General features: G+C 61.1%; 44 protein-coding genes, 2 tRNA genes and 1 pseudogene (1 of these 47 only partly in view). 21 read left to right on the forward strand and 26 right to left on the reverse strand.

The window, feature by feature from the left end:
* The 4 genes from ruvA to aspS all read right to left on the reverse strand — a co-directional run.
* A protein-coding gene (gene ruvA, locus ACZ3GY_RS13650; protein ID WP_463565653.1) for a Holliday junction branch migration protein RuvA crosses the window boundary here: on the reverse strand, positions 1-262 show its start. Its footprint begins 344 nt before the window's first position; only the first 262 of its 606 coding nucleotides appear in the window; it begins with the start codon at positions 260-262; its stop codon lies off the left edge, out of view.
* A gap of 107 nt (positions 263-369) precedes the next feature.
* Positions 370-894, reverse strand: coding sequence for a crossover junction endodeoxyribonuclease RuvC (gene ruvC / locus ACZ3GY_RS13655; protein WP_463565654.1), 525 nt, complete (start codon positions 892-894; stop codon positions 370-372).
* 220 nt (positions 895-1,114) lie between these two features.
* A complete protein-coding gene (locus ACZ3GY_RS13660) occupies positions 1,115-1,864 on the reverse strand; it encodes a YebC/PmpR family DNA-binding transcriptional regulator (protein ID WP_042551871.1) in 750 nt (249 codons plus the stop codon).
* Positions 1,865-1,938: 74 nt separating this feature from the next.
* On the reverse strand, positions 1,939-3,714 hold the full coding sequence (gene aspS, locus ACZ3GY_RS13665; RefSeq protein ID WP_225833988.1) for an aspartate--tRNA ligase: 1,776 nt from the start codon (positions 3,712-3,714) through the stop codon (positions 1,939-1,941).
* 307 nt (positions 3,715-4,021) lie between these two features.
* On the opposite strand from aspS, the gene ACZ3GY_RS13670 reads away from it, so the two are divergent.
* The 3 genes and pseudogenes from ACZ3GY_RS13670 to ACZ3GY_RS13680 all read left to right on the forward strand — a co-directional run bounded on the left by ACZ3GY_RS13670 (position 4,022) and on the right by ACZ3GY_RS13680 (position 5,357).
* Positions 4,022-4,492, forward strand: a complete 471-nt coding sequence (locus ACZ3GY_RS13670; RefSeq protein WP_463565655.1) for a Dps family protein — start codon at positions 4,022-4,024, stop codon at positions 4,490-4,492.
* 262 nt (positions 4,493-4,754) lie between these two features.
* A pseudogene (locus tag ACZ3GY_RS13675) lies at positions 4,755-5,075 on the forward strand (cold shock domain-containing protein membrane protein); the annotation flags it as partial.
* Positions 5,076-5,132: 57 nt separating this feature from the next.
* Entirely contained in the window at positions 5,133-5,357 is a 225-nt protein-coding gene (locus tag ACZ3GY_RS13680) for a cold-shock protein (protein ID WP_165496028.1), read from the forward strand.
* A 60-nt stretch (positions 5,358-5,417) separates the two neighbouring features.
* On the opposite strand, the gene ACZ3GY_RS13685 is transcribed toward ACZ3GY_RS13680, so the two are convergent.
* Both ACZ3GY_RS13685 and ACZ3GY_RS13690 read right to left on the reverse strand, forming a co-directional pair.
* On the reverse strand, positions 5,418-5,624 hold the full coding sequence (locus tag ACZ3GY_RS13685) for a SlyX family protein (RefSeq protein WP_463565656.1): 207 nt from the start codon (positions 5,622-5,624) through the stop codon (positions 5,418-5,420).
* Entirely contained in the window at positions 5,625-6,050 is a 426-nt protein-coding gene (locus tag ACZ3GY_RS13690; RefSeq protein WP_463565657.1) for an HIT family protein, read from the reverse strand.
* Between the two features lie 669 nt (positions 6,051-6,719).
* On the opposite strand from ACZ3GY_RS13690, the gene ACZ3GY_RS13695 reads away from it, so the two are divergent.
* From ACZ3GY_RS13695 to ACZ3GY_RS13705, 3 genes are all read left to right on the forward strand, one after another.
* Positions 6,720-7,985 (forward strand): OprD family outer membrane porin, encoded by a 1,266-nt coding sequence (locus tag ACZ3GY_RS13695; protein WP_465910518.1) that lies wholly within the window; start codon positions 6,720-6,722, stop codon positions 7,983-7,985.
* 297 nt (positions 7,986-8,282) lie between these two features.
* On the forward strand, positions 8,283-9,998 hold the full coding sequence (locus tag ACZ3GY_RS13700; RefSeq protein ID WP_465910519.1) for a proline--tRNA ligase: 1,716 nt from the start codon (positions 8,283-8,285) through the stop codon (positions 9,996-9,998).
* Positions 9,999-10,015: 17 nt separating this feature from the next.
* Positions 10,016-10,969: a hypothetical protein gene (locus ACZ3GY_RS13705; RefSeq protein ID WP_465910521.1), complete on the forward strand. Its 954-nt coding sequence runs from the start codon at positions 10,016-10,018 to the stop codon at positions 10,967-10,969.
* Between the two features lie 61 nt (positions 10,970-11,030).
* Here ACZ3GY_RS13705 and ACZ3GY_RS13710 read toward each other — a convergent pair whose 3' ends face one another.
* Together ACZ3GY_RS13710 and ACZ3GY_RS13715 are read right to left on the reverse strand one after the other, a co-directional pair.
* Positions 11,031-11,306 (reverse strand): acylphosphatase, encoded by a 276-nt coding sequence (locus ACZ3GY_RS13710; RefSeq protein WP_465910522.1) that lies wholly within the window; start codon positions 11,304-11,306, stop codon positions 11,031-11,033.
* Between the two features lie 4 nt (positions 11,307-11,310).
* Positions 11,311-11,790 carry a TlpA disulfide reductase family protein gene (locus ACZ3GY_RS13715; RefSeq protein WP_463565662.1) on the reverse strand — a complete coding sequence of 160 codons (480 nt, stop codon included), beginning with the start codon at positions 11,788-11,790 and terminating at the stop codon, positions 11,311-11,313.
* A 30-nt stretch (positions 11,791-11,820) separates the two neighbouring features.
* Between ACZ3GY_RS13715 and ACZ3GY_RS13720 the strand changes: the two genes are divergently transcribed.
* Both ACZ3GY_RS13720 and ACZ3GY_RS13725 read left to right on the forward strand, forming a co-directional pair.
* On the forward strand, positions 11,821-13,218 hold the full coding sequence (locus ACZ3GY_RS13720; RefSeq protein ID WP_465910524.1) for a PilZ domain-containing protein: 1,398 nt from the start codon (positions 11,821-11,823) through the stop codon (positions 13,216-13,218).
* A 103-nt stretch (positions 13,219-13,321) separates the two neighbouring features.
* A complete protein-coding gene (locus ACZ3GY_RS13725) occupies positions 13,322-13,720 on the forward strand; it encodes a hypothetical protein (protein WP_465910525.1) in 399 nt (132 codons plus the stop codon).
* Positions 13,721-14,074: 354 nt separating this feature from the next.
* Here ACZ3GY_RS13725 and ACZ3GY_RS13730 read toward each other — a convergent pair whose 3' ends face one another.
* Positions 14,075-15,304 (reverse strand): YihY family inner membrane protein, encoded by a 1,230-nt coding sequence (locus ACZ3GY_RS13730; RefSeq protein ID WP_465910527.1) that lies wholly within the window; start codon positions 15,302-15,304, stop codon positions 14,075-14,077.
* Between the two features lie 281 nt (positions 15,305-15,585).
* On the opposite strand from ACZ3GY_RS13730, the gene arsC reads away from it, so the two are divergent.
* From arsC to ACZ3GY_RS13745, 3 genes are read left to right on the forward strand one after another with little or no spacing between them, the layout of a single operon-like run.
* Complete coding sequence (gene arsC / locus ACZ3GY_RS13735) at positions 15,586-15,939, forward strand: arsenate reductase (glutaredoxin) (RefSeq protein WP_465910529.1); 354 nt, start codon at positions 15,586-15,588, stop codon at positions 15,937-15,939.
* On the forward strand, positions 15,936-16,550 hold the full coding sequence (gene wrbA / locus ACZ3GY_RS13740) for an NAD(P)H:quinone oxidoreductase (RefSeq protein ID WP_465910530.1): 615 nt from the start codon (positions 15,936-15,938) through the stop codon (positions 16,548-16,550). The genes arsC and wrbA overlap by 4 nt, the downstream gene beginning before the upstream one ends.
* Positions 16,534-16,944: a DUF2069 domain-containing protein gene (locus ACZ3GY_RS13745; RefSeq protein WP_465910532.1), complete on the forward strand. Its 411-nt coding sequence runs from the start codon at positions 16,534-16,536 to the stop codon at positions 16,942-16,944. The genes wrbA and ACZ3GY_RS13745 overlap by 17 nt, the downstream gene beginning before the upstream one ends.
* A gap of 133 nt (positions 16,945-17,077) precedes the next feature.
* On the opposite strand, the gene hda is transcribed toward ACZ3GY_RS13745, so the two are convergent.
* The 3 genes from hda to ACZ3GY_RS13760 form a co-directional block, all read right to left on the reverse strand.
* Positions 17,078-17,782, reverse strand: a complete 705-nt coding sequence (hda, locus tag ACZ3GY_RS13750; protein WP_179538730.1) for a DnaA regulatory inactivator Hda — start codon at positions 17,780-17,782, stop codon at positions 17,078-17,080.
* A 185-nt stretch (positions 17,783-17,967) separates the two neighbouring features.
* Entirely contained in the window at positions 17,968-19,038 is a 1,071-nt protein-coding gene (locus ACZ3GY_RS13755) for an AI-2E family transporter (RefSeq protein WP_465910533.1), read from the reverse strand.
* Positions 19,039-19,153: 115 nt separating this feature from the next.
* Positions 19,154-20,236 carry a DUF2066 domain-containing protein gene (locus tag ACZ3GY_RS13760; protein WP_465910534.1) on the reverse strand — a complete coding sequence of 361 codons (1,083 nt, stop codon included), beginning with the start codon at positions 20,234-20,236 and terminating at the stop codon, positions 19,154-19,156.
* A gap of 304 nt (positions 20,237-20,540) precedes the next feature.
* Here ACZ3GY_RS13760 and purM point away from each other — a divergent pair, with 304 nt between their 5' ends.
* The 4 genes from purM to ACZ3GY_RS13780 all read left to right on the forward strand — a co-directional run bounded on the left by purM (position 20,541) and on the right by ACZ3GY_RS13780 (position 23,379).
* On the forward strand, positions 20,541-21,599 hold the full coding sequence (gene purM / locus ACZ3GY_RS13765; RefSeq protein ID WP_465910535.1) for a phosphoribosylformylglycinamidine cyclo-ligase: 1,059 nt from the start codon (positions 20,541-20,543) through the stop codon (positions 21,597-21,599).
* Positions 21,599-22,273, forward strand: a complete 675-nt coding sequence (gene purN / locus ACZ3GY_RS13770; RefSeq protein WP_465910537.1) for a phosphoribosylglycinamide formyltransferase — start codon at positions 21,599-21,601, stop codon at positions 22,271-22,273. The genes purM and purN overlap by 1 nt, the downstream gene beginning before the upstream one ends.
* Complete coding sequence (locus ACZ3GY_RS13775) at positions 22,258-22,974, forward strand: DUF3108 domain-containing protein (protein WP_465910540.1); 717 nt, start codon at positions 22,258-22,260, stop codon at positions 22,972-22,974. The genes purN and ACZ3GY_RS13775 overlap by 16 nt, the downstream gene beginning before the upstream one ends.
* Before the next feature lie 222 nt (positions 22,975-23,196).
* Positions 23,197-23,379 carry a hypothetical protein gene (locus tag ACZ3GY_RS13780; protein WP_463565675.1) on the forward strand — a complete coding sequence of 61 codons (183 nt, stop codon included), beginning with the start codon at positions 23,197-23,199 and terminating at the stop codon, positions 23,377-23,379.
* Positions 23,380-23,439: 60 nt separating this feature from the next.
* Here the strand turns inward: ACZ3GY_RS13780 and ACZ3GY_RS13785 are convergent, their stop codons facing one another.
* The 13 genes from ACZ3GY_RS13785 to ACZ3GY_RS13845 form a co-directional block, all read right to left on the reverse strand.
* On the reverse strand, positions 23,440-23,979 hold the full coding sequence (locus tag ACZ3GY_RS13785; protein ID WP_463565676.1) for a DUF2058 domain-containing protein: 540 nt from the start codon (positions 23,977-23,979) through the stop codon (positions 23,440-23,442).
* Between the two features lie 79 nt (positions 23,980-24,058).
* Positions 24,059-24,886, reverse strand: coding sequence for a nucleoside triphosphate pyrophosphohydrolase (gene mazG / locus ACZ3GY_RS13790; protein ID WP_465910542.1), 828 nt, complete (start codon positions 24,884-24,886; stop codon positions 24,059-24,061).
* Positions 24,887-24,945: 59 nt separating this feature from the next.
* Complete coding sequence (gene relA, locus ACZ3GY_RS13795) at positions 24,946-27,192, reverse strand: GTP diphosphokinase (protein WP_463565678.1); 2,247 nt, start codon at positions 27,190-27,192, stop codon at positions 24,946-24,948.
* A gap of 190 nt (positions 27,193-27,382) precedes the next feature.
* Positions 27,383-28,732: a 23S rRNA (uracil(1939)-C(5))-methyltransferase RlmD gene (gene rlmD, locus ACZ3GY_RS13800; RefSeq protein WP_465910545.1), complete on the reverse strand. Its 1,350-nt coding sequence runs from the start codon at positions 28,730-28,732 to the stop codon at positions 27,383-27,385.
* Positions 28,732-29,637, reverse strand: a complete 906-nt coding sequence (gene cysM, locus ACZ3GY_RS13805; RefSeq protein WP_465910547.1) for a cysteine synthase CysM — start codon at positions 29,635-29,637, stop codon at positions 28,732-28,734. The genes rlmD and cysM overlap by 1 nt, the downstream gene beginning before the upstream one ends.
* 195 nt (positions 29,638-29,832) lie before the next feature.
* Positions 29,833-30,651, reverse strand: a complete 819-nt coding sequence (locus ACZ3GY_RS13810; protein WP_465910548.1) for an ABC transporter ATP-binding protein — start codon at positions 30,649-30,651, stop codon at positions 29,833-29,835.
* Between the two features lie 40 nt (positions 30,652-30,691).
* Complete coding sequence (locus ACZ3GY_RS13815; RefSeq protein WP_225834087.1) at positions 30,692-31,756, reverse strand: FecCD family ABC transporter permease; 1,065 nt, start codon at positions 31,754-31,756, stop codon at positions 30,692-30,694.
* The gene (locus ACZ3GY_RS13820; RefSeq protein ID WP_465910549.1) at positions 31,753-32,766 is read right to left on the reverse strand and encodes a FecCD family ABC transporter permease; all 1,014 of its coding nucleotides are present in this window, start codon (positions 32,764-32,766) and stop codon (positions 31,753-31,755) included. Before ACZ3GY_RS13820 ends, ACZ3GY_RS13815 begins: the two co-directional genes overlap by 4 nt.
* Positions 32,763-33,686: an ABC transporter substrate-binding protein gene (locus ACZ3GY_RS13825; RefSeq protein WP_465910551.1), complete on the reverse strand. Its 924-nt coding sequence runs from the start codon at positions 33,684-33,686 to the stop codon at positions 32,763-32,765. Before ACZ3GY_RS13825 ends, ACZ3GY_RS13820 begins: the two co-directional genes overlap by 4 nt.
* A 199-nt stretch (positions 33,687-33,885) precedes the next feature.
* Complete coding sequence (locus tag ACZ3GY_RS13830; protein ID WP_465910552.1) at positions 33,886-35,178, reverse strand: class I SAM-dependent methyltransferase; 1,293 nt, start codon at positions 35,176-35,178, stop codon at positions 33,886-33,888.
* 107 nt (positions 35,179-35,285) lie between these two features.
* On the reverse strand, positions 35,286-37,385 hold the full coding sequence (locus tag ACZ3GY_RS13835; protein ID WP_465910554.1) for a TonB-dependent receptor domain-containing protein: 2,100 nt from the start codon (positions 37,383-37,385) through the stop codon (positions 35,286-35,288).
* A gap of 162 nt (positions 37,386-37,547) precedes the next feature.
* Positions 37,548-38,903, reverse strand: a complete 1,356-nt coding sequence (locus ACZ3GY_RS13840) for a HAMP domain-containing sensor histidine kinase (RefSeq protein ID WP_465910555.1) — start codon at positions 38,901-38,903, stop codon at positions 37,548-37,550.
* 1 nt (position 38,904) lies between these two features.
* Positions 38,905-39,615 (reverse strand): response regulator transcription factor, encoded by a 711-nt coding sequence (locus ACZ3GY_RS13845; protein ID WP_465910557.1) that lies wholly within the window; start codon positions 39,613-39,615, stop codon positions 38,905-38,907.
* A 135-nt stretch (positions 39,616-39,750) separates the two neighbouring features.
* Between ACZ3GY_RS13845 and ACZ3GY_RS13850 the strand changes: the two genes are divergently transcribed.
* The 4 genes from ACZ3GY_RS13850 (at position 39,751) to ACZ3GY_RS13865 (ending at position 44,105) form a co-directional block, all read left to right on the forward strand.
* A complete protein-coding gene (locus tag ACZ3GY_RS13850) occupies positions 39,751-42,501 on the forward strand; it encodes an ATP-binding protein (RefSeq protein ID WP_465910558.1) in 2,751 nt (916 codons plus the stop codon).
* Positions 42,502-42,579: 78 nt separating this feature from the next.
* Positions 42,580-43,173, forward strand: coding sequence for a biliverdin-producing heme oxygenase (locus ACZ3GY_RS13855; RefSeq protein ID WP_465910560.1), 594 nt, complete (start codon positions 42,580-42,582; stop codon positions 43,171-43,173).
* Positions 43,174-43,266: 93 nt separating this feature from the next.
* A complete protein-coding gene (locus ACZ3GY_RS13860) occupies positions 43,267-43,704 on the forward strand; it encodes a hypothetical protein (protein WP_465910561.1) in 438 nt (145 codons plus the stop codon).
* A complete protein-coding gene (locus tag ACZ3GY_RS13865; protein ID WP_465910562.1) occupies positions 43,704-44,105 on the forward strand; it encodes an META domain-containing protein in 402 nt (133 codons plus the stop codon). Before ACZ3GY_RS13860 ends, ACZ3GY_RS13865 begins: the two co-directional genes overlap by 1 nt.
* A 209-nt stretch (positions 44,106-44,314) precedes the next feature.
* On the opposite strand, the gene dinB is transcribed toward ACZ3GY_RS13865, so the two are convergent.
* Positions 44,315-45,385: a DNA polymerase IV gene (gene dinB, locus ACZ3GY_RS13870; protein WP_465910564.1), complete on the reverse strand. Its 1,071-nt coding sequence runs from the start codon at positions 45,383-45,385 to the stop codon at positions 44,315-44,317.
* A gap of 276 nt (positions 45,386-45,661) precedes the next feature.
* Between dinB and ACZ3GY_RS13875 the strand changes: the two genes are divergently transcribed.
* Both ACZ3GY_RS13875 and ACZ3GY_RS13880 read left to right on the forward strand, forming a co-directional pair.
* Positions 45,662-45,738, forward strand: a tRNA-Met gene (locus ACZ3GY_RS13875).
* A gap of 120 nt (positions 45,739-45,858) precedes the next feature.
* Positions 45,859-45,935: transfer RNA gene (locus tag ACZ3GY_RS13880), tRNA-Met, on the forward strand.
* Positions 45,936-46,092 lie beyond the last annotated feature (157 nt).

Genomic DNA, 46,092 nt, shown 5'->3' on the forward strand with positions numbered 1-46,092 from the left:
CCAGCGCCAACTTTGGGCCTACGCCATTCAGACGAATCAGCTCGCGGAATAGCTCGCGCTCGCGCTTCTCGAAAAAACCATAAAGCAGATGCGCATCCTCGCGCACCACCAGATGGGTGTGCAGCGTCAGCGGCTCACCCACCGAGGGCAAACGGTACAACGTGGTCATGGGGACTTCCAGCTCATAGCCCAGACCATTCACATCCAGAATCAAATGTGGCGGCTGCTTTTCCGCCAGGGTGCCGCGTAAACGTCCGATCACCGACGCATTCCTTTCAATAGTAGAGAACCTGGAGCCTGCTCATGATCTAGCGAGCTAAAGCTTGCTTTTGACGCAGCAGCGCCGACGCGCAGCAGATCATGCGCGGGTTACAAGCGAAGCCGCCCACCGCGCCGCTTGGCGCTGGCCAGACCATGAGGGATAAGACTCTGCCGATGATGAGCGTGACACAGGGCGATACCTAGGGCGTCCGAGGCGTCGATTTGCGGCTTCTGCATCAGCTTGAGCAGGTGCATCACCATCATTTGCACTTGCTGCTTATCGGCAGCACCCGTTCCGACCACGGCCTGCTTGACCTGGGTGGCAGTGTACTCACTGATTTCCAGGCTTGCTTCCATCGCAGCGACGATCGCGGCACCGCGAGCCTGTCCGAGCTTGAGTGCCGAATCGGCATTACGTGCCATGAATACCTGCTCGATACCCATGGTCACTGGACCAAAGGTACGGATCACCTCACTGACGCCGCGGAAGACGATCTGCAAACGTTCCGGCAATGGCCCATTGCCTGTCCGAATACAGCCTGACGCCACGTATTCACACGTGCGCCCGGTATCGCGTATCACACCGTACCCGGTAATGCGGGAACCCGGATCGATCCCCAGAATCAGCGTCATGCCTGTCATCCACCAGTGGCATTGGCTGCCACACTGTCTATTTATCCAGGCGTGAGTATAGGGTCGCCGATAGCCCGCCGTCATCCACAGAACCCACAGCCTGTCGGTCATAAGCGTCCACAGGCCCGCTTTTCACCATGAAAGTGGCTCGGGAAGCGACCGGCTATAAAAAAGCCGGAAGCGCCAATGGCGACTTCCGGCTTTCAACAACGCCGTGGAATCAGCCGAGCTGCTCCATGATCTCGTCGGAGACTTCGGCGTTGTGGTAGACGTTCTGCACGTCGTCCAGATCTTCGAGCATATCGATCAGCTTGAATACCTTCTGCGCGGTTTCCAGATCGGTGATCGGCGCGCTGATCGACGGGATCATGGCGATATCCGCCTCTTCACCCTTGAAACCGGCGGCGTTCAGCGCTTCGTTCACCGCGTGGAACTCGGTGAAACTGGTCGAGACCAGCGCAGCGCCGTCATCGCCCATCTCCACGTCATCGGCACCGGCTTCCAGCGCAGCTTCCATCAGCGCATCTTCGTCGACACCCGAAGCGAAGCCGATCTGCCCTCTGCGTTCGAACATGTAAGCCACCGAGCCATCGGTGCCCAGGTTGCCGCCACACTTGGTGAACGCGTGGCGCACTTCGGCAGCGGTGCGGTTGCGGTTGTCGGTCATCACTTCGACGATGATCGCCACACCACTCGGCGCATAACCTTCGTAGCTGAACTCGACGACGTTGTCGGCTTCGTTGTTGCCGGCACCGCGGGCGATGGCACGGTCGATCACGTCGCGGGACATGTTGTTGGTCAACGCTTTGTCGACGGCCAGGCGTAGGCGCGGGTTGTCCGCCGGGATGGGCCCGCCATGCTTGGCGGCGACGGTCAGCTCACGAATGAGCTTGGTGAAGATCTTGCCGCGCTTGGCGTCCTGGCGCCCCTTGCGGTGCTTGATGTTGGCCCATTTGGAATGACCGGCCATATTCCACTCCAGTTTTTTCAGATTTCACAATGAACGAGCCCAGGTTTCCCTGGGCTCGGCATACCGTTTGGCGCTTACTCCGCCTTGGGTTGCTCGCGAAGGCGAATGTGCAGCTCACGCAGCGATTTGCCGTCTACCACACCCGGCGCCTGAGTCATGACGCAGGCAGCGCTCTGGGTTTTCGGGAAGGCGATGACTTCGCGAATCGAGCTGGCACCGGTCATCAGCATCACCAGACGGTCGAGGCCGAAGGCCAGACCACCATGGGGCGGTGCACCGTACTTGAGGGCGTCGAGCAGGAAGCCGAACTTCTCCTGCTGCTCGTCTTCGCTGATGCCCAGCACGCGGAACACGGTCTGCTGCATACCCTTGTCGTGGATACGGATCGAACCGCCACCCAGCTCGGTACCGTTGAGCACCAGGTCGTAGGCACGGGACAGCGCTGCGGCCGGGTTAGCCTCCAGCTCTTCGGCCGAGCACTTCGGCGAGGTGAACGGGTGGTGCATGGCGGTCAGGCTGCCGTCGTCGTTCTCTTCGAACATCGGGAAGTCGACGACCCACAGTGGCGCCCACTCGGCAGTCAGCAGGTTCAGGTCATGGCCGAGCTTGATGCGCAGCGCGCCCAGAGCATCGTTGACCACCTTGGCGCGGTCGGCGCCGAAGAACACGATGTCACCGTCAACCGCACCGACGCGATCGAGGATGGTGTTAAGGTTTGGCTCGGCGATGTTCTTGACGATCGGCGACTGCAAGCCTTCAACGCCCTTGGCGCGCTCGTTGACCTTGATGTAGGCCAGGCCACGGGCGCCATAGTTGCCGACGAACTTGGTGTAGTCGTCGATCTGCTTGCGCGGCATGCTCGCCCCGCCCGGTACGCGCAGCGCGGCAACGCGGCCTTTCGGATCGTTGGCCGGGCCGGAGAAGACCTTGAAGTCGACATCTTTGAGCTGATCGGCAACATCGACCAGCTCCATCGGGATGCGCAGGTCGGGCTTGTCGGAACCGAAACGACGCATGGCTTCGGCCAGGGTCATGTGCGGCAGCTCGGCGAACTCGACGTCCAGCACTTCCTTGAACAGGTTGCGGATCATGGTCTCGGTGAGATGCATGATGTCGGCTTCGTCGAGGAAGCTGGTCTCGATGTCGATCTGGGTGAATTCCGGCTGGCGGTCGGCACGCAGGTCTTCATCGCGGAAGCACTTGGCGATCTGGTAGTAGCGGTCGAAGCCGGCGACCATCAGCAACTGCTTGAACAGCTGCGGCGACTGCGGCAATGCGAAGAAGCTGCCAGCGTGGGTACGGCTCGGCACCAAATAGTCGCGGGCGCCTTCCGGCGTGGCGCGGGTGAGGATCGGCGTTTCCACGTCGAGGAAGCCGTTCTCGTCCAGGTAGCGACGGATGCTGCTGGTGATGCGCGAGCGCAGCTTGAGCTTCTCGGCCATTTCCGGGCGACGCAGGTCGATGAAACGATAGCGCAGGCGGGTTTCTTCACCGACATCGGAGTATTCGTTGAGCGGGAACGGCGGGGTTTCCGCTTCGTTCAGCACTTCCAGCTCATAGCCGAGCACTTCGATAGCGCCCGAGGCCATATTGGCGTTGACCGCACCAGCCGGACGCAGGCGTACCTTGCCGGTGATCTTGACCACGTATTCGCTGCGCACACGGTCAGCCTTGGCGAAGGTGTCGGCGCGATCCGGGTCGAACACCACCTGAGCCAGGCCTTCGCGGTCACGGATATCGAGGAAGATCACACCACCGTGGTCACGGCGACGGTGAACCCATCCGCAGAGGGTGATTTCCTGGCCTTCCAGGCTTTCGTTCAACTGGCCGCAATAGTGGCTGCGCATCATGGGGATAATCGCTTCTCTTGAGTCTGAAATTCATTGAACCGCGAGCCGGCGTCTTTCGTCCGATCCAGCAATACGCATTGCGTGGATTGGCGCGGACAAGCCAGACGGTCTGTCGCTGCAGCAAAGCAGCCGATTATATATGGTTAAGCAGGTCGGCGCAGCCGAGCAAGTGACTGACACTGCCACACATAGTTTTGCGCAATGGCTGCCATTGATACAAAGCACATCGCGTCCTTTAACCACCGTGATAGGCTCTGTCCATTGCCTGGGCAGCACGCCCTCCCTCATCAAATCAGGAGAAAAATCCATGGAAATCAACATCGGAATCGCCGAACAGGATCGCGCATCCATCGCCGAAGGCCTGTCGCGTCTGCTGGCCGACACCTACACCCTGTATCTGAAAACCCACAATTTTCACTGGAACGTCACCGGGCCAATGTTCAACACCCTGCACCTGATGTTCGAAGGGCAGTACACCGAACTGGCACTGGCCGTCGATCAGATCGCCGAGCGCATTCGCGCACTGGGCTTCCCGGCTCCAGGCACCTATGCGGCTTACGCTCGCCTGTCGTCGATCAAGGAAGAAGAAGGCGTGCCCAACGCCGAAGAAATGATCAAGCTGCTGGTGCAGGGCCAGGAAGCGGTCGTGCGTACCGCCCGCGGCATCTTCCCGCTGCTGGACAAAGTCAGTGACGAGCCGACCGCAGACCTGCTGACCCAACGCATGCAGGTTCACGAAAAAACCGCATGGATGCTGCGCAGCCTGCTGGCTTCCTGATTCGGCTCTGACGATGGTCACCACTCTGGCGGCCATCGTTCTGATGCCTGCACATCTATTTCCCCGGCAGTAACAGCACGCTATCAGCGCCGCTGATTTGAGAAGCCCCTTCCTTTGCTGTTAAATACGCCCCGTGCCGTCAGCCCAGCCTTGGGAAGACGCATAGGCTGGCCCTCTCGTTTATTCCATCGCCCTTACGTCACGGCAAATCGCGTGGAGCCAGCTCTTCCTGGTGTTCCTTTATTAAGTGAGTGCGTTGAACATGTTGAAAATCGTCCACCTTCTAGTCGGGCTATCCGCCCTGCTGCTGTCCACTACACCTAGCCTGGGTGATCAAGCCCAGCCGTTCCTACAGAATCCAGACGCCCTGTGCCTGGCTCTTTTTGGCTTTCTCAATCTACTGCTGGCCACTCAATTCCCCATCTGGCACAACAGCCTGCGCCAACAGCTACAAAATCTGGTGTGCGCCCTGTTGATTCTAGGCACGCTGCTGCAAGCGCTGATTCTGCTCGCCCCACTGCCTTTGATCGCCGAACAACCCGCCCTATTGTTCAGCTTGCTGACCATCGCCATCGCCGTTGCTCTGCACCTGGCCACCAACCTGCGTTTTGAGCGGCATAAGGCATCGGTAGCGCAGGATCTGGGTGATCGCGAAACCGGTACGGTCAAGTGGTTCAACACCTCCAAGGGCTTTGGCTTTATCTCCCGCGATGTCGGCGAAGATATCTTCGTGCACTTTCGCGCCATCCGCGGTGAGGGCCACCGCGTTCTGGTAGAAGGCCAGCGCGTGGAGTTTTCCGTGATGCAACGCGACAAAGGCCTGCAGGCCGAAGACGTGATCGCCGCGCTGCCGACCAGACGCTAAGTCACCGGCACAACAAAAAACCCGCAGCAATGCGGGTTTTTTCGTTTCGAGAGCAGGCACTCAATAATGAGGCGGCGGCGCTTCATCCTGAGACGCGCCGAAAGGGCTGACCTCGTCCTGCCGCTTGGCAAGCGCCTGCATATGCAGTTGCAGCCGTTCAATGAGCTTCTGCTGCTCCACCAGCGCATCGTTGAGCGCCTGGATGGTGTCGTCCTGGAAGGCCTGACGGCTCTCCAGCTCGACGATGCGATCTTCGAGTACCTTCACTTATACGTCTCCGAATCGAAACTGTGCCGGCATGACCGACTGCAGCCTGTCGCGCAGGGCGGACACCTGCTCTTGCTCATAAGGCTTTGCCGGGTGGCGCCCCCACACGGGAGCGGGCCAGGCATCGTCGGCGCGATAACGCACGATCACATGCATATGCAGCTGGCTGACCACGTTGCCCAACGTGGCAATATTGATCTTGTCCGCCTGGAACGCATCCTTCAACACTTCGGCCAGCAGAGCGGTTTCCGCCCACAACGCGCGCTGATCTTCTGCATTGAGCTGGAAGACCTCACTGACGTCCTCACGGCGCGGAACCAGGATGAACCATGGATAGCGTGCATCGTTGCTGAGCAACAACCGACTCAGGGGAAATTCGCCCAGCACAAAGGTGTCCTGCTGCAGACGGGGATCCAGAACGAACATCAACTCACCACTCAACGATTGAGGTAGCCGCCGAAAGTATGAAGGCGACCGAATTAGGCATCCAGCATACCGGGCATGCCCTGGAAATTTAACCCTGCCGATAGCGCACCAAAAAGCCGCACAAATGCTACGAACAGTTTTTGCGCGCACCATATTGTTTCCCAAAGTAAACATCAAAGAAGTTCCCGGACGCTCAATTAAAAATCATTATCAAATAAGCAAAGACAAAGATTTGAGCCTATTAATAAGCAACCTATCAACCAAGGCAAAAATGAGAAATTTAGGTCGGGTATTTGTATTTTTGATTGGTGAAGCTGCCCTTTCACGGCCCTGATACCTAATTAATTTGCAGCTTTGGCATTTTGAGCACGAGTCTTGCTTTATGGCTTGCAACGCGCTTCTTCAGGGCAACGTGGTAACGTAGCCGCGCCCTGATCAAGAGCTGAGAAATAGTCGGTAGGTCATGCACGCGGGGAAATCTGTAAATTGCGGCACGCTCTACCCGCTCTGTGAGGAGCTGTAGCGCGCGACCAATGGATAGATTGAAACTATCGCCATACAAAGCGCCGTGCTATAAGTTCCATCCGACACAAAAAGAAATAGAGCTGCTCTCCATAACAACCAATTGAGCAGCGGAAGTACTCTTCTAAACCAAAGGAGCAAATCACGATGCGAGTGATGAAGTGGAGCGTAATCGCCCTGGCAGTAGCCGCGGGTACCTCTCAAATGGCAGTGGCTTCGGATCAGTCCGAATCCAAGGGTTTCGTCGAAGACAGCAGCCTGTCGCTCCTTGCGCGCAGCATGTACTACAACCGTGATGCCCGTAATGGTGCTTCTCGCGGCTCCGAAGGCAAGGGTTACTCTGAAGAGTGGGGCGCCAGCGCTCGTGCTCTGTTCGAGTCCGGCTTTACCCAAGGCACTGTAGGTTTTGGTGTTAACGCTTACGCTGGCGCCCTGTGGCAGCTCGACACCGGTGGCGGCCGTCGTGGTGTTGGCATGTTCCCAGAGAACGACGGTAAAGACCTGAGCATCGCTAACGCTGCGGTCAAGGCTCGTTTCTCCAACACCGTAGTGACCTATGGCTCGCAACTGCCTGCTCTGCCGGTTCTGGCTTACGATGACGGTCGTCTGCTGCCGGAAACCTTCGAAGGCACCATGATCACCAGCACCGAGATCGAAGGTCTCGAGCTGAACGTTGGTCGTTTCACCGCACAAAATGCGATGAACCAGTCGGGCCGCGATAGCTATGAAGATGGCATTCTGAAGTCCATCAACGTATATGGCGGTTCTTACGCTGTAAGCGATGATCTCAGCGTCGCTTACTACCACAGCGATCTGGAAGACGCCTATAAGCGTCACTACGCGAACGTGAACTACAGCCTGGCGCTGACCGAAGAGCAGTCCCTTGGCTTCGATTTCAACGTTTACAAGAGCGACTACGACTCCCAGTTCGGCAATGGTGGCGACAACACCATCTGGAGCCTGGCGACTACTTACAGCGTAGGCGCTCACTCCTTCATCCTGGCTCACCAGCGTAACACCGGCAGCCAAGGCTTCGACTATGGCTTTGGTGATGGCGGCGGCGCAATCTTCGTAGCCAACAGCTTCCTGTCTGACTTCAACCAGGAAGACGAGCGCTCCTGGCAGGCAAGCTACGAGCTGGACTTCGCCACCTATGGCGTTCCAGGCCTGAGCTTCAAAACCGCTTATATCTGGGCAGACAACATCACCTCGCGTGATGACGACGGCGCAATTTCCGCCACCGATGGCAAAGAGCACGAGCTCTTCAACCAAGTGCGTTATACCGTTCAAAGCGGCGCGGCCAAGGATCTGTCCTTCCGTCTGCGTAGCTCGGTTCTGCGCGGCAACTCTGAAGTGGGCACCGACACCAACGAAGTCCGCTTCTACGTGAACTACCCGCTCAGCGTTCTGTAATCTCGCGCAAGCCTGATAACAGTTCAGAAAACCCGGCTTCGGCCGGGTTTTTTATTGACTGCAAGAAACCCTCAAGGCAAATCAGCCACGACCAAGCACATTGAACCGGCCAATGATCGATTCCGGGCAGCCACAGACGCACCAATACGGACTATCAATTCAAAACCAGCGCCCCACTTTGGCGCGCGCACCCTCGTTGCCATCCCCCCGATACTCTGCGTCCTGTACGCCACAGAGCTGTCGCCGTACAATGCCGAGCCATAAAAATCCCCTTTGCAACCGACAGAACGGCCCATCATGCGTACCAGTCAGTTCCTGCTTTCGACCCTCAAAGAAACGCCTTCCGATGCTGTCGTCATCAGCCACCAGTTGATGCTGCGCGCCGGGATGATCCGCAAGCTCGCCTCTGGTCTCTATACCTGGCTGCCAATGGGTCTGCGCACCCTGCGCAAGGTAGAGAAGATCGTGCGTGAAGAGATGGACGCTGCCGGCGCTCTGGAAGTGTTGATGCCCGCCATTCAGCCTGCCGAACTGTGGCAGGAGTCCGGCCGCTGGGTGCAGTATGGCCCGGAACTGCTGCGAGTGAAGGATCGCCATGACCGCGAGTTCTGCGTTGGCCCGACCCACGAAGAGGTCATTACCGACCTGGCCCGCAACGAGCTGAACAGCTACAAGCAGCTGCCGTTGAACATGTACCAGATCCAGACCAAATTCCGCGATGAAATCCGCCCGCGCTTCGGTTTGATGCGTGGCCGTGAATTCATCATGAAGGACGCCTACTCCTTCCACGCTGATCAGGCTTCCCTGCAGCAGACCTATGACCGCATGCATCAGGCCTACTGCAATATCTTCACCCGCCTGGGCCTGAACTTCCGCCCGGTGGTAGCCGACAACGGTTCGATCGGTGGCGCTGGCTCCCACGAGTTCCATGTGCTGGCTGACTCCGGCGAAGATGACATCGTGTTCAGCAATGTCTCCGACTACGCCGCCAACATCGAAAAGGCCGAAGCAATTCCTCGCGAGACCGCTCGCCCGGCAGCTACTGAAGAACTGCGTCTTGTCGATACTCCGAACGCCAAGACCATCCAACAACTGGTGGATGGTTTCGATCTGCCCATCGAGCGCACCATCAAGACGCTGATCGTGCATGCCGAAGAAGAAGGCAAGCTGATCGCGCTGATCATCCGTGGCGACCACGAGCTGAACGAGATCAAGGCCGGCAACCAGCCGGGCGTTGCCAGCCCGCTGGTAATGGCCTCGGATGCAGAGCTGCGCGCGGCCATCGGCGCCGGCGCTGGCTCCCTGGGCCCGCTGAACCTGCCGCTGCCGATCATCATCGACCGCTCGGTGGAGCTGATGAGCGATTTCGCCATCGGCGCCAACATCGACGACAAGCACTATTTCGGCGTTAACTGGGAGCGCGACCTGCCCGTGCCGACCATCGCCGACCTGCGCAATGTGGTCGCTGGCGATCCGAGCCCGGACGGCCACGGCACCCTGGAAATCAAGCGCGGCATCGAAGTCGGGCACATCTTCCAACTGGGCACCAAATACAGCGAGTCGATGAACTGCCAGGTACTGGGTGAAAACGGCAAGCCGGTCACCCTGAGCATGGGCTGCTACGGCATCGGTGTTTCCCGTGTGGTGGCAGCAGCCATCGAACAGAACTCCGACGAACGCGGCATCATCTGGAACGACACCCTGGCGCCCTTCCAGATCGCTCTGGTACCGCTGCGCTACGAGACCGATGCGGTACGCGAGGCGACCGACAAGCTGTATGCGGAGCTGACCGCTGCCGGCTTTGACGTATTGCTCGACGACCGTGACAAAAAGACCAGTCCGGGCATCAAATTCGCGGACATGGAATTGATCGGCATCCCGCATCGCATCGTGGTCAGCGACCGCGGCCTCGCCGAAGGCAATCTGGAATACAAGAGCCGCGTAGAAACCGAGGCTCAGCCGGTTGCCGTTGCCGATGTCCTGTCGTTCATTCAGAACCGTATCCGCCGCTGACCCGCCAAAGAGCCGTCATGTTCAAGCGAAGCACCTTACGCCTCGTCGGCGCCACTACCTGTGGCGCCTTGTTCCTCACCGGCTGTGCCAATCATTTGCCACAGCGCAGTGAGCACGAGGAGCGCATCGAGCGCAAACTGTTGAGCCACAGCCTACAGATCGACGTCGGCCAGCCTCAGGTTCTGGAGCTGCCGCAGCGTCGTGTGCGGGTGCACGAGCAGAAGGTCTTCGAAGTGACGCCTTTCGAGGTCACACGCCACTATGATCGCTACACGCCCTATCAGCCCTGGCGCGAGATCTACGAAGTTCCGCTAGGTGCGGTGGCTATCGTCGGCGGCGTTGGCGCCAATGTCCTTAACGTGGTGGCCCTCGGCCGCCTGCCGGATACGGCGACCAAGGACTGGATCAGCTACGGCGTGGCGGGCATCAACCCGGTCATGAACGTAGAGTCCAACGGCCGCTCGCAACAGAACCTGGCCGGAATCGACGAAAGGCGCCAGGAAACCCGTACCGAATACTCCAGCCTGCCGTGGGCAGAGCGGCCGGTAATGATCAAAGCCGACGAGCAAACCCACGAACTGCTGACCGACCGTAACGGCGTATTGCGGCTGAACCTGCTCGACGCCCCCTTCGCCGATCAGGATATCGCCCGTATCGGCACACTGCTATTGACGGTGACGGACGATCAGGACTCCACCAGCGCAGAGGCCACCCTGCTAGTCAGCCGCACACTGCGCGGCAAGCTACGTGAGGCCCATGACCTGGTCTATGACGACCTGGAAGGCGCGGAAGTCGAACAGTGGGTGCATCGCGTCAAGCGCTTGTCTGAACTAGGACTTGAAGAAGAGGCCAGCGAACTCGAGCAGAGCCTTATCGAGCTGACCCGCAACGATCCGGAATTACAGGCGGAGTTTCTCAAATCGCTCACCGATAACGCAGGCCGCCTGGTCGCCGATCCCGGCGAAGACTAGAGCCTGTCACACCGTGCAGCAGCTCTTCGGCCTGCGCACTAGCGTCGACGGGCTGCAGACCTCACCACCGTACGCCGAACTCCGCGTGCCCTTGCCAGGGCTGCTCCTGCAGCTCGAGCTCGGCCACCCTCGCCTGCGGCGTTCCGCTCTCCAGCCAGCTCGCCAATGCCCGTACCGCAGCCAAGTCACCTTCAAAAGACACTTCCACCCGGCCATCGCTCAGGTTGCGTACCCAACCAGACAGCCCCAGTCGCAAGGCCTCTGCAGCAGTACTCTGGCGAAAGCCAACGCCCTGAACGCGCCCCGTCACATGGCCGTGCAGACTCAGACCGCCCAACGCATCATCCCTCCTGCCGCAACGCGCTCAGGCGCGCCTTGAGGCCTTCGGCATTCTGTTCGCCAAGCAACCGCTCGCGCACCTTGCCCTTGTCGTCGACGATGTAGGTCACCGGCAGCGCATCGCTGGGCGGCAATCCATAATGCTCGGCGGGATCCTTGGCCAGTACGGTGAACTCGATGCCTAACGCCTCGGCAGCACGGGCGAGCTCATCACCCTGTAAACCATCAAAGTTCACGCCAAACACACCTATCGACTGTTTCTCCAGCTCCGGGGTCAACGCATTCAACTCGGGGATCTCGGAACGACAGGGGCCGCACCATTCAGCCCAATAATTGATAACCAGCCACTGGCCTTCGAGACGCTCAACCGCTACCTTTCGCCCATGCTGGTCGACACCGAAGTCATCCCCGCATCCCGCCAACGCCAACCCGGCGGCGAGCACCATCATGATCCGAATGACTGACTGGAGTCGCTTTACCATGGAAACGGTCCTCATACCGGTAGGGTTGCTATGACACTGGATGCCTCGCAGCTCGACGTGCCCGACGCGCCGCAGACCAATTCGATCACCCAAACCGAACTGGCCGAGCGCCTCTGCGCAGCGCGCAAGCAGGCTGTAGAAGCAGGATTGCAGGAGACGCTGGCTCTGCTTGCGCGCCTCAACCGCAGTGCAATGACCTTACTCGAAAGACAACGTACGCTGCAAAATTTCAGCGATGAATATCGCCATTACAACGCAGTTGGCCACGCGATAGCCTCAGCGTCACTGCGCATGTTGTGCAGTGAACTGGCCATTGGCTTCAAGCGCCTGCTGCTGCAGATATTTCAGGGGCACAAGCCATCGCGCCCGCATCTGGCCTGGTGCCTGTATATGGCTCAGCACTTCATTGCACAGACGCTTCTGCGCCATTATCAACAGTATCGTGAGCCCGCACCCGAGCTTTGGCGCGATAGCCACTTGTTGTACTGGCTAGGCGAACAGCAGGACTGCCTCGACGAGCCCGTGGCAGCAGCGTTTCTGCCAACGCCCGCCGACACGCTACGCGGCCTTTACCAGCAGACACTGTTACTGGCTCTCAGCAACCCGCCGCATCTGCATCCAGAAGAAAGCGAGCGGCTGTTCACTGCCCTGGCACCGCTGGCAGCGACCGCCAGACTGCTGCCATGGGATGCAGAGGACAAGTCCGAAGGCGCGCTGATCGACCTGACGCTGGCTCAACCCTGCCTCACCTATCTGCAACGACCGGAAGCAGGCTCCGACACATTGCGGCGCCTGGAACTGGGCGCCCTACTAGTAGCGCTGAGCGAACCGGCACCACTGCAGAGCGCCGCAGAACGCGAGTTGCTCGAGCGGGTGCAGCAGCACTGGCAAGGCAACAATCAACGCCGGCACTTGCGCACACCGCAGCAAAGCGATTGTCGACTGGCGATTGGCGTACCGGCCATTCATGCCCAGTTGCTCGAACAACGCCCGCAGTGCACGCCTGGGCAGATTCTCGATATCGGCCCAGGCGGCGCACGCCTGCTGTGCTCGGCCAAGGCGTCGGGCACACTGCCCATCGGCCAGTTGGTGCTGCTGATCGCCGACAGCGACGTTCTCGCGCTGGTCTGCTGGCGGCATCTGAATGCCGAAGGCCTGCATCTCGGCCTGCGCTACCTGAAGGGCCTGGCGCAACCGACCTGGCTCAGGCGCACCCCAAGCAGCCAGTCCCATCTCGGCATCCTGCAAAGCACACCAAAGCCCCGCAACGGCTGGCACCACGGCCTGTGGGTGCCGCGCGATCAATTCGCCGACGAAGAGAATCTCTGGCTGCAGCTACCCAACGCGGTCAGCCAGAACCGACTGCAACTGCCTCCCTGCAACCTGGCCAGCGCCACGGTTAGCCGCCACCCTCTCGAACTGCCATAAATGAGAGGCAGGTCACACCGAAGGCCGGCCTGGCGCACAGTCTTGGAACAGGTGGGCTCTTTATAATTTCCCGCTGACGTCCTTAGCAGCCAGGGAAAGCCCCATGCCCAACGCTCACGACACGCTGATCGGCCAGGTACCCGGACACCTCATCGAGGGCGCGCACCTGCAGCTCACCGCTTACGATGGCCGCGTGGCCGAATTCAACATCGCCGCCTGGCTGCATCTACCAGGTCAAGCCAACAGCCTGGTATCCCTGCAGGTCAGCTACCGCGACGCTGGCCAACTGCGTTCGGTGAATCTGGATCACGCCAAAGTGGGCGCCCAGGACAGAATCCTTCTGTCAGGCATAGCGCGCCTACCCGTTTCGCAGCGCATCGAGGACATGCAGATTCGCCTGCGTACGGCGCTGCCGCGAATCGAGGTGAAGGTGGAAGAGCTATTCGTACAAGCCGTCGAGCCAGTGATCGCGCAAACGCAAGGAAATCAGGCGAACGCCTGACTGGCGGGTGCATCAGCGCCTGACTCAAGGGGGCTCGAAAATGCGCCTGGTGGCGTGCCCATTTGCGCGATGTAAACGAGAGACTCGGGCCAGCGGCTGAATGTGAGCCCGGTGATGCGATTCAGGCTTTCCAGCGCGGCCTTGCTATCACGTGAATGGAGCATGACAACCTTCCCTGTAGCGTTACTCATGGCATGCATTCCCCGACTCGGATATCGAAAACCTATTGAGTATGGCACTTAGCCAGAATCATGCCATTGTACTGACGCCAGTTAAACGTCGAAATAACCATGCTTCATCGAGCGTCGCAACAGCATCCTTGCCCAGCCGAGCACTCAACTGGCGCGCAATCTGTCATTTTTTGTCACTCCCATCCCCTTCGAGCCAGTGCGCCAGACTGTCACCGAACAGCAGCGTCTGCTCCTCATGAAGGAGCTGCAAAGCTTGGCGCAATGCGGGATACCAGGGCTCGTCCAGCTCTGCCGGTAACTGATTGAAGTGCGGTAGCGGCCAAGGACTACGCTCCAGCAACTGCTGCAACGAATAATGATCAAGGTCGCGGCTGAGCATCCAGCTGTCTCCCCCGGTACAGGCAACCAGACGCTGACTCTCGAGAAAGCTCAACACCTCCTCCCATTCATGCCCCGGCAATAACCAGCCCTGCCGCTGCACATCGCGGTGACGCACCTTCAGCCCCGTTCGCTGCCGCGACTGGAAAACCCGCAGAATTCCCAACAGCACCAGCACGCGGGGCATCGCCTGCTTGCGCCAATGGCGGGACACGCCCAAATTGCACACCAGCTCGGCGCCGACCAGCACGATCAGCCAGGACATGTAGATCCACAACAGAAACAGCGGCACCGTGGCGAACGCCCCGTAGATCAATTGGTAACCTGGAAACAGGCGCACGTAGATACCGAAAAGCGCCTTGGCAAGCTCCAGCAGTATTGCGGTGAAGAGCCCACCCCAGAACGCATGTCGCAGCGGCACACGGGCGTTGGGTACAGCGGCGTAGAGCAGTGTGAAAGCCGCAACGCTGAACAACAACGGGGTGAAACGCAGCAGTGTCTTGGCACCCACTACAGCATCTGGCCCGCTGAGCAGCGAAAGCGAGGCAATATAGGTGCTGACGGCAAACCCGGCGCCGAGCAGCATCGGCCCAAGGCTGAGAATCGCCCAATACAGCAGAAAGGTCGAAATACCCCGACGCGGCTGCCGAACCCGCCAGATGGTGTTGAAGGTGCGCTCGATGGTCACCAGCATCCAGAACGCCGTCACCGCCAATACCGCGACGCCGATCCAGGTCAGTTGACGCGCCTGCGTGGTGAAATCACTCAGGTACTCCTGCAGTGCTTCACCCGCTGACGGCACAAAGTTGTGGAAGATGAATGCCTGGATCTGCTCACCGCTGCCCTGAAAAGCGGGAACCGCGGACAGCATGGCAAAGGTGACCGTCATCATCGGCACCACGGCAAACAGCGTGGTGTAGGTCAGTGCCGCCGCATTGTCGGCACCACGGTTTTCGAAAAACCGATGCCAGAGAAATCGCACGAACTCCCACCCGTCGCGCAAACGTTGCTGCATACCTACCTCTCAGAACCGATCCATATCTCGCGAACTACCGTCATACAGACATCACGTTTCGCAGGGCGGCGTCAGTGCGCTGCGCCTGTGAATCGAAAAGGCCAGGTGCCGTTGAAGCAAAAGCCCCTGGAAGCGAGCTAGGCTCACGCCAAGGCAATGCAGTCGACGCATAACAGACGCTGGGCGCGCACTTAGGTTCGTATCTATTGACGCACCCAGTTCAGCGCAGGGCGCCTACGCGGTTAGAATAGCGTCCACCTGCCGCCAGAAGCGACCACCTCATGACCGATCTGACGCTCTACCACAACCCGCGCTGTTCCAAATCTCGCGGCGCCCTGCAACTGCTCGAAGAGCGCGGCGTGCAGCCAACGGTTTTGCTGTATCTGGAGACGCCGCCGAGCGCCACGCAGTTGCGCGACCTGCTGACCAAGCTAGGCATCCCTGCGCGACAACTGCTGCGTACAGGCGAAGACGAGTACCGCGAGCTGAATCTGGCGGACGAAACGCTCAGCGAAGCGCAACTGATCGAGGCCATGGCCGCTCACCCGCGCCTGATCGAACGCCCGATCCTGATCGCTGGCGACCGCGCAGTGATCGGTCGCCCTCCCGAGAACGTACTGGATCTGCTGCCATGAGCAATGACTACATCCTCGTGCTGTATTACAGCCGCCATGGCGCCACTGCCGAGATGGCCCGCCACATCGCTCGCGGCATCGAGATGCAGGGTCTCGAAGCACGCCTGCGCACCGTACCGGCAGTGTCTGCCGAGTGCGAGGCGGTCAGCGATACGATTCCGGCCGAGGGCGCGCCCTACGCCACTCTCGATGACCTGAAAAACTGCTCAGGCCTGGCCCTGGGTAGCCCAACCCGCTTCGGCAACATGGCCGCGCCGCTGAAGTACTTCCTCGACGGCACCAGCAACATGTGGCTGACCGGCAGCCTGGTCGGCAAGCCCGCTGGCGTATTCACCTCCACCGCCAGCCTGCATGGCGGTCAGGAGAGTACGCTGCTGTCGATGCTGCTGCCGCTGTTGCACCACGGCATGCTGATCACCGGCCTGCCCTACAGTGAGTCGGCACTGGTCGAGACCCGCGGCGGCGGCACGCCCTATGGCGCCAGTCATCACGCAGGTGCCGATGGCAAACGCGCCCTGGACGAGCACGAAATCACCCTGTGCCGCGCCTTGGGCCAACGCCTGGCGAGCATCGCTGCCACACTGGGAAATGACCGTGGGCAGAGCCGCTAAGCCGCTTCCCAGCGTCGACTGGCTGCTGCCACGCCTGCGCTTGTGCCGCTACCTGAGCCTGACCAGTTTTATGGGCCTGGCGGCGCTGCTGCTGATCTGGAACCTGGGCTACGCAGCGGTGCCCAGCTCACTATTGTGGGCGGTGCTGGCCTTCCAGATGCTGCCATTGCTGTTGCTTGCACCGGGCATCATCGGCGGCCATCCGCGGACGCATTCCTGGGCCTGCTTCGTGGTCAACCTGTACTTCATCCAGGGCGTGCTCGCTGCCTTCGACCCGTCCAAGCAACTGTTCGGGTGGCTGGAAATCATCCTCAGCCTGAGCCTGTTCACCAGCGCGCTTTTCTACACCCGCTGGTGCGCGCAGTACCAGCGCATCGGCGCTGCCGGGGAATAGGATCGCCCGCAAGCGGGCTCCTGCATGACCGTGGCCGATGAAGATCCGTAGGAGCCGGCTCGCCGGCGAATGGTCATCACGCTGCGGATTGGGCTGAATGCCTGCGGCAAACGGGCCAGAGCCCCAACGCCGACTACCAGCCCAGGGTTTCTTTCAGGAAGGGAATGGTCAGCTTGCGCTGGGCCTGCAACGAGGCCTGATCGAGACGTTCGAGCAGTTCGAACAAGGCGCTCATGCTGCGCTCGCCACGGGTGAGGATGAAGCGCCCCACGTCGTCGCTCATATGCAGCCCGCGTCGCGAGGCGCGCAATTGCAGCGCGCGCAGCTTGTCTTCATCGGACAGCGACTGCAGCTGGAACACCAGTGCCAAGGTCAGACGTGATTTCAGGTCGGGGAGTTTGATCGGCAACTCACGAGGCGAAGCATTCGCTGCCAGCAGCAAGCGCCGGCCGCTGTCGCGCAGGCGGTTGAACAGATGGAACAGCGCCTCTTCCCAGATGCGTTGACCGGAGGCTGCTTCAAGGTCGTCCAGACAAACCAGCTCGAACTGCTCGAGATTGTCGAGAATCTCCGGACCGTACTGCACCACCTCGGCCAGCGGCAGGTAAACAGCACGCTCACCGAGCTGCTCGAAGCGCAGGCAGGCGGCCTGCAACAGATGGCTGCGACCGACTCCCTCACCGCCCCACAGATAAATAAGGCTCTCCGTCCAGCCAGCATCCGCTTCGCACAGGCGCTCGACATACCCCAGGGCTGCTGCATTGGCGCCCGGGTAGTAATTGGCGAAGGTGGCGTCGTCACGCAGACGCACACCCAAGGGCAACTGAATCGGTTTCATGCTGGGGGGAAGGCTCGTCGGAGCCAGATCGTGGCTCTGGATAAAGGTGGCAAAGTTTATACCCTTGAACGCGCCCTGTCATTGACCTACTTTCCAAGGCAATACAAGGGTTTAGGCAACCAAAGCGGTACCGCGCCAGGTTTCCAGTAAAACGCCGGTACCTGGCAGCGGCAATGCCGAGAACTTCAGACGCCGGGCTTCTCTCCGCTGTAAGCGTCGGATTGCTTGTACAGATCGTGTACATGGCGCAGCAGCACCATGATCACCGCCGCCACCGGTAAAGCCAGCAGAATGCCGGTGAAGCCGAACAACTGGCCGCCTGCCATGATGGCGAAAATCACCGCCACCGGATGCAGGCCGATGCGATCACCGACCAGCAGCGGCGTCAGCAGCATGCCCTCGAGCATCTGCCCCACGACGAATACACCGGCAATGGCGAGCAACGGGTAGGGATCGCCGCCGAACTGGAACAGACCGGCAATCAGCGCCGAACCGATCCCGACCACCACACCGAGGTAAGGCACGATGCTCGCCAAGCCGGCCAGCAGACCGATCAAAAGACCCAACTCCAGCCCGATGGCCATCAGGCCGACCGAATACATCACCCCCAGCGCGAGCATCACCAACAACTGCCCACGCAGGAAGGCGCCGAGCACCTCATGGCACTCAGCAAACAGCTTCACCACAACGCCTTCATTGTCGCGCGGCACCAGGCTGCGCAGCTTGGCGACCAGCAGATCCCAATCACGCATCAGGTAGAAGCTGACCACCGGAATCAACAGCAGGTTGGCGGCCCATGCCATCAGCGCCAAGCTCGAAGCCGTCACCTGGGAAAGAATCAGGCCGGCGATATCGGTGGTCTGCCCCAGATGGCCGGAGATCGCCGCCTTGAGTTGATCGAAACGCCAGAAGCCCTCGTTGAGCCCCAGCTTGACCTGAACCCACGGCAACGCCTGGTTCTGCGCCCAGTCGAGCATCTGCGGGAGCAGTTCGTAGAGGCGCGACAGCTGCTTGCCGAGCATCGGGATGAGCACCAGCATCGCCAGCGCTATCAGCAACGTGAACAGCGTGAACACCACGATCACGCCCCAGGTGCGCGACAGCTTCAGACGCTCGAGACGATCCACCAGCGGATCGCCGAGGTAGGCGATCAGGATGCCAATCAGAAAGGGCGAAAGGATCGGATGCAGTACGTACAGGAAGCCACCCAGCACCAGCAATGCAGCTATCCATAGCCAGCGAGACGAAAGGGGCATGCTCAATCCTCAAAGGGGAAGTGACGGGTCATGGCGCACTCGACTGCACCCGGGGCAAGCGACAGCAGCCCGGAGCAATCGACAGTGAAACGGTTCGGTTTATATTGCTGGCAGTCTACCAGCGAAAGCGCAGGACATCGTCACGTGGCACGATGGCGGGCGCGGGAGGTGTTGCCTGAGGTTCGACAGGCACCTGGCCCGCATCCACAGGCTCTGGCGCCTCGGCTTCGGCGGATGCCTCAGCAGCCAGCTCGGCGGCGGACACCTCATGCAACTGCAGCAACGCCAGCTGGGTGCGCAGTTGCTCGACGCTTGCGCTGACCTTGTAGGTCAGGTGATCGCCCTGCACCGACTGCAACTGCGCACCGAAGGGTTCGAGCACGCGCTGCAGCTCGGCGTAACGCGACAGATCGGCACCGATGATTTCTACAGTCTGAGTAGTGCTTGCACCCGGCGCAACGACAAAGCGCGGTGCCAGGCGCTCGCTCACCGCCAGCAGCACGGCATCGGCAAGAGCGGCCTGATCGGCACCTTCGGCCTTGCCCTGCTCGCGCTCTTCGCCCAGCCACAGCTGCCAACTGGCCTGCCACTTGCCATCGGCCTCGCTGGCACGAACCGCCAGCAACGCATCGGCACCGTAGCGCTCCGAAGCCGAGCGCAGAGGAGCAGGATCTTTGGCGCCGAGGTTTTCGTCGGTAGCCAGCAATTGCTCGCTGAGATCCGCCAGCGGCAGGCGCAACGGCAAACCGCGGTGTTGCGCAGCCAGTCGCAGAGGTTCGGCACTGGCCTGACCATCGCCGACCATGTTCGAACCATTAGCCGTATCGTTCAGCCACCAGGCCAGGATGGCCGGGCGATTGACGCCCCACAGCGGCAGCCCTGCCTGGCGCAGCGAGCGATCCGTGGAGACGGCATCGAAATCGACCACCAGATGATCACCTTCGTAACCATACTGACTGACAATCTGCTGAGGATCCTTGCGCAGCTCCGCCAGCGCATTGCCCTTGGCCGCCTCCGGCTTGCCGGTCAGGCGCAGCACCAGCGTCTCCACGGCGCGCTGCAAGGCAGCATCACGCTCCTCGGGTTGCTGGCTGGCCACCGGCTCCTTCACCTGATAGAGGTCACTGACCGTAGCCGCCAGGGTCGGCAGGCTGAAGAGCGACAGGCAGAGAAGCAGCGGGCGGAAGGTCGGGCGCATGAAATTGGGACTCTCGACGGAAAGAAGGCGGCGCACGGCAGAAGCCGAGGCGTTATACCTTAGGGGCTGTTGCCATCGCATCGCAAGCCGCGTTGCCACGTGAGGCGCTGGTGCCGTGTCCGTTTGTGACCTGCACCCAGAGCGTGGGTTTCATTTTCAACCCTCGCAGGACACATCGATCAGCCTCCGCCCGGCGCTGTGGCTGGCCGCTGCCGGGCAAGCCTGATAAAATCGCGCGCCTTCGCAGAACGGCCCCGAGGGGCCGGTGCTATTCCGACTTTTCCCCTTCCAAAGGCCTGGATCTATGAGCAAGCAACCCTCCATCAGCTACAAGGACGCAGGTGTAGATATCGACGCGGGTGAAGCCCTGGTCGAACGCATCAAAGGCGTGGCCAAGCGCACCGCCCGTCCTGAAGTCATGGGTGGCCTGGGTGGCTTCGGCGCCCTGTGCGAGATCCCGGCCGGCTACAAGCAACCCGTACTGGTTTCCGGCACCGACGGCGTGGGCACCAAGCTGCGCCTGGCCCTGAACCTGAACAAGCACGACAGCATCGGCCAGGACCTGGTCGCCATGTGCGTGAACGACCTGGTGGTCTGTGGTGCCGAGCCACTGTTCTTCCTCGACTACTACGCCACCGGCAAGCTCAACGTCGACGTAGCGGCCACCGTGGTCACCGGTATCGGCGCTGGCTGCGAACTAGCTGGCTGCTCGCTGGTGGGTGGCGAAACCGCTGAGATGCCAGGCATGTACGAAGGCGAAGACTACGACCTGGCCGGTTTCTGCGTCGGCGTCGTGGAAAAAGCCGAAATCATCGACGGCTCCAAAGTCGCCACCGGCGACGCACTGATCGCGCTGCCCTCCTCCGGCCCGCACTCCAACGGCTACTCGCTGATCCGCAAGATCCTCGAAGTATCCGGCACCGATATCGAGAAGACCGAGCTCGACGGCAAGCCGCTGGCCGACCTGCTGATGGCGCCGACGCGCATCTACGTCAAACCGCTGCTCAAGCTGATCAAGGACACCGGCGCAGTCAAGGCCATGGCCCACATCACCGGCGGCGGCCTGCTCGACAACATCCCGCGCGTACTGCCAGACAACGCCCAAGCCGTGGTCGATGTAGCCAGTTGGCAGCGCCCGGTGGTGTTCGACTTCCTTCAGGAAAAAGGCAACGTCGACGAGCACGAAATGCACCGCGTGCTGAACTGTGGCGTGGGCATGGTCATCTGCGTAGCCCAGGAGCAGGTCGAAGTCGCCCTGCAGACCCTGCGCGCCGCTGGTGAGCAGCCCTGGGTCATCGGTCAGATCGCCGCTGCCGCCGAAGGCGCAGAGCGCGTCGTGCTGAACAACCTGAAAAGCCACTGATGCCGCGACCCTGCAACGTGGTGGTGCTGCTGTCCGGCACCGGTAGCAATCTTCAGGCGCTGATCGACGGCATCGACCAGGGCGAAAACCCGGCGCGCGTCGCCGCGGTGATCGCCAATCGCAGTGATGCCTTCGGCCTGCAGCGAGCGCGGGACGCGGGCATCGCCACCCGCGTTCTCGAGCATGGCGAATACGACGGGCGCGATGCCTTCGATCAGGCGCTGATGCAGGCCATCGATGACTTCGCACCACAACTGGTGGTGCTGGCGGGCTTCATGCGCATCCTCACCCCCGGGTTCGTGCGCCACTACCACGGGCGCCTGCTGAACATTCACCCATCGCTGCTGCCTCGTCACAAAGGCTTGCACACCCATCGACGCGCTCTGGAGGCTGGAGACGCCGAGCATGGCTGCAGCGTGCACTTCGTGACGGAGGAACTCGATGGTGGCCCTCTGGTCGTACAAGCAGTAATCCCGGTACAGTCGCAAGACACTGCCGCCAGCCTGGCGCAGCGGGTTCACGTGCAAGAGCACCAGATCTATCCGCTCGCCGTACGCTGGTTCGCCGAAGGCCGTCTGCGCCTCGGCGAGTCGGGCCCGCTGCTCGACGGCAATGCATTGCCGGACACCGGCTACCTCATCAACAGCAAGGAGACTCCATGCGCCGCGCCCTAATGTTAGCCCTGGCGTTGTTCAGCCTGCCTGCCCTCGCCGAAGAGCCCAAGCCCTTCTCCGCCAGCTATACCGCCGACTGGAAACAGGTACCGGTCAGCGGTTCGGCCGAACGCAGCCTGCAGAAACTAGACGATGGACGCTGGCAGCTGGTCTTCAAGGCCTCCATGCTGGTCGCCGGCCTGACCGAGCAGAGCACCTTCACGGTCGAGGACGATGCCTTCCTGCCGCAGAGCTACAAGTTCGAACGCAGCGGTCTGGGCAAGAGCAAGGATGTCGAGTTCGATTTCGACTGGTCGCAAAAACAGGTGATCGGCAGCGATCGTGGCGACCCAGTGCGTTTTCCGCTCAATCGCGGCATGCAGGACAAGTCCACCTACCAGCTCGTCCTGCAGCATGACGTTGCCGCTGGCGAGAAGAGCATGAGCTATCAGGTGGTCGACGGTGACGAAATCGAAACCTACGACTTCCGTGTGCTTGGCGAAGAAGTGGTGCGTACCAGCGCCGGCCTGATCGATGCGATCAAGGTCGAACGCGTGCGTGACCCGACGCAGAGCAGCCGCAAGACCATCCTCTGGTTCGCCAAGGACTGGGACTACCTGCTGGTACGTCTGCATCAGGTGGAGAAGGACGGCAAGGAATACCAGATCATGCTCAAGTCGGGCACGGTCGACGGCAAAACGGTCGAAGGTCGTCGCGACTGACCTCAAGCCGCAGCAAAGAAAAACCGGGCATGTCCCGGTTTTTTTGTGCCTGCAATACGCGGACAGACTGTGCTGTTGCAGCGCCACGGCAAATCCGCAAACGAAGCGCTTGCGGAACTTGTAACTAATTACTACAGTCGTAATCGTGTCGTTGCTTAGCAGCCTAAGCGCGACCGTAAAGGCTTTGCGCCGCATCTATCCGGCAAAACTGGAGAAAGAATAATGAGCGTAGTAGTAGTGACCGAGCGTGACGAACACCACATGTCTCATGAAGCCCAGGCCGAAGGCAAACGCATCTGGGACGTCCACCAGAACGACCAGTTGGTCGGCATATTCCCCTCTGAAGAAGAGGCAGTCGCCTACCAGGCGGAACTGAAGTCATCCGAAGTCGCCCACTCGCACTGATCGGAATCGCAACAAAAAGCCCGCAGATCGCGGGCTTTTCAATTTTTCACTGTCAGGCACTCACCACATCAGGTCGTCAGGCACCTGATACGCGGCGTACGGATCATCCTCGTCTGGCGCTTCGGTTGGCGTGTTGAGCAATAGGATGCGCTGCGGGTCGCGCTCCTGGATCTTCAGCGCCGCCTCACGGGGAATCACTTCATAGCCACCGCCATGACGGACGATAGCCAGGGAGCCACGGCTCAGCTTGTCGCGCATCAGCGTATTGACCGACAGGCGCTTGACCTTCTTGTCGTCGACGAAGTTGTAGTAATCCTCGGTGGTCAGCTTGGGCAACCGGGAAATCTCGATCAACTGCTTGATCTGCGCAGCACGGGCTTTCTGCTCAGCCTTTTCCTGCTGCTGACGGTTGAGCTCTTGGTCACGGGCAGCCTTCTCGACCTTGGCCTGCTGGGCGGCCAGTTGACCGGACTTGTCCTCCTCGGCCTGCCCCTTCTTCACCATTCGTTGCTGCTTGTGCTGTTGCTTGCTGGCTTGCTTGACCTGCTTCTCGTTGACCAACCCGGCCTTGAGCAACTGGTCACGTAATGAAATCGCCATAACCTTCCTATCCGCAGACAATTTAATGAGATGGGACACGCCCATCGGATTTCTATCAAGGTGGCTGTGCCGCCCTGAGTCAGCAGCCTCGCAGCTTCTCGTTTTTCTTGGCCTCGCCCCACAGGGCATCGAGCTCATCCAGCGTGCAATTCTCGATGGGGCGCCCTGCTTCGCGCAATGCCTGCTCGATAAAACGGAAGCGCCGCTCGAATTTTCCGTTGGCTGCCCGCAGCGCCGATTCCGGATCGACCTTCAGGTGTCGCGCCAGATTGGTGGCACTGAACAGCAGATCACCGATTTCCTCGGCGATGGCTTCGGGATCATTTTCACTGATCGCCTCAAGCACTTCATCCAGCTCTTCGCGCACCTTGTCGAGCACCGGCAGCGCATCGGGCCAATCGAAGCCGACGCGGGCGGCACGGCCTTGCAGCTTCTTGGCTCGGCTCAGGGCTGGCAATACATTAGGCACGTCATCGAGCAATGACAGTTGCTGGGGTGCCGCTGAACGCTCGGCACGCTCTTCGGCCTTGATGGTCTCCCAGCGCTGCTTGACCTCGGCCTCGCTAAGCCGCGGCTGATCCACAGGGCCGTACAGGTCGCCATCGGGAAACACATGGGGATGACGACGAACCAGCTTGCGGGTGATGCCATCGACCACGTCGGCGAACTCGAAGCGCCCTTCTTCCCTGGCCAGCTGGCTGTAGTAAACCACCTGAAACAACAGGTCGCCGAGCTCGCCGGGCAGTTCGGCAAAGGCTTCACGCTCGATGGCGTCCGCTACTTCATAGGCTTCTTCGAGGGTGTGCGGCACGATGCTGGCGTAGGACTGGCGCAGATCCCAGGGGCAACCGTGCTGCGGGTCGCGCAGGCGGGCCATCAGGTTGAGCAGGTCAGTAAGTTGGTACATGGAACCTTCCAGTCGGTGCAGAGGGTGAGGCGCAGATGCGCATCACCCTGTCTAGCGGCTCAAGGCGCTCGGTGGCGACGCGCCTCGATAATGTTGGGTAACTGAGACAGACGGCCGAGCAGACGACCCAGCGCATCCAGCCCGGGAATTTCAACAGTCAGCGACATCGACGCGGTGTTGTCTTCCTTGTTGGAGCGGGTGTTGACCGCCAGCACGTTGAGCTTCTCGTTCAGCAGCATCTGGGTCACGTCACGCAGCAGACCGGAACGGTCGTAGGCGCGAATGATGATGTCCACCGGGTAGGTCTGTACCGGCACCGGCCCCCAGCTGACCTGGATGATCCGCTCCGGCTCACGCCCACCAAGCTGCAAGACAGCGGCACAATCCTGACGGTGGATGCTGACACCGCGACCCAGCGTGATGTAGCCAACGATGGGGTCGCCCGGCAGCGGCTGGCAGCAACCAGCCATCTGCGTCATCAGGTTGCCGACACCCTGGATCTGGATATCACCGCGCTTGCCCGGTTTGAAGCCCTGGGCCTTGCGTGGAATCAGCTCGAGCTGCTCATGGCCACGCTCCGGCTCGACCAGTTGCTGCGCCAGGTTGACCAACTGAGCCAGGCGCAAGTCGCCAGCACCCAGGGAGGCGAACATGTCTTCGGCGGTGCGCAGATTGGCTTTCTCGGCGAGCTTCTCGAAGTCCACCGTCGGCAATGCAACCCGCGCCAGCTCGCGCTCGAGCATCGTTTTGCCGGCCGCGACGTTCTGGTCGCGGTCTTGCAACTTGAACCAGTGAACGATCTTCGCCCGCGCTCGCGAGGTGGTGATGTACCCCAGGTTGGAGTTCAGCCAGTCACGACTCGGCGTGCCCTGCTTACTGGTGATGATCTCTACCTGCTCGCCGGTCTGCAGGCTGTAGGTAAGCGGCACGATACGGCCATTGATCTTGGCCCCGCGGCAGTTGTGGCCAATCTCGGTATGCACCCGGTAGGCGAAGTCCAACGGCGTAGAGCCCTTGGGCAGGTCGATGGCATGGCCGTCGGGAGTGAATACGTACACCCGATCCGGCTCGATATCGACACGCAACTGCTCGGCCAAACCGCCGATATCACCCAGTTCCTCATGCCATTCGAGCACCTGACGCAGCCAGGAAATCTTCTCCTCGTAATGACTGGAACCGGACTTGACGTCGGTGCCCTTGTAACGCCAATGGGCGCAGACGCCGAGTTCGGCCTCTTCGTGCATGTTGGAGGTACGGATCTGCACTTCCAGTACCTTGCCCTCGGGGCCAAGCACCGCAGTATGCAGGGAGCGGTAGCCGTTCTCCTTGGGGTTGGCGATGTAGTCGTCGAACTCCTTGGGAATATGCCGCCATAGGGTGTGCACGATCCCCAGCGCGGTGTAGCAGTCACGTACGGCTGGCACCAGCACGCGTACTGCGCGCACGTCATAGATCTGGCTGAACTGCAGGCCTTTGCGCTGCATCTTGCGCCAGATCGAATAGATATGTTTCGCCCGGCCGCTGATGTCGGCCTGGATGCCAGTGGCTTCCAATTCCTCGCGCAGTTGCTCCATCACTTCGTTGATGTAGTGCTCACGATCCAGCCGACGCTCGTGCAAAAGGTTGGCGATCTGCTTGTACTGCTCGGGCTCGAGGTAGCGGAAGGACAGATCCTCCAGCTCCCACTTGATATGGCCGATACCCAGGCGGTGGGCAAGCGGTGCATAGATATCGAAGACTTCACGGGCGACGCGCTGGCGGCGGTCTTCGTCGGTGTCCTTCACCGCGCGAATCGCGCAGGTTCGCTCGGCCAGTTTGATCAGGGCGACACGCACGTCATCGACCATCGCCACCAGCATTTTGCGCAGGTTGTCGACCTGGGCCTGAGACCCCAGCACCAGAGACTCGCCGCGTGGATTGAGGCTGGCGCTGATGGCGGCCATACGCAGCACGCCTTCGATCAGCTTGCCGACGACCAGACCAAAACGCTGACGAACATCAGCCAGGGGAATCTTGCCTTCGCGTACGCCGCGATAAATGACGCCTGCGACCAGGGAATCCTGATCGAGCTTGAGGTCGGCGAGGATCTCAGCGATCTCCAGCCCGGCACTGAAACTGGAGGCACCTTCAGTCCACAGGTTCTGCGCCGCATTGGCCTGCTGCTCAGCTGCTCGAGCGAACTCGCAGGCGTCACGCAGGGCATCGCGATCAAGTGCCGGATCGACACTTGTGACGTGCTCCAGCCAAGCCTCGAGATTGATACTGCCATCATCGTTGGTGGGCTGGTGCGCTCTAACCTGAACCATCTTACTTACCTTCCCTACCGCGGGGCGTACCCCGCTAAATGTCGCCAGGCTTCTGCGAGCCGGTCGGTTTGACCACATCGGCGCAATCCCTTTACGCCATTGCACTTATTATCTATCTACATCCTGAAACCTGCTCAAAAGCTGGCGAGCCAGCCGCTGAGACGATGCACAACGCTTGCTGAGTAGACTCTCAACGCTCGAACAGCGCCATCGCCTCAACATGTGCCGTTTGCGGAAACATGTCCAGAATACCGGCTTTTTTCAACCGATAACCCTGTTGCAACAATTCGCCACTGTCGCGCGCCAGGGTCGTCGGATTACACGATACGTAAACCAATCGTTTAGCCCCTAGACGCGCAATCTGCTGAACCACCTGCAGCGCGCCATCACGCGGCGGGTCGAGCACAATGGCGTCGAAACCTCCCGTAGCCCAGCCCGCGTCAGATAGCGGTTTGGACAGGTCCGCCTGATAAAAGTGCGCATTGCTCAGGCCGTTGGCGCGGGCATTGTCTGCCGCGCGCTCGACCATGGCCTGCACACCTTCCACGGCAATCACTTCGCGCGCCTGCAGGGCCAGCGGCAAAGCGAAGTTGCCCAGCCCGCAGAACAGATCCAGCACCCGCTCATCGCTACGCGGCGCCAACCACTGCAAGGCCTGGGCCACCATCGCCTCGTTAACGGCGGCATTTACCTGCACGAAGTCGCCAGGGCGATAGGCCAGTTGCAGGTTCCAGGTGTCCAGGCGGTAGCCCAATTGCTGCGTAGCGTCCACCGCTTGCGGCTCACCCTCACCCTGCAACCACAGTTGGGCACGATGCACCGAGCAGAATGCCTGCAGCCGGGCCAGATCCACTTCACTCAATGCTTCGGTATGGCGCACCAGAACGGCGCTGGCGGTGCCCTGGAACAGCTCGACATGGCCTATCGCACGCGGCGCCTGCAGCTCGCTCAGCAGCGCTGGCAACGCGAGCAAGATGGGCTGCAGCGGCTCGACCAGCACCGGGCATTCACCAACGGCGACGATGTCTTGGCTGGATGCTGCACGAAAGCCGACTTCCAGTCGCTTGCTGCGCATGTCCCAACGCACGGCGATACGCGCGCGACGGCGGTACGCAAATTCGGGGCTGGTCAGCGGCTCTGACCAGACTTCGGGTCGCAAGCCGCCAAGGCGTTCGAGCTGCTCGGCGAGCATCCGCTGTTTAAAAGCAAGCTGTTCGCCGTGGGGAATGTGCTGCACGCTGCAGCCACCACACACGCGGGCGTGTACGCACGGCTCGTCGCGCCGGTCGGGACTGGCCTGAAATACCCGCTCGGTGCGCGCCTCCACCACCTTGCTACGAGCGCCGAGCACCCTGGCTTCGACCTCTTCACCGGGCAGCGCACCGCCGACGAACCAGGTTCGGCCCTCGATGAACGCAATACCGCGGCCGTCGTTTGCCAGGCGCTCGATCTTCAGGCGCTGTTTCTTGCCGACCGGCACCTGAGCGGCACGCGTGCCGCCGCTCGGCTGGAAGCGCAGACCGCCATTCTTGCCGGCCATCAGTTCGCCGTGGCGTCGTACACGCCAGTGGACAGATAGCGGTCACCGCGATCACAGATGATGGCAACCAGCACCGCGTTCTCCAGTTGCTGGGACAGGCGCAGCATGGCCGCGACCGCGCCACCAGAGGAAACGCCGCAGAAGATGCCTTCCTCGCGCGCCATGCGGCGCATCACGTCCTCGGCTTCGGCCTGTGCCATGTCGACGATGTGGTCGACGCGCTCGGACTCGAAGATCTTCGGCAGGTACTCTTCCGGCCAGCGACGGATGCCCGGAATCGCCGAGCCTTCCATCGGCTGCAGACCGACGATCTGCACGCCTGGGTTTTGCTCCTTGAGGTAGCGCGACACGCCCATGATGGTGCCGGTGGTGCCCATGGAGCTGATGAAATGGGTGATCTGCCCGCCCGTCTGGCGCCAGATTTCCGGGCCGGTACCGGTGTAGTGGGCGACCGGGTTGTCGCCGTTGGCGAACTGATCGAGCACTTTGCCGCGGCCGTCGGCCTGCATGGCGAGAGCCAGGTCACGGGCACCTTCCATGCCCTCCTCCTTACTCACCAGGATCAACTCGGCGCCGTAGGCGGTCATCGCCGCCTTGCGCTCGGCACTGGAGTTGTCCGGCATGATCAGGATCATCTTGTACCCCTTGATCGCCGCAGCCATGGCCAGCGCGATGCCGGTATTACCCGAGGTCGCCTCGATCAACGTATCGCCGGGTTGGATATCACCGCGCAGTTCGGCACGGCTGATCATCGACAATGCCGGGCGATCTTTCACCGAGCCGGCCGGGTTGTTGCCTTCGAGTTTCACCAGCAGGGTGTTGCTGGTAGTGCCAGCCAGTCGTTGCAGGCGAACCAGAGGCGTATTGCCGACGCATTCGGCGATCGTGGGGTATTGCGGGGTCATAGCGTCGATCGAGTCCAGACGGCTGCAGGGGGCCGTAATGATACCGGCAAAAGGGCCCGACCCCTACTATCAGCTGCATCGACATCGACCGGCTCGCAGCGATTGCCTAATAGTGCTGGAGCCCTTGTTCCCTGCCTCGCAGACACACGGGAAAAGGCTTGCGAACAAGCGGATCTAAGCTAATAACGGATTGATCTAGCGCCTCGTGACACCCGCGATCACCGGTGTGCCGCTGAGCGGATCGCGCATCAGCGTGCAACGTACGTCGTAGAGCTCCTCGACGAGTGCCGGAGTGACGATCTCGGCGGGCGCACCCTCGGCGATGATCCTCCCAGCCTTCATCGCCACCAGATGATCGGCGTAGCGGCAGGCGCTGGACAGGTCGTGCACCACCATGACCACGGTCTTGCCCACCGAAGCCAGATCGCGAATCAGCTCGAAGACTTCGATCTGGTGGCCAAGATCCAGAGCCGAGGTAGGTTCGTCGAGCAACAGCAATGGCGTCTGCTGCGCCACCGCCATAGCGATCCAGGCGCGCTGGCGCTGGCCACCGGACATCGACTCCAGCGGGCGCTCGGCCAGTGCTTGCAGGTCGGCCACACGCAGCGCTTCTTCGACGATGGCCTGATCGTCCGCCGACCACTGGCGCAGCAGGCTCTGGTGCGGCTGGCGACCAAAGCGGATCAGTTCGGAGACGGTCAGGCCGTCGGGCGCATTGGCGTCCTGGGGCAATAGCGCCAGTTGCCGCGCCACCTGCTTCGACGGCAGGCTGCCGATAGCCCGACCGTTGAGCAGCACCGCACCCGCACTGGGTTTATGCAGGCGCGACAGGCCGGCCAACAATGTCGACTTGCCGCAGCCATTGGGGCCGACGATGGCGGTCACCTGCCCTGACGGAATGCGCAGCGACAACCCCTCGATGATCGCTGCATGGGGGTAACCCAGGCTCAGGCTCTCGGCCTGCAGGGTAACCTCGGCCTCGGGCCGGGTGGCGAACAGGTTGGACGTAGTCATCGGCTCAACTCCGCAGCGGCCGTCGAATAGAGGCGGCCTTTCATGTCAGTCTGCGCGACGGCTGGCGCAACAGGATCCACAACAAATAGGGCCCGCCAACCACGGCGGTGATCACCCCGACGGGAATTTCGATGGGCGCCAGCCAGGTGCGCCCGATCCAGTCCGCAGACGTCATCAACAACGCACCGGCCAACGCCGAACAGAGCACGGGCACGCCGCGATGGCCGCTCAGGTAGCGGGCCATCTCCGGCGCGGCAAGGGCCACCAGCCCCACCGGGCCGGCCACTGCCACGGCCAGCGCGGTGAGCAACACGGTGGTGATCAACGTCAGCAGGCGCATGGTTCTGAGACGCACGCCGAGGCCCACCGCCACGCTGTCGGAAAAACGCATCAGTTCCAGACGCTGAGCCAGGTATTTGACCAGCGGCAGGCAAAGGATCAGACCGATGCCCAGCAGCCAGATGGCCTGCGCCGGCCGCGCGTTGAGGCTGCCGACCGTCCAGGGATAGGCGACGTTGGCGGCATCGATATCGGCGCGCGCCAGCATCAGATTGGTCAGCGCACCAAACACCGCCCCCACCGCGATTCCCACCACGATGAAGCGATAGCCACGGGCGCCCGCACCAGCACTCAGGCCGAAAGCCAGCACCGCCGCAGTAGTGGCGCCGGTGAGCGCCAGTGCGGAAGGTGCCAGGGTGGTCGGTACGGCGACGATCGAGGCCACGGCGAAGGCCGTGGCACCGTCGTCGATACCGATCACTCCCGGAGTAGCCAGACGGTTACGCGCCAGGGTCTGCAGCAGGCAGCCACCGATCCCGAACGCCGCGCCGGTGAGCAGGCCGGCGACCAGGCGCTGCAGACGCAGCTCCTGAACCAGAAACACGTGCATCGGCTCGCCCTGGCCGAACGCAGCCGCCAGAGCCGTCCACGGCGACAGGCCAGCGGCGCCGGATGCCAGGCTGACGCCGGTGATGAGCACGATCGCAGCGGAGAGCCCCAGCGCGGCGAACACACCGCGCCGGTTCAACAGCACCCGCAGCGAGCCAAGTGCCAGCAGCCAGTATCCGCTCGGTGCCTTGGGCATTGACGACAGAGGGCTGTTCATAAGGTCGGCAACCTGTGGCTGCGCACCACGGCGATCAGCACCGGTGCCCCGATCAATGCGGTCACCACGCCAATCGGCAGCTCGTAGGGGCTGACCAGCAGGCGCGAAAGGATATCGGCGAACAACACGATGATCGGCCCGAGCAACAGCGACAAACCGATGGTGCGGCGGATGTCCGGCCCGACCAGACGGCGCGCCACGAATGGCACTACCAGGCCGACGAACGCCATGGGCCCCGCCGCCGCCGTGGCGGTACCGACCAATACGGCGACGCCCAGCAAGGCGCCAAGACGTGTCAGGCCAGGATGGTGGCCGAGACCGGTGGCCATCTTCTCGCCGAGGGCCAACGCAGCCAGCGGGCGGATCAACGGCACGAGCAACAGCAAGCCAAGCAACAGGCCGGGCGCACTCCAGGTCAATACGTCCTGAGGACGACCGGCCAGAGCACCGATGATCCAGAAACGAATCTCGTCGGAGCTGCGCTGGTCGTGCAGCAGAATCAAGGTGCTGATGGCGGTCAGAATCCCCGAGAAGGCTGCACCGGCCAACACCAGACGCACCGGGTCGTCACCGACTCCGCGCACCTGAGTGACCAGCAATACCAGCAGGCAACCCGCCATCGCGCCAGCGATGGCCACGCCGAGATTCAGGGTGGCCGCGCTGGCGCCCAGGCTGATCGCCACCACCACGGCGAAGGACGCACCGGCACTCACACCCAGCAGACCGGGCTCGGCAAGCGGGTTGCGGGTGGCCGATTGGAGCACCACGCCAGCAGCGCCCAAGGCGACACCGACCAGCACGCCGAGCAACGTGCGTGGCAGGCGCAACTCGAACAGCACGAAGCGCGCTTCATCATCCGTTGCGCCAAACAGCGCCAGCAGGCTGCGTGCGATGCCGACCTCACCCGCTCCGATCAGCAGGCTGGCAACGCACAGCAACCCCAACGACGCGGCCACCCACACCAGCGCATTGGCCAGCGGCAGGCGACCGCCCTTCACATCGGCGGTCATTGCGAGGCGACGGCCTTCTCCACGTCATCGAGAATCACGTTGGCAGCCAGCGGCCCGCTGCCGCTGCTCCAGATCTGCCCGTCGACGCTCTGCACATGGCCGCTGCTGACCGCCTTCAGACGGGCGAATGCCGGCTGCTGACGCGCCTGCTCCAGCGCCTTGTCGCCATCGGCGTTGAGGGTGGCGAGGAACAGCCAGTCACCGTCGATACGCGACAGGTTCTCCAGGCTCAAGGCATCGCTGTGGGGCTTTTTGGTCAGCTCCGCGGCCATCGCCGTGCCCTTGAAGCCAAGCTGGCTCAGCAACTGGCCCACGAACAGGTGCTGGGACATCACGCCCGGCCCCTGCGGGCTCCAGCGCACCACGGAAGCGACCTGCCCCGGTTCGATCTTGCTCTTGATGCGCTCGATACGCGTATCGACTGCGGCGATGGCGGCTTTGGCTTCAGCAGCCTTGCCCAGCGCCTTGCCGTAGAACTCGACATTGTTTCGCCAGTCCTGGAACGAGTTGCCCTTGGGTACCACGGTCGGCGCAATCAGGCTGAGTTTCTGGTACTGATCCTTGGTGAGTTCCGGCGAAGCCAGAATCAGATCCGGTTGCAGGGCGAACACCGACTCCAGATTGGTTTCTCGGGCAGTGCCGACGATCTTGACGTCGCCCGCCCTGCCCTTCAGGTATTCCGATACGTCACTGCCACCACGCGTAGCAACGCTGCCCAGCGGCTTGACGCCAACGGACAGCGCCACATCCAGCGCATTCTCGCCCAAGGTAACCACGCGCTGCGGCGTGCCCTCCAGTTTGATCTCACCATAGGCGGTATCGAGGGTGCGCGATTCGGCCAGCGCAGTGCCCAGTGGCAGCAGCGCAACCAAGCCGGAAAACGCCAGCAGGCGTGAGCGTCGGGATAGGCTAGCAATCATCGGAATATCCTTTCTTTACGGTGAAACGAACGACTGCAACCTGGCAGCCGGCCGCAGTGCAATGACGATGGTTGTGGTTTGGCGGCAGCGGCAATACTGCGGCAAAAATGCTCGGTATTTTCATTTACACATGTAAAGCCGGGCATCTTCATGAGCCCACCACGCCGAGTTGTTGCCAGAGGGGTAGCGAGAAAGGCACTCACCTTTTATGCATCACAGCCGTTCCGCACGTTGCGACCAGGCTCAGCCCTATCGACTTGGACGCCAGCCATTCATCGAACCTGGCAGACGCCATGGCAGTGGTTTTATCCGCACGTAACGGATGCACATAACTGCCCCACATCAACATCTGTAACGCCTGCAACAAGACACCGGGTTCTGCGGAAAACGCCGGCAAGTGACGCAACTCGAAAAATGATTTTGGCCCCGAGCCAAGAGCCCGCAGCAGCGGATCGAAAATCGCTTCCGGCCCCGGAATCGACCCGATCGGCGTGGCAAAAACCAATCCGCCCGACGGTGGCATCGATGGCAATGCCATGAACTGGAGACGATCCAGTTCGGCGAGATGTTGCTCGGCGCCGATGGCCTGAGCTTGTCGTTGAAACACGTCCAAACGCTGATGCTGATTGCGGGCGGCGTCCTTGACCGTTTCGCGCAGAGCGATCGACGGCAGGCCGGCAAGAATCGGCTGAATATTGCCTGGAATGGATAGGCTATCCATATTCTCGAAGCAGTCTGCGCTACCGATATAGGTCAGCTCGGCCTGCGCCACGATCCGATGCACGTCGGCAGAATGTTGTGGCCGCCAGAAATCGGTCAGGAAGTCATGAGCCAGATAGGTCAGGTGCTCTTTTTCCAGCGCTGCCAACTCATCCTTGAGGCCCGGGTTGTCTTCGAACGCCCCTGCGCCGTTATCCGCCAGACTGCGAAGAAGCTCAACGCCGTGACGAACAGCCTCTGCCGAATCGCCGGGCATGGCCAAGGAGACCTCATGCAGCACCTTCTGAATGGCGGTCAGCCGTGTCGCACCGGGGTAACACATATAATGCAGATAAAAGAGGCCGCCCGGTTTCAGGTAGCGGTGCAGTGCCTTCAAGATGCTGGCCTGAGCCTGAGGCGGCAACCACGACCAGGTGCCATGGCAGGCGATGAAGTCGAACGGCTGCTGATCCTGCTTGGCGAAGTCAGCAAAGCTGGCTTCGATGAACTCTACATTCGTCAGCCCAATGCTCTGCGCAGCCTGCCGGGCCAGTGCAATATGCCCAGCATTGAAGTCGACACCCACGAACTCCCCTAGAGGGTTGCTCGCAGCTGCCACCAACAGGTTGATGCCTGCGCCACAGCCAAGCTCGCAGTATCGATACGGGCGAACGATATCCGGAGCTCTACACGCCAGGCTGGTCGCTATGTAGCTCATCCACACCGGCTGCATTTCCTTATGGAAATGCAGCGGATAGGGAACGTCGATCACATAGCCCTCTCGGCGGCTCATTGGCAATCTCCAGTCTTGGTAAAAGCAAACGCATCAAAACGCCAAAATCCAGCTTCCTCATACGCTCGGCGTAAGAGGAAGCTGGATGTGCGGTTCATACAGCCCGATTAGAAACGGCTGGTAAACCCGACGTAGAACGTGCGCGGGTCGCCGTCACCGTAATCGTCGTCGGTTTCCACGGCGTCATTGAAGACGTTCTGTACGCCAGCGCGCAGCGTCAGGTTCTTGTTGACGGCATAGTTGCCACCCAGATCCACCGTGGTATTAGCTTCAGCGAAGCTGTCGGCCCCAGTCGCGGAAGGCCGGTATAACTGCTTGCCAAGATATTGAGTCGATACGTAGGTGGAGAGCTGGTTGTTGACCTGCCACTCGAGCAGCGCATTGGCAGTCCACTCGGGTGTCATCAACAACGCTTCGCCTGTCGTGGTGTTCTCCGACTCGATCATGTAGGTCGCGTTACCGCTGAACGACACTGTGGTGCTGATCGGCACGCCGAACGACATCTCAACGCCACTGGTCTTGGCTTCCTCGATGTTGTACTGCTGGGTGTACCAGATTCCATTGACCTGACCCAGGAAGCCGTTCTGCATCATGTCCTTGATTTTGCTGGTGAAGTAGGTGGCTTCGAAGCGGTATTCGTTTTCGTCGAAAGCTACACCCAGCTCATAGTTGGTGCTGATTTCGGGCTCCAGATCCGGGTTACCAACCATGAAGCACTGGCCGCCCATGTAACCGAGCGGTGCCAGTGACGTACACCCCATCCCCATCGACGAAGTGCCCGAGCTCAAGGAACGCTCTTTGAGGTTCGGTGCGCGGAAGCCTTTGGAAACCCCGCCCTTGATCGTCCAGGCCTCGGCAGGGTGATAAACCAGATAAGCACGAGGGCTGGTGTGGGCGCTGAAACCATCGGTGCGATCAGTGCGCAGACCCAGAGTCAGCGTCAGGTCATCACGCAGGAAAATCTGATCCTCGGCGAACACTGCCCAGGCCCATCCTTCCGGGTTCTTGTCGGCAGTCAATGCCTCGGCCTGGCCTGGAGGGATGAACGCAGCGATGTTGCCGATGTTGCCAGGGTTCTCAACCTCCTCTTCCTTGTATTGCAGGCCTGCGGTCAGCCATTGGCTGAAGCCCAGCTCGAAAGGCACGTCGAACTTGAAGTCGGCGACGGCTTCCTTCGACTTGGCGCCGCCATTGGCACTTTCGAGCTCATCAGCTTTGTTCTCGAAGGTGTTGACGTAGAGATCGAGCTTGGTACCCACCTCGCCAAAACGGCCTTCGTGGCCGATGCCGAAACCGCGGCTGATCATTTTCGAAGACCCGAACGTCTCATTGGTATCGCCTGCGGCTGCGCGCGCCTCCACGTCATCGAACGAGCGGGCACGCTCCTCACCAGCGGATGCGTCGACACTGAAACTGTGGTTCTCCGAGGCCTGCCAATTGAGCTTGGCATTGACGTTTTTCGACAATGCGCCGGTCGACCCCGTGGAGCCCGAATCTGACTCACGATCACTGAAGCTGCCACCAAGGCGCAGCCCGAGACTATCGGTCAGCGGGCCACTGACGTTGACGCCGATCTGCGATGTGTCGCCCGAGTCGCTGGGCTGCGGCCGGCTGTAGTTGGAGGTGATCGAACCACCCCACTCGGGTGAGACCTTGCGTGTGATGATATTGATCACCCCACCCATAGCCTCCGAACCGTACAGCGATGACATGGCGCCACGTACCACCTCGATACGCTCGATGGACTCGGGCGATAGCCAGTCCAGATCCTGAGGAATGGTGTCAGGGCGGTGGCCCAACAGCTGCGAGCTGCCGATGCGCTTGCCGTCGATCAGAATGAGGGTGTATCGATCCGGCATGCCGCGAAAGGAAATCTTCGAACCCGCGCCGGTTGCCGAGTAACCGCCAGTGACACCAGGCAGCGTGCCGAGCACTTCGGCAATGCTGGCCATCGGCTTACGCTCGATATCTTGGCGCGTGACCACGCTGATACTGGCTGGGGCATCACGCAGATCCACTTCCGTACCTGCTGCGGTCACCACCGTGGAGCCGAGTTCCATCGCAGAATCACGGTGCTCGGCCACATGCAGAATGGATGCGTCGTCAGCGAGATCATTTTCGGTAGTTTGCGCAGTCACCGCCGCTGGCGCACTGAACGCCAGCATGATGGCCGTGGCCAGCAGGTTCGGTTTGTATTTCGGATTCATAGACGTCCCTTCAACCCCATACGCGTCACGCCCAAGTGGGCAGAAATCGGCGGACGGGGATGTCGGAACTGATTACTCAGACAGCCATTCTAGAGGCGTCCCCGCCGTCACAACGGCGCAAATGATAGTAAATATCATATGAGAGTAAACGTCATTTACACTCTATACACTTTGCTCGCGAAGCTCGGCGGCCGGTAGCAGCAGGTGCATCTGCAGGCCGCTCCCGGGCGGGCTTTCGGCCCACAGTCGGCCGCCCTGCAAGGCGATGGCGCTACGGGCGATACTCAAGCCAAGACCAAAGCCACCGTCGCCGGGACGCGCGCTGTCCAGGCGTGCGAAAGGTTCGAAGATGGTTTCCAAGTAGCGGGTATCGATGCCTGGTCCGCTGTCGACCAGGTGCAGGTGCCAGTTCTCCCCTTCCAGCTCTCCCAGCAAACGTACGCTGCCGTCGGCGGGCGAGTGGCGAATGGCATTACGCAGCAGGTTCTCCAGAGCCTGAGCGAGACTGGTCAGGTTGGCGGCGACCAGGCAGCTTTCATCCACCTGGAACAACAACTGGTCGCTCGACCAGCCCGTTTCGAAACAGGCATCCTCGACCAACATGTCCCAGAGCTGCACCAAGCGGATCGGCTCACGGGCGAACTGCGGGCGCTCGGAATCCAGCCAAGCCAGCTCCAGAGAGTTTTCCACCAGGCGCTGCATGATGGTGATTTCCCGATCCAGGCGCTGACGCAGTACCTGCGGATCGCTCTCGCCGTCAGCCGCCACGCGCAGTCGGCTCAGTGGCGTTCGCAGCTCGTGGGACAGGTCGCGCAGCAGGCGCCGCTGGTAGGCGACGGTACCCTGCAGGCGCTCGGCCATATGATCGAAAGCGCGGCCCAACTCGCCCAGCTCGTCCTTGCGGGCGGCTACCGGTGGCCCGACGCGGGCGCTAAGGTCACCGGCGCTAAGGGTGGTGGCCTGTCGGCGGAGAATTACCAGCGGTGCGATGAACAGGCGGTACAGCAACGTGCCAAGCAGTATCGCGAGCGATGCCGGCAGCACCTTGCGCAGGAGAAACTCCCACAGCGGCTGGTAATAACGCGGATCCAGTCGCGGAGGCAGTTCCATCACCAAACGAGTGTGACCGTCGCTGAAGGGCACATAAAAGGTCGGTCTGCCGCCTGGCCGGCCGACCTTCTGGCCGAGAGCACGCACGAAGTCCAGGCGCAACACTTCCTCTTTAGTAAGCGCCTGTGAGGACAGCGACAGGTGATCGTCATTAACCACCATGGCCCAGACCTCCTCACGCTCGCGCAGCTCATGAAGAAAGTCGTCCAGCCCAGGGGTTCCTCGTTCTTTCCAGGCGCTTTCGGCCTCTTGCGCAAAATCCCTCAACGCTCGCTGGCTGGACTCGGACAAAACGGACATCGAATCGTAGACGCGCTTGTCCAGATCCACATGCAGGCTGATGATCAGCAGGCAGAACAGCGCCAGCCCGAAGACCAGTTTCCAGAACAGCGAGTGCCGGCCTGGCATCTCAGGATTCCCGGCCGGTCAGCACGTAGCCTTTGCCCCAGACCGACTCCAGGCGCATGCCGGTGTAGCCGATGTGTTTGAGTTTGCGGCGCACGTTGCTGACGTGCATGTCCAGGCTACGGTCATGCTGGGCATAACCGCGGTGCAGCACGTGCTGATAAAGGAATGCCTTGCTGAGCACCTCTTCGGCATGCCGGGAAAAGGTTTCCAGCAAACGATACTCGGTCGGCGTCAGCAAGGCCCAGTGGCCGTCATGGCAGACATCGCAGCGGTCTTCGTCATATTTCAGCGCACCGTCCTGCAAGGGAGGCGGCTGCTCACGCCGCTCGTAGGCCACCCGGCGCAGGATCGCCTCGATACGCACACTGAGTTCACCAAGGCTGAACGGCTTGGGCAGGTAATCATCCGCGCCCTTGCTGAACCCGGCGATGCGATCCTGCTCGGCGCCCAGCGCAGACATCAGAATCACCGGCACACGACGCCTTTCACGCAGGCGCTGCAGCACGTCCAGGCCATTACTGCCAGGCAGCAGAATATCCATCAGGATCAGGTCGAAATCCTGCTCCTGAGCCAGACGAAGGCCTTCACTGCCATCGAGACTGACCGTGACATCGAAACCGTAACCTTGCAGGTGAGCCTGCAAATGGGACGCGAGAGCCGGGTCGTCTTCGACCGCAAGAATACGAGTGACGCTGTTGGCTGGGGACGGCATGGCGGGCAAGCTCTGAAAGCAAATGTGAACGATTCTACCTATTTACCAGCCTGCCCGCTAAGCCGCCAAACGCCAGGCAAGCGTCTGCGCAGCGGAATCGCTACACTGCCTGACATCGTTGAAAGGGGACGTCGCGTGTTCAAGGATATCGGCATCAAGGGCCGGGTACTGATGCTTACCCTGCTGCCTACCAGCCTGCTGGCGCTGGTGCTGGGTGGCTATTTCATCTGGATGCAACTCTCCGGGCTGCAGGCGCAACTGCTGCAGCGCGGGCACATGATCGCCGAGCAACTGGCGCCCCTGGCGGCGCCTGCTCTGCTGCACAGCGACGAATCGCTGCTGCAACGCATCGCCAACGAAGCCCTGGAACAGCCGGACGTGCGCGCGGTGAGCTTCCTCACCACGCAGAACGACCGCCTGGCCCACGCCGGCCCCAGCATGCTCAATGAGCGTCCAATCATCGACAGCGATACCGTGGGTGTCGCCCAACTTAGCAGCCAGGACGCGACCCGTTTTCTGCTGCCGGTAATGGCCCAGCACCTAACCCTTAGCGGAGAAGAGCAGCCCGCCTCGGTGGCCGCTCCGATCGGCTGGGTGGAGCTGGAACTGTCGCATCACAACACGCTACTCAGCGGCTACCGCAGCCTGCTGACCAGTCTGCTGTTGGTGGTGACCGGGCTGATCATCACCGGTTTGCTGGCGCTGCGCATGAGCCGCAGCATCAACGACCCCCTGCTGCGCATCAAGAATGGCGTCGCCCTGCTAAAGGATGGCCACCTGGAAACCCGCCTGCCACCATTGGGCAGCCATGAGCTGGACGAGCTCGCCTCGGGCATCAACCGCATGGCCGAGTCCCTGCAGAATGCCCAGGAAGAAATGCAGCACAGCATCGACCAGGTCACCGAGGATCTGCGCCAGAACCTGGAAACCATAGAGATCCAGAACATCGAACTGGACTTCGCCCGCAAGGAGGCCCTAGAGGCGAGCCGCATCAAGTCGGAGTTCCTGGCCAACATGAGCCACGAGATCCGCACCCCGCTCAACGGCATTCTCGGTTTCACCAACCTGCTGCAGAAAAGCGAACTGAGCCCGCGCCAGCAGGATTACCTGAGCACCATCGAAAAATCCGCCGACAGCCTGCTGAGCATCATCAATGAGGTGCTCGACTTCTCCAAGATCGAGGCCGGCAAGCTGGTGCTGGAAAACATACCGTTCAACCTGCGCGACCTGCTGCAGGACACCCTGACCATCCTCGCTCCTTCCGCTCACGAAAAGCAGCTGGAACTGCTCTCGCTGGTCTATCGCGATACACCACTGTCGCTGTCCGGCGATCCACTGCGCCTCAAGCAGGTGCTCACCAACCTGGTCAACAACGCGATCAAGTTCACCCGCGAAGGCAGCATCGTCATCCGCGCCATGCTCGAAGAAGAAACGGCAGATCGCGCGCAACTGCGCATCAGCGTGCGCGATACCGGTATTGGTTTGGCGGAAGAGGATTTGCGTGCGCTGTTCCAGGCCTTCAGCCAGGCAGACAATTCCATGTCCCGCCAAGCCGGCGGTACCGGCTTGGGCCTGGTGATTTCCAAGCGCCTGATCGAGCAAATGGGCGGCGAAATCGGCGTGGACAGCACACCCGGCGAGGGCTCCGAATTCTGGGTCAGCCTGAGCCTGCCCAAGGCCCGCAGCGATGCTGAAGACCAGCCCCGCGCCCTCTCGGGACGTCGAGCCGCCATTCTCGAAGCCCACGAATTGGCCTGCCAGGCACTGCAGCATCAACTGGAAGATTGCGGACTGCACGTCAGCGTATTCAGCGACCTGAACAGTTTGTGCGAGGCTGTCAGCACGGCCAGCCAATCTGCACAGCCTTTCCACTGTGCCGTGCTCGGCGTAACGGCCAGCCATTTACCACCAGAGCAGCTCGGCCGGCACACCTGGGATCTTGAGCACCTGGGCTGCAAAACCGTGGTGCTTTGCCCCACCACCGAGCAATCGCACTATCAAGACTGCGTGCCCGACTGGCATAGCCAACTGCAGGCCAAACCCGTCTGCACGCGCAAGCTGCAACGTACGCTGACCGAACTGATCGTCCCCAAGCAAATACGCCAGCAGGCGCGGCGCAGCACCACACACTCGCCGACCATCCTGTGTGTCGACGACAACGCCGCCAACCTGTTGCTGGTGCAAACCCTGCTCGACGGCATGGGTGCCCAGGTCACAGTCGCCAGCAGCGGTTTCGACGCCTTGGCGATCGCCCGGGAACAAGAATTCGACCTGGTGTTCATGGACGTGCAGATGCCAGGGATGGATGGTCGCCAGACCACCGAGGCCATCCGTCAGTGGGAACACGATATCGGCCGCACACCAATGCCCATTGTCGCCCTCACCGCCCACGCCCTGGCCAACGAAAAACGTACCTTGCTGCAGAGCGGCATGGACGACTACCTGACCAAGCCGATCAGCGAACGGCAACTGGCTCAGGTCGTACTCAAATGGACAGGCCTGTCGTTGCAGGGCGCCAATCAGAACCATGCCCCTGCCGACATCGTAGCGCCGCCCACCGCGGTACTGGATAACGAGGAAGGCCTGCGCCTGGCGGCTGGTAAGGCCGACCTGGCGGCTGAAATGCTGAGCATGCTGCTGGCCGGGCTGTCAGGAGATCTCCAGGCCATCCGCAAGGCCCGCGCCGATGGCGACCGCAATGCCTTGATCGAGCGCATCCACCGCCTGCATGGCGCCACCCGTTACTGCGGCGTGCCGCAACTGCGCGCAGCCTGTCAGCACAGCGAAACCCAGCTCAAGCAGGATCAGCCCATTCGCAGCAGCAGTTTGGATGAGCTGGAGCAGGCCATAGAACGCCTGAGCCAAGAAGCGAACGTCGATCAATGACGCGCTGCCGCCACCGATGAACAGCCATCCAATGTCCCACTGCCAGCCCTGTGCAAGCCCGCTTCCCGGAACCTTCAGATGACAGCAGCTCCCCCCTCCACCGCGCAACTGCCGCTGACCAAACGCCTGAAAGCCGGCACCAGCCGCGACCATGACAGCGTCGACACACTGGTCATGCAGGCCCGTCCGTTCGAGAGCCTGCTGCGCTATGGCTATTTCCTGCGCCTGCAGCATCGTTTCCATGGCTCCATTGATGCGCTGTACGACGATATCGAACTCAATCGTCTGCTGCCGGGCTTGAGTGAGCTGCCGCGTTTCGAGGCGGTTTGCGCGGATATGGCCGACCTGGATCTGCTAGTGCCACATGCCCCGTCAGCGGTGGTGCCCAGCAGTACACATGCGGCTCTGGGCTGGCTGTACTGCAGTGAAGGCTCCAACCTGGGCGCCGCCTTTCTGTTCAAGGAAACCCAGCAGATCGGCCTCGATGCCGAGAATGGTGCCCGCCACCTGGCGGCCCACCCAGATGGTCGCGGCCTGCACTGGCGCCAGTTCGTCGCCCTGCTCGATGGCCTGGAACTGACCGAGGATCAGCGCGAAGAAGCGGTCAGCGGTGCCGTTGCGGCGTTCGACTTCTATCGTGCTGCGCTACGCGAGATCTTCCCAGCGGCCTGAAGATTCAGCGGCGAAACGTGATCAAACAGCGTTTCGCCGCGCCGCCCTCCTGAATCACGGCCTGCTAGAATGCCCTCCTCACCCGGAGGAACCATGGCCGAACACGATTTCCGCTACAACTTGCTCAACCCCGAACACACCCTGATCGAGTGCCGTGCGCTGGCTCCCGGCCGCTACCAGGTCACCGGTAACGGCGGCTCGATCAAGAGCAACGACGCCCTGGTGGTCAGCCTCAAAGGCAGCCGTGACCTGAGCATGCGCTTGCAGGTCGACAAGGTTCGCCACCTGATCAATCCTCCCGGCCAGTGGGTCGCGGTCGCCCATGGGCCTGCCTTTACCGAACTGTCGATTTTCAATTGGCAAGTCACCTGTGACAGTTGCAACAAGCAACTGGACTTCGAATTCGCGGTCGATAGTGCACTGGGCAAGAAAGCCCAGACGCCCGCTGCCGATGCTCGCCTCGTGGAGCTCGGCTGGCGTAAACAGCAGGACAAACACCTGTGCCCTGCGTGTCTGAAAAAGGAGGCCTGATGAAACCGCTTCTCGCCCTGGGCTTGGCAACCGCCGCCCTGGCTGGCTGCGCCGGCAAACCGGTGCAACTGGAAACCGAGCGCGTCTACCGCGTCGAATGGATTGGCGAACGTCCGCTAATCGACAACAGCCACCTGACCATCACCCTGGGTGACGACGGTCGCGCCTATGGCAACGCCGGCTGCAACCACTGGTTCGCCAGTTACCAGCGTGACGGCGACAAGCTGACCTTCAGCCAGGCCGGCAGCACCCGCAAAATGTGCGCCCCGGCACTGATGGAACAGGAAAGCCGTTTCCTGCAGAGCCTGAGCACCATCGAACGCTGGGATATCTCGCCGATCGAGCAACTGCGCCTGTGGCCGGCCAACGGCAAACCGATCCGGCTGTGGCCTGACGAGTAAGAGCCGTGGTCAAAGTGGCGATTGGCGGGAAACCCTGATCGCCCGCAAGCAGGCTCCTACACGGTGCGGTGTCTGGTAACTGTTGTGCACGGGTCCTAAACCGTAGGAGCCGTGGGGGCGCCTAGCCCTTGCCAGTTCTGCACAGACCACACGTAGGGGCTGGCTTGCCGGCGATGCGCTTTGGGAACCACTGGCGCAGCTCCGCCTATTTACGGCTCACGCGGCGTGAACAGATCCAGTTGCTCATGCTTGCCACGCAAATCCTGCAAACGCACACCCACGCCCAGCAAGCGCACCGGCCGATTGCCGCGCGCATGGGCGTTGCTGAGCAGGGCTCGATAGCTGTCCAGATCACGGGCCGCGCCGGCCTGTTCGAGGGTGGTCTGGGTGAAGTCATGGAACTTGACCTTGACGAAGGGCTTGCCCGCTCGGTAACTGCCATCCAGGCGGGTCATGCGCCGCTCCAGCTCCTCCAGCAGCGCTGGCAGCTGCGCCAGACAGGCATCCAAGTCTGGCAAATCCTGATCGTAGGTGTTTTCCACGCTCATCGACTGACGGCGGCTGTCCGTCTGCACCACACGCTCGTCGATGCCATGGGCCAGACTCCACAGACGCTCGCCGAAACTGCCGAACTCGCGCACCAGCCGCAACTTGTTCCACTGGCGCAAGTCACTGCAGGTGCGTATGCCCAGGCGGGTCAGCTTGTCGGCGGTCACCTTGCCTACGCCATGCAGTTTGGTGACCGGCAACTCGGCGACGAAGTCCTCGACCTGATCGGGAGTGATCACGAAGATGCCGTTGGGTTTGCGCCAGTCGCTGGCGATCTTGGCCAGGAACTTGTTCGGCGCCACCCCCGCCGACACGGTGATGTGCAGGTCGCTGGATACCCGACGACGGATGTCCTGGGCGATACGTGTAGCGCTGCCACCGAAGTGCTCGCAGTTGGACACGTCGAGAAAGGCCTCATCCAGGGACAGCGGCTCGATCTGATCGGTGTAGTCGCGAAAGATCGCGTGAATGTCCCGGGACACAGCGCGGTAGACGTCGAAGCGTGGCTTGACGATCAGCAAGTCAGGGCACAGTTTCAGCGCATGCCCCGAGGCCATGGCCGAACGCACGCCGTAGGCACGTGCCTCGTAGTTGCAGGTGGCGATCACTCCACGCCGATCCGCCGAGCCACCCACCGCCATGGGTTTATCGGCCAGAGCTGGGTTGTCGCGCATTTCGACAGAGGCGTAGAAGGCGTCACAGTCGACGTGAATGATCTTTCGCTGCGCCATAAACCTGAAAACGAGAAAACTGGCCGACCACGAACAGCGGCGGGCAAAGGTGGATAGGCACCTTACTGTATATAAGAACAGCCTTCCAGTTCGAAGTTACGCATTTATGACCTACCCGCACCCGACGCGCTGGCGCCATAAAACCGCCTGAAAGGCCCGCATGGCAGGGGCTGGGCGACTCCCGGCAGTTGCGCAGCGCCGCTAACTGATTGAACGGAAAACAGTTTTTTCCGAGATAAGCGTTGACAGCATGCCTCAGATGAATAGAATGGCGACCGCGGGATGGAGCAGTCTGGTAGCTCGTCGGGCTCATAACCCGAAGGTCGTCGGTTCAAATCCGGCTCCCGCAACCAGATACTCAAAAAGGCCACTCAATCGAGTGGCCTTTTTGTTTTTCCGCCTTGCAGATTTAACTTATTGATTGAAAAGCACAAATCGATTGACAGAAGTCCGCTTTTGTATAGAATTGCCGGCGCGGGATGGAGCAGTCTGGTAGCTCGTCGGGCTCATAACCCGAAGGTCGTCGGTTCAAATCCGGCTCCCGCAACCAGATACTCAAAAAGGCCACTCAATCGAGTGGCCTTTTTTGTTTTTCCGCCCTGCCGATTTAACTTATTGATTGAAAAGCATAAATCGATTGACAGAAGTCCGCTTTTGTATAGAATTGCCGGCGCGGGATGGAGCAGTCTGGTAGCTCGTCGGGCTCA

The organism is Pseudomonas sp. PME37.24/006 (assembly GCF_055556635.1).

Excerpts from the sequence above, each read along its gene's own strand:
- ACZ3GY_RS13835 (WP_465910554.1), bottom strand. The coding sequence starts at position 37,385 with ATGAATCCGAAATACAAACCGAACCTGCTGGCCACGGCCATCATGCTG.
- purN (WP_465910537.1), top strand. The coding sequence starts at position 21,599 with ATGCCGCGACCCTGCAACGTGGTGGTGCTGCTGTCCGGCACCGGTAGC.
- ACZ3GY_RS13830 (WP_465910552.1), bottom strand. The coding sequence starts at position 35,178 with ATGAGCCGCCGAGAGGGCTATGTGATCGACGTTCCCTATCCGCTGCAT.
- ACZ3GY_RS13700 (WP_465910519.1), top strand. The coding sequence starts at position 8,283 with ATGCGTACCAGTCAGTTCCTGCTTTCGACCCTCAAAGAAACGCCTTCC.
- arsC (WP_465910529.1), top strand. The coding sequence starts at position 15,586 with ATGACCGATCTGACGCTCTACCACAACCCGCGCTGTTCCAAATCTCGC.
- ruvC (WP_463565654.1), bottom strand. The coding sequence starts at position 894 with ATGACGCTGATTCTGGGGATCGATCCGGGTTCCCGCATTACCGGGTAC.
- ACZ3GY_RS13825 (WP_465910551.1), bottom strand. The coding sequence starts at position 33,686 with ATGATTGCTAGCCTATCCCGACGCTCACGCCTGCTGGCGTTTTCCGGC.
- ACZ3GY_RS13715 (WP_463565662.1), bottom strand. The coding sequence starts at position 11,790 with ATGGTAAAGCGACTCCAGTCAGTCATTCGGATCATGATGGTGCTCGCC.
- hda (WP_179538730.1), bottom strand. The coding sequence starts at position 17,782 with ATGAAACCGATTCAGTTGCCCTTGGGTGTGCGTCTGCGTGACGACGCC.
- ACZ3GY_RS13760 (WP_465910534.1), bottom strand. The coding sequence starts at position 20,236 with ATGCGCCCGACCTTCCGCCCGCTGCTTCTCTGCCTGTCGCTCTTCAGC.
- ACZ3GY_RS13730 (WP_465910527.1), bottom strand. The coding sequence starts at position 15,304 with ATGCAGCAACGTTTGCGCGACGGGTGGGAGTTCGTGCGATTTCTCTGG.
- ACZ3GY_RS13840 (WP_465910555.1), bottom strand. The coding sequence starts at position 38,903 with ATGCCAGGCCGGCACTCGCTGTTCTGGAAACTGGTCTTCGGGCTGGCG.
- wrbA (WP_465910530.1), top strand. The coding sequence starts at position 15,936 with ATGAGCAATGACTACATCCTCGTGCTGTATTACAGCCGCCATGGCGCC.
- ACZ3GY_RS13860 (WP_465910561.1), top strand. The coding sequence starts at position 43,267 with ATGGCCGAACACGATTTCCGCTACAACTTGCTCAACCCCGAACACACC.
- ACZ3GY_RS13845 (WP_465910557.1), bottom strand. The coding sequence starts at position 39,615 with ATGCCGTCCCCAGCCAACAGCGTCACTCGTATTCTTGCGGTCGAAGAC.
- ACZ3GY_RS13855 (WP_465910560.1), top strand. The coding sequence starts at position 42,580 with ATGACAGCAGCTCCCCCCTCCACCGCGCAACTGCCGCTGACCAAACGC.
- ACZ3GY_RS13785 (WP_463565676.1), bottom strand. The coding sequence starts at position 23,979 with ATGGCGATTTCATTACGTGACCAGTTGCTCAAGGCCGGGTTGGTCAAC.
- ACZ3GY_RS13705 (WP_465910521.1), top strand. The coding sequence starts at position 10,016 with ATGTTCAAGCGAAGCACCTTACGCCTCGTCGGCGCCACTACCTGTGGC.
- aspS (WP_225833988.1), bottom strand. The coding sequence starts at position 3,714 with ATGATGCGCAGCCACTATTGCGGCCAGTTGAACGAAAGCCTGGAAGGC.
- relA (WP_463565678.1), bottom strand. The coding sequence starts at position 27,192 with ATGGTTCAGGTTAGAGCGCACCAGCCCACCAACGATGATGGCAGTATC.
- ACZ3GY_RS13810 (WP_465910548.1), bottom strand. The coding sequence starts at position 30,651 with ATGACTACGTCCAACCTGTTCGCCACCCGGCCCGAGGCCGAGGTTACC.
- ACZ3GY_RS13690 (WP_463565657.1), bottom strand. The coding sequence starts at position 6,050 with ATGTTCGTTCTGGATCCCCGTCTGCAGCAGGACACCTTTGTGCTGGGC.
- ACZ3GY_RS13695 (WP_465910518.1), top strand. The coding sequence starts at position 6,720 with ATGCGAGTGATGAAGTGGAGCGTAATCGCCCTGGCAGTAGCCGCGGGT.
- ACZ3GY_RS13720 (WP_465910524.1), top strand. The coding sequence starts at position 11,821 with ATGACACTGGATGCCTCGCAGCTCGACGTGCCCGACGCGCCGCAGACC.
- cysM (WP_465910547.1), bottom strand. The coding sequence starts at position 29,637 with ATGACCCCGCAATACCCCACGATCGCCGAATGCGTCGGCAATACGCCT.
- ACZ3GY_RS13815 (WP_225834087.1), bottom strand. The coding sequence starts at position 31,756 with ATGAACAGCCCTCTGTCGTCAATGCCCAAGGCACCGAGCGGATACTGG.
- ACZ3GY_RS13660 (WP_042551871.1), bottom strand. The coding sequence starts at position 1,864 with ATGGCCGGTCATTCCAAATGGGCCAACATCAAGCACCGCAAGGGGCGC.
- rlmD (WP_465910545.1), bottom strand. The coding sequence starts at position 28,732 with ATGGCCGGCAAGAATGGCGGTCTGCGCTTCCAGCCGAGCGGCGGCACG.
- mazG (WP_465910542.1), bottom strand. The coding sequence starts at position 24,886 with ATGTACCAACTTACTGACCTGCTCAACCTGATGGCCCGCCTGCGCGAC.
- ACZ3GY_RS13820 (WP_465910549.1), bottom strand. The coding sequence starts at position 32,766 with ATGACCGCCGATGTGAAGGGCGGTCGCCTGCCGCTGGCCAATGCGCTG.
- ACZ3GY_RS13775 (WP_465910540.1), top strand. The coding sequence starts at position 22,258 with ATGCGCCGCGCCCTAATGTTAGCCCTGGCGTTGTTCAGCCTGCCTGCC.
- ACZ3GY_RS13755 (WP_465910533.1), bottom strand. The coding sequence starts at position 19,038 with ATGCCCCTTTCGTCTCGCTGGCTATGGATAGCTGCATTGCTGGTGCTG.
- ACZ3GY_RS13780 (WP_463565675.1), top strand. The coding sequence starts at position 23,197 with ATGAGCGTAGTAGTAGTGACCGAGCGTGACGAACACCACATGTCTCAT.
- dinB (WP_465910564.1), bottom strand. The coding sequence starts at position 45,385 with ATGGCGCAGCGAAAGATCATTCACGTCGACTGTGACGCCTTCTACGCC.
- ACZ3GY_RS13725 (WP_465910525.1), top strand. The coding sequence starts at position 13,322 with ATGCCCAACGCTCACGACACGCTGATCGGCCAGGTACCCGGACACCTC.
- ACZ3GY_RS13670 (WP_463565655.1), top strand. The coding sequence starts at position 4,022 with ATGGAAATCAACATCGGAATCGCCGAACAGGATCGCGCATCCATCGCC.
- ACZ3GY_RS13865 (WP_465910562.1), top strand. The coding sequence starts at position 43,704 with ATGAAACCGCTTCTCGCCCTGGGCTTGGCAACCGCCGCCCTGGCTGGC.
- purM (WP_465910535.1), top strand. The coding sequence starts at position 20,541 with ATGAGCAAGCAACCCTCCATCAGCTACAAGGACGCAGGTGTAGATATC.